Origin of the sequence: Caulobacter sp. CCNWLW153 (assembly GCF_036889365.1) — a bacterium.
Lineage (GTDB): Bacteria > Pseudomonadota > Alphaproteobacteria > Caulobacterales > Caulobacteraceae > Caulobacter > Caulobacter radicis.
Window position 1 is genome coordinate 97,174 of the sequence record NZ_JBAKFV010000005.1, and the last position, 56,102, is coordinate 153,275.

A 56,102-nucleotide genomic window follows, 5' to 3' on the forward strand; every position below is an offset into this window, starting at 1 on the left:
CCTCGGCTTCGGCCCTGGCCGTCTCCACCGCCAACGCTCAGACCACAGACGATCAGACCGCCGTCGAGGAAGTCGTCGTCACCGGCACCCGCACCGCCGGGCGTTCGCGCCTCGACACCGTCTCGCCCGTCGACGTCGTCGACTCAAAGGCGCTGACCCGCCAGGGCTCGACCGAACTGGCCCAGGCGCTGTCGACCCTGGCGCCCTCACTGAACTTCCCGCGCCCGTCGGCCGTGGACGGCACCGACTCGGTGCGTCCCGCCACGCTGCGCGGCCTGGCGCCCGACCAGACCCTGGTGCTGCTGAACGGCAAGCGCGGCCACGCCGCGGCCCTGGTCAACGTCAACGGCTCGGTCGGCCGCGGCTCGGCCGCCTTCGACCTCAACACCATTCCGACCGCCGCCCTCGACCGCGTCGAGATCCTGCGCGAAGGCGCCGCGGCCCAGTACGGCTCGGACGCCATCGCCGGCGTCGTCAACCTGCGCCTGCGCGAAGCGCGCAGCGGCGGCGGCGCGACCGCCAGCTACGGGCTCTACAACACCGAGGTGAAGACCGCGCGCGACACCGACGGCCGCAAGGCCACCGACGGCGTCACCTACACCGCCTCGGTCTGGCAGGGCTTCGGCATCGGCGAGGACGGCTACCTGACGGTCACCGCCGACTGGTCCAAACGCAACCCGACCAACCGCAGCGACGTCTCGTCGGCCTTCAGCCCGGGCGTCGTCACCGGTCGCTATGGCGACGCCGAGGTCGAGAGCAAGTCGCTGTTCGCCAACGCCGGCCTGCCGATCGGCGAGACCTGGAAGGCCTATGGCTGGCTGGGCTACCAGCACCGCGACGGCGAAAGCGCCGCCTTCCCGCGCCTGTCCAACAACGCCGCCAACATCCCGTCTATCTATCCGAACGGCTTCCTGCCCAAGATCGCCACCGACATCGACGACTACAACGCCGCCTTCGGCGCCAAGGGCGATGCCGGCGTCTACACCATCGACGCCAGCTTCACCTACGGCCAGAACGACATCGAGTACGGGGTCAAGGACAGCCTGAACGCCTCGTACGGCCCGGCCTCGCCGACCTCGTTCAACGCCGGCTCGATGCGCTACCGCCAGGCCGTGGCCTCGCTGGACATCACCCGTCCGCTGGCCATCGCCGCCTTCGCCCAGCCCTCGACCCTGGCCTTCGGCGCCGAGTACCGCAAGGAAAGCTACGACATCGTCGCCGGCGAGCAGGCCTCGTGGGCCAATGGCGGCTACAACGGCCTGGCGGCCGGCGCCCAGGGCTTCCCGGGCTTCCGCCCGAGCAACGCCGTCGACGTCAGCCGCGACAACTACAGCTTCTATGTCGACCTCGACAGCCAGGTGACCGACAAGCTGGACGTCGATATCGCCGCGCGCTTCGAGGACTATTCGGACTTCGGCACCAAGACGACCGGCAAGGTCGCCGCCCGCTACGACATCCTCGACGGCTTCGCCGTGCGCGGCGCGGTGTCGACCGGCTTCCGGGCCCCGGCCCTGCAGCAGCAGTACTTCACCGCCACCTCGACCAACATCATCAGCGGCACGGCCACCGAGGTCGGCACCTTCCCGGCCACCAGCCCGGTCTCGGCCGTGCTGGGCGCCAAGGCGCTGGAGCCGGAAGAGAGCACCAACTACTCGCTGGGCCTGGTCTATCACCGCGGCCCGTTCGAGGTGACGGTCGACGCCTACCAGATCGACATCGACAACCGCATCGTGCTCTCGGAGAACATCCAGGGCAGCGCCACCGGCACGGCGACCCAGCAGGCGATCTACGCCCTGCTCGCCCCCTACGGCGTGACCACGGCGCGGTTCTTCATCAACGGCGTCGACACGACGACCAAGGGCGTCGACGTGGTGGTGCGCTATCGCCTCGACGCGGCCGAGGCCGGGCGCTTCGACCTGACTCTGGCGGGCAACTACAACGAGACCGAGGTCACCCGTCTGCCGACGACCAACACCCTGTCGTCGCTGCCGGTCCCGCCGGCCCTGTTCGCCCGCGTCAATGTGCAGACCTTCGAACGCGGCACCCCGCGCACGAAGTTCGTGGCCAGCGGCGACTGGAGCAAGGGCCCCTGGGGCGCGACCCTGAAGCTGACCGGCTATGGCACGGTGCTTCAGCCCAACGCCACGCCCTCGCTTGACTACTGGACCGGCCGCAAGGCGGTGATCGACCTGGAAGCCCGTCGCACCTTCGCCGACAAGCTGACCTGGGCCGTGGGCGCCAACAACCTGTTCGACGAGTACCCCAACCGCACGCCGGCGGCCGTCAACAGCACCAGCGGCGTGGTCGGCTTCCCGAACTACTCGCCGTTCGGTTTCAACGGCCGGTTCCTCTACACCCGCCTCAGCTACAACTGGTAAGTTGACCTAGGGTAAGACTCGAAGGGGACGCGGCGAGCAGCCTGCGTCCCCTTTTGTCGCCTCGAAGATATACACAGAACATCCCCATCCATCTGCGCCGTTGACCACGCTCCGAACGCGCGTCGCGGCCTCGTTCGCGTTAACTTATGGCGATGTCCCTGGTCCCCGCTCTCGACCTGCGCCCGCCCGCGCAGGATGCCCCTCAGATCGCCGTCGCGCCGCACAACCTGGAAGCCGAACAGGCGCTGCTGGGCGTTCTGCTGTACGACAACTCGGCCTACGAGCGGCTGACCGACAGCCTGCAGGGACGCCACTTCTACGAACCCTTCCACCAGCGGCTGTTCCAGTCGATCGAGACGCACATCCGCAAGGGCCAGCTGGCCGAGCCGATCCTGCTGGCCGACGAGTTCAAGCGCGATCCGGCCTTCGAGGAACTGGGCGGCATCCGCTATCTGGCCGATCTCGTCGATCGCGCTCCGCCGGCCGCCAATGTCGGCGACTATGCCCGCGCGGTGTTCGACCTGGCCCTGCGCCGCGACCTGATCCGCATCGGCGGCGAGATCGCCTCGGCCGCCCATGGCCACGGCGAAGAGAAGCGTCCCGCCCGCGACCAGATCGAAGCGGCTGAACAGCAGCTCTACACCCTGGCCGAAAGCGGCACCGCCAGTTCCGGCTTCGTCAGCTTCGGCGACGCCCTGCGCGGCGCCGTCGAGATGACCGCCGAGGCCTTCCAGCGCGACGGCGGCATGTCGGGCCTGGCCTCCGACCTGATCGACCTCGACCAGAAGATCGGCGGCCTTCACCCTTCCGACTTGATCGTGCTCGCCGGTCGTCCGTCGATGGGCAAGACCGCGCTTGCGACCAACATCGCCTTCAACGTCGCCAAGAAATACGCCTGGGAGCCCCAGCCCGACGGCAGCCGCAAGACCGTCAATGGCGGCGTGGTGGCCTTCTATTCGCTGGAAATGAGCGCCGAGCAGCTGGCCCTGCGTATGCTGGCCGACGCCTCGGGCGTGTCGGGCGACAAGCTGCGCAAGGGCGAGATCGACGCCAGCGAGTTCGGCCGCGTGCGCGACGCGGCCATGGAACTGCAGGAAGCGCCGCTCTACATCGACGCCACCGGTGGTATCTCGATCGCCAAACTGACCGCCCGGGCTCGACGCCTGAAGCGCCAGGTGGGCCTCGACCTGATCGTCGTCGACTACCTCCAGCTGGTCACCGGCTCGGACCTCGGCTCCAACGCCAGCCGCGTGCAGGAAGTCTCGCAGATCACCATGGGCCTCAAGGCCCTGGCCAAGGAACTGGCCTGCCCTGTCATCGCGCTGTCGCAGCTGTCGCGTCAGGTCGAAAGCCGCGAGGACAAGCGCCCGCAGCTGTCGGACCTTCGTGAATCCGGCTCGATCGAGCAGGACGCCGACATGGTGTGGTTCGTGTTCCGCGAAAGCTACTATGTCGGCCGGGCCGAGCCCCGCGAGGGCACGCCCGAGCACCTGACCTGGCAAGAGGAAATGGACAAGCTGCAAGGCCTGGCCGAGGTGATCATTGCCAAGCAGCGTCACGGCCCCATCGGCACCGTGCGCCTGTCGTTCAACAGTGACACCACCCGCTTCGGCAACCTCTCGCGCGACCACTATTTCCACCAGATGCGCAGCGGCGACGACGAATAGCGCGCGAGCGCTTTACCTGGACGGGCGCGTCGGGCGAGGCTCGGCGCGCGATTCAGGAAGAGACCTCGCCCGATGGAATTCAGCCCCCTGCCCGTTTCGACCTTCGTCGGGGCGTTCCTGCTGGCCTTTCCGGCCCTGTTCTCGATCGTCAATCCGGTCGGGGCGGCGCTGATCTTCCACCAGATGCTGGCCGACCATCCGGCCGAGACCCGCAAGCGCCTGGCGCCGACCATCGCGCTCTACGCCTTCTTCATCCTGCTGGGCTCGCTGCTGCTGGGCGGCTACGTGCTGAACTTCTTCGGGGTGAGCCTCGGCGCCCTGCGGGTGGCCGGCGGCCTGGTGGTGGCGATCCGCGCCTGGGCCCTGCTGATGACCCCGGAAGAGCACGAGGAACGCAAGGCCGACCAGGCCGCCTCGCCCGCCAAGTCGCGCGCCGAGGACATGGCCTTCTTTCCGCTGACCATGCCCTTCACCACCGGCCCCGGCGCGATCTCGGTGGCCATCGCGCTGTCGTCGCAGCGCCCGGCAGAGGGCCATTCGGTGATCCCCTTCTTCATGGGCGCGAGCCTGGCCGTGGCCGTCATCGCCCTGATGGTCTGGGTCTTCTATCGCGCCTCGGACCGGGTGCTGTCGCTGCTGGGCGTCAACGGCGCGCGGGTGATGTCGCGGCTGATGGCGTTCCTTTTGATGTGCATCGGCGTGCAGATCGTCGCCAGCGGCGTCGAGGCGCTGGTGGGCCAGTTCCTGGCGACGCGCTAGCCCGCATCTCCACAGCATCTGCACTGGCCTTGCGGGCGCGGGTCGGCTACCTCCGCAGCCGTGACCGACGCCCGCCTGACCCTCGACCTCGACGCCCTCGCGGCCAACTACGCCACGCTGAAAGCGACGGCCGGCGACTCCGAGCTGGCGCCGGCCGTGAAGGCCGACGGCTATGGCCTGGGCGCGGGCCTCGTCGCCCGCCGTCTGTGGGACGAAGGCGCCCGCGGCTTCTACGTGGCTCGCCTCTCCGAGGGCGTGGCGCTGCGCAAGGCGCTGGGCGAGCGCGAGGCCAGGATCCACGTGCTGGACGGGGCGACGCCGGGCTCGGGCCCGACGCTGGTCCAGGCCGGGCTGATCCCGGTGCTCAACAGCCTGCCGCAGGTCGAGGCCTGGAACAGCCAGGCCGGCAGGGGCGTCCTCGAGGCCGCCATCCATGTCGACACCGGCATGAACCGCCTGGGCCTGCGCCACGAGGAAGCCGCCGTGCTGACGGCCTCGATGGACCGCCTCAAGCATCTGAACGTCTCTCTGGTGGTCAGCCACCTGGCCTGCGCCGGCGAGCCGGAGCATCCGCTCAACACCCGCCAGCTGACGCGCTTCAGAGATGCGTCGGCGCTGTTCCCGAACGCCCGCAAGAGCCTGGCCAACTCGGCCGGGGTGTTCCTGGGCGGCGACTATCATTTCGACCAATGCCGGCCGGGCATCGCCCTCTATGGCGGCGGTCCGCGCGACGTGACCGACACGCGGCTCAAGGCGGTGGCGACGCTGGAAGCGCCGATCCTGCAGGTGCGGGTAGTGCCGCGCGGCGAGTCGATCGGCTATGGCGCGGCCTTCACGGCCAGCGAGACGACGCGCGTGGCGGTGCTGGCCTGCGGCTATGCCGACGGGGTGCTGCGCGGCTCCAGCCCCGCCGGCCACGTGTGGTTCGACGGCGCGCGCCGCCGGCTCCTGGGTCGGGTGTCGATGGACCTGATCGCCATCGACGTCACCGACTGCGACGCGGCGCGTCCCGGCGCCCTGGTCGAGCTGATCGGCCCCAACCTGCCGGTCGACGAAGCCGCCGCGGCGGCGGGCACCACGGCCTACGAACTGCTGGTGCGCTTGGCCGGCCGCGCCCGCCGCGTGGTGCTGGGCGAGGCCTGAAGGCCCCGCCCCTCTACCCCGTCTAGCGCGCCAGGCTCTTCAGCTTGCCGGCGTCGACCGAGGCCACCGCGCGCTTGAGGTCGTCGATGCTGTCGGCGTCGCCGTTGGCCTCGACCGAAAAACGGTTGCCGATCACGACCGTGTAGCCGCCGGACCTGGCCTCGCGGTCCCACTTCTCGGTGGTCAACTGGCCGCCGGCGGTGCTGGTCTTCTCGTAGCCCGTCTCGGTCTCCGAGGTGCTCTGGGCGTTCATGGCCGAGGCCATGGCGGTCATGCCGCCCAGCGCGCCCAGGTCGGTGACCGCCAGGGTGAAGCGCCTGCCGTCCTTCTCGTAATCGCCGCGGGCCACCGACATGCCCATGCCGCCGGCGCCGCCAGAGCTGGATTCGACGGAGGTGCGGGCATAGCCGCCGGCCGCGCCGGGCAACAGGCCCTTCAGCACGTCGGGCGAGGTCAGGGGGATGTCCTTGCCGGCTTCGATCGAGGCGGCGGCCGCCTCCATCTTCTTGCTGGCCTCGTCCATCTTGCCCAGGTCGTAGGTCTGGCCGCCCAGCGTCACCGAACCGCTGTCGGCGCCAGCGACCTTGGAGGCCGCAATCCCCCCGCCGATCGCGGCCGCGCCGACGACGGCGCCGGTGATGAAGCCGACGATGACATAGAGCACGATGGCGCAGAGCACGGTGACGATCGTGTAGCCGATCGCCTTCTCCTTCGGCGCCTTCATCACCCGCGGCAGGCCGGTATAGAGCAGGTAGAGGCCGTAGAGGCCCGCGAGGCCGCCAATGATCGCCAGCGGCGGGAACAGGCCGAAGATCCCGGCCACCCAGCCGGCGGTGCCGGAATAGGCCGCCACCTTGAAGGCCTGCAACCTGTTCTTCTGGCCGTCGAACGACGGGGCCAGGGCGTCGATGATCAGGCCCAGCACGAACACCGACAGCAGCGACAGGCCATAGCCAACGACGGCGCCGACGATCGCCCCGACGGGCGAGGGCCGGATCGTCGCCACGCCCGGGATGCCGTGCCCGAACACCAGGCTGCCCACCAGGCCGGCCACGGCCGGGATCGCCGCGAGGATGCAGATGTAGCCGACATAGAGCCCCTTGATGGTGGCGGGCTCGGTGTCGATGCGCTCCCACTCAGGCGACGGCGTCAGCAAGAGCCGCTTCACGCGGCCGACGAGATCGGAAGAAACGGCTCCGGGTTCGACCACGGACATCTAGGCGCCTCCAGCAAGATCCTGAATTTGCGCCCCCCGATACTTATCTACACCGAACACACCCAAAACGGGAACAAGGTTCGGCGACATCCCGGATCCCGGCCTGCGTCCGGCTTTGGCGCAGGGAGCCGCCAACCTGTAGTCTGCACCCATTCGAGAATCAGGAGACCTCATGGCCCGCGACGGCGCCGTCTACGCCTGCCAGTCCTGCGGGGCGGTCCAAGCCAAGTGGGCCGGGCAATGTCCCGCCTGCCAGAGCTGGAACACCCTCGTCGAAGAGGTCGGCGTACGCCCGCCCGGCGCGATGTCGACCACCAAGGCCACGCGCAACCGCGGCCTGCAGTTCACCGGCCTGGAGAGCGACACCCCCGCCCCGCCCCGCATCCTGACCGGCGTCGACGAGTTCGACCGGGTCTGCGGCGGCGGCGTGGTGCCCGGCTCGGCGATCCTGATCGGCGGCGACCCGGGGGTGGGCAAGTCGACGCTGCTGTTGCAGGTCTGCGCCAACGCCTCGAGCCGGGGCGTCTCCTGCGCCTACATCTCGGGCGAGGAGGCCGTCGAGCAGATCCGCGGCCGCGCCGACCGCATGGGCCTGGCCAGCGCGCCGGTGAAGCTGGCCGCCGAGAGCAGCCTGCGAGACATCCTGGATGGTCTCAAGCGCGACAAGTTCGACCTGGTGGTCATCGACTCGATCCAGACCATGTGGAGCGACGCTCACGAGGCCGGCCCCGGCACGGTGACCCAGGTGCGCGCCTGCGCCACCGAACTGGTGCGCCTGGCCAAGAAGCAGGGCGTGGCCATCCTGCTGGTCGGCCACGTCACCAAGGACGGCCAGATCGCCGGCCCGCGCGTGGTCGAGCACCTGGTCGACGCGGTGCTGAGCTTCGAGGGCGAGCGCGGCTATCCGTTCCGCATCCTGCGCGGCGCCAAGAACCGTTTCGGGGCCACCGACGAGATCGGCGTGTTCGAGATGGGCGACATCGGCCTGCGCGAAGTGAAGAACCCCTCGGCCCTGTTCCTCAACGAGGGCGGCGAGCGCGCGGCGGGCGCCGCGGTGTTCGCCGGCATCGAGGGATCGCGGCCCGTTCTGGTCGAATTCCAGGCCCTGGTCGCGCCTTCCGCGTACGGAACGCCCCGGCGCGCCGTGGTCGGATGGGATTCCGGACGCCTGGCCATGGTGCTCGCGGTGCTGGAATCGCGCTGCGGCCTTGGTTTTGGCGACAAGGACGTCTATCTGAACGTCGCCGGCGGGCTGAGGATCACCGAACCCGCCGCCGACCTCGCGGCGGCGGCCGCTTTGGCCTCCTCGGCCCTCGATGTCGCCCTGCCGCAGGACTGCGTGGTGTTCGGCGAGGTCAGCCTCTCCGGCGAGATCCGGCCTGTGAGCCGAATGGAGTCGCGTTTGAAGGAAGCCGCCAAGCTCGGGTTCGGCCGCGCGCTGGGACCGCTGTCGGGCCTGCCCGAAGGCGGCGGCGCCCTGCCGGTGGCCGGCGCGGCGCGACTGGCCGACGCGGTTCGCAGAATCGAGAACGACATCTGGAGCTCGCACGCGTGACGCCGTTCGACATCATCGCCGGACTGATCCTGCTGGTTTCCGGCGCCGTCGGCTTCTTCCGCGGCGCCTCGCGCGAGCTGACCTCGGCGCTGTCGTTCATCGTCGCCGCCGTGGTGGCCCTCTTGGGCCTGCGCCTGACCGGCCCGCTCTTTCGTGAATTCATGGACCCGGACTGGGCGGCGACCGCCGCCGCCATCCTGGTCACCTTCGTCATCGCCTTCGTCGCCCTGCGCCTGGTCGGCGGCCAGCTGACCAAGACCCTGCACGCCGACGGCGCGCTGGGCCTGCTGGACCGCCTGGTCGGCCTGGGTTTCGGCCTGCTGCGCGCGCTGGTGGTGCTGGGCGTCTTCAACCTCGTCTTCCACATGGCCACGCCGCGCGACCGCGTGCCGGCCTGGGTGTCGGAGTCGATGTTCTATCCGCTGTCCAACGCCAGCGCCCAGGTGCTGAAAGTGTTCGCCCCCAAGGGCGCGGGCCTGGCCGGCAAGCTTGCCCCCGCCATCGAGGACGCCGTCCGCGACGGGGCCAGCGACAAACCGTCCGACGCCGAGCGCGGCGAAGAAGGCTATGATAAGGACCAGCGTCGGAAGCTCGACGACCTGGTGGAGAAATCGCAATGACGTCTATCGGCCAGTCGACCGACCGCTTCTCGTCCGCGCCCTGGCGCGATCCCGAGGACGACACGCTGCGCCTGGAATGCGGCGTGTTCGGCGTGTTCGGCGCCCGTGACGCCGCCGCCATCGCGGCGCTGGGCCTGCACGCCCTGCAGCACCGCGGCCAGGAAGCCTGCGGCATCGCCGCCTTCGACGGCGCCCGCTTCCACACCGAACGCCACATGGGCCACGTCGGCGACGCCTTCACCGGCGCCGACCTCGTTCAGCGCCTGCCGGGCAACATGGCCATCGGCCACACCCGCTACTCCACCGCCGGCGGCAGCTTCATCCGCAACGTCCAGCCGATGTTCGCCGATCTCGAGACCGGCGGCCTGGCCCTGGCCCACAACGGCAACCTGACCAACTTCCTGACCCTGCGCGAGCGGCTGGTGCAGGAAGGCGCGATCTTCCAGTCGACCAGCGACAGCGAGGTGATCCTCCACCTGATCGCCCGCTCGCGCAAAGCCAAGATCGTCGACCGCTTCATCGACGCCCTGGGCCAGATCGAAGGCGGCTACGCCCTGGTGGCCATCACCAACAAGAAGATGATCGGCATCCGCGACCCGCTGGGCATCCGCCCGCTGGTGCTGGGCGACCTCGACGGCAAGCCGGTCCTGGCCTCGGAAACCTGCGCGCTCGACATGATCGGCGCCCGCTTCGTGCGCGACGTCGAGCATGGCGAGATGGTGGTCATCAGCGACACCGGCGTGAAGTCGCTGCGCCCGTTCGCGGCCCCCGCGGCCCGCCCCTGCGTGTTCGAATACGTCTACTTCGCCCGCCCCGACAGCGTCGTGAACGGCCGCTCGGTCTATGAAGTGCGCAAGCGCATGGGCCGGCGCCTGGCGATCGAGACCGGCGTCGAGGCCGATGTCGTCGTGCCGGTGCCGGACTCGGGCGTGCCGGCGGCGATCGGCTACGCGGCCGAAAGCGGCCTGCCCTTCGACCTGGGCATCATTCGCAACCACTATGTGGGCCGCACCTTCATCCAGCCGACCCAGGGCGTTCGCGAACTAGGCGTGCGCATGAAGCACAGCCCCAACCGCGCCGTGCTGGAAGGCAAGCGCGTCATCCTGATCGACGACTCGATCGTGCGCGGCACCACTTCGCTGAAGATCGTCCGCATGGTCCGCGAGGCCGGCGCCAAGGAAGTGCACCTGCGCTCGGCCAGCCCGCCGATCAAGTGGCCCGACTTCTACGGCATCGACATGCCCGAGCGCGAACAGCTGCTGGCCGCCACCAAGTCGCTGGAAGAGATGGCCAAGTTCCTGGAAGTGGACTCGCTTGGCTTCCTGTCGGTGGAAGGCCTGTACGAGGCCCTGGACTGCGCGCCGCGCGATCCGGCCGCCCCGCAGTTCACCGACCACTACTTCACCGGCGACTACCCTACCCGCCTGACCGATCGCGAGATCGCCGAAGGCCGCAACGACCAGGCCGAAAAGCAGCTGTCGCTGCTGGTCAGCGCCTAATCAGCGCCTTTCCAGGGTCCTCCGACTTGTTCGGGGGACCCAAGCTGCGCTACCCCCGGTATGCGGCCCGTTCAACTTGATCTTTCGGCCGCTCGGATCGCCCGGACGGACCGGGCGACGATCCATTTGAGAGTCGCTTCTTGGCCAATCCCGTCTCCGCCGTCCTCTCCAAGCTGAAGATCGACGCCTACATCATCGCCCTGTTCGGCATGGTGGTGCTGGCCTCGTTCCTGCCGGTTCGAGGCCAGGCGGCCGAGATCACGGGGTGGGTGGTGAAGATAGCCATCGCCCTGCTGTTCTTCCTGCACGGCGCCAAGCTGTCGCGCGAGGCCGTGATCGCCGGGGTCACCCACTGGCGGCTGCACCTGACGATCCTGGCCTTCACCTTCGTGCTGTTTCCGATCCTGGGCCTGGCGATCAGCAAGGTAGGCGTGCTGACGCCGACCATGGCGGCGGGCATGGTGTTCCTGGCCTGCCTGCCCTCGACCGTGCAGTCGTCGATCGCCTTCACCTCGATCGGTCGCGGCAACGTCGCCGCCGCCGTCTGCGCGGCCTCGGCCTCGAACCTGTTCGGCATCTTCCTGACGCCGGTGCTGGTGGGCTTGCTGATGAACGCCCACGGCGACGTCGGCGGTTGGGACTCGATCAAGTCGATCGTCATCCAGCTGCTGGTCCCGTTCATCGCCGGCCAGATCGCCCGCCCCCTGGTCGGCAAGTGGATCGAGAAGCACAAGACCCTGGTCGGCCGCGTCGATCGCGGCTCGATCCTGCTGGTGGTCTATTCGGCCTTCAGCGCCGCCGTGGTCGAGGGCCTTTGGCGCAAGGTTTCGCCGCTGGAGCTGGTCGTGCTGCTGCTGGTCTGCGGCGTGCTGCTGACGCTGGTCATGCTGGCCACCATGTGGGGCGCGCGCCTGCTGGGCTTCTCCAAGGCCGACGAGGTGGCGATCGTGTTCTGCGGCTCCAAGAAGAGCCTGGCGACCGGCGTGCCGATGGCCGGCATCCTGTTTCCGGGAGCAACGGCCGGCGTGCTGGTGCTGCCCCTGATGATCTTCCACCAGATCCAGCTGATGGCCTGTTCGGTCCTGGCGCAGCGCTACGCCGCGCGTCCGGCCGACGACGCAGCCTGATCACCCCGACAAGCAAACGCCCGCGAGAGGCGCAGGAAACGCTCATGACCACCACCGACACGCCACTGGCCGGCCGCATCGCCCTCGTCACCGGCGCCACGCGCGGCATCGGGCAAGCCATCGCCCTGGGCCTGGCGAAGGCCGGCGCCCACGTCATCGCCCTGGGACGCACCCAGGGCGCGCTGGAATCTTTGGACGACGCGATCTTCGCCGCCACCGGCGAGCACGCCACCCTGGTGCCGCTGGACCTGCGGGAGGCCGACGGCCTGGATCACCTGGGCGCGGCCCTGCACCAGCGCTTCGGCAGGCTCGACATCGTGGTCGGCGCGGCTGGCGTGCTGGGCGCCCTCACCCCCGTGGGCCACCTGGACCCCAAGGGCTGGGACATGATCCTGTCGACCAACCTGACGGCCAACTGGCGGCTGATCCGGGCCATGGACCCGTTGCTGCGCGCCTCGGACGCCGGTCGGGCGATCTTCCTGACCAGCAGCGTGGCCAAGAGCCACCGGGCCTTCTGGGGCGCCTACGCCGCCTCCAAGGCGGGCCTCGAGGCCATCGTCGACTGCTATGCCGACGAGATGGAGAACACCAAGGTCCGCGCCTTCTCCATCGACCCCGGCGCCATGCGCACCAAGATGCGGGCCGGCGCCTTCCCGGGCGAGGATCCGATGACCGTGCAGGATCCGGCCGAGATCGCGCCCTTCGTCGTCGACCTTGCTCGCCCTGACCGCGAGCCGCCCAAGGGCGTCGTTCGCTTCAAGGAACGAGGTCAAGAGTCAGCAAGCGTCAACGCATAACTGAACCTCGTAAACATTCGCAGGTTCAGTTTTCACACGTGAAATACAGATAAACCGAGAAACATTCGTACCTGACGGAAATTGCGGATTTTCTGCGGTCAAGCTGGTGGTCGACTCCACGACACATAGCCCAAAAACACTATACTGCGACAACCTGACGCAGATGACGCTTTCGGAAACCAGCGCTCGTTAAGCATGGAATAAGACTCGCGGTCTCACCCTAAGGATGCAGCGCTAATCCGGCGCGGTCCTCGGGGTTTGGACAAATGCCGTTTTCGTTCAAGCGTGGTCGCGCCGCGACCGACGAGCGTCTCGCCGAGCTGGAGGCCACCGTCGCGGCCATCCATCGCTCTCAAGCCGTCATCGAGTTCCAGCTCGACGGCACCATCCTTGCCGCCAACACCAACTTCCTGAAGACGGTGGGCTATTCGCTGGACGAAATCCGCGGACGCCATCACAGCATGTTCGCTGATCCCGACTTCGCCCGCAGCGACGAATACAAGCAGTTCTGGCTTAACCTGGGACGCGGCGAGTTCTTCGCCGGCAAGTTCCAGCGCCAGGGCAAGGGCGGCGTCGAGATCTGGATCCAGGGCGCCTACAACCCGGTGTTCGACGCCGCGGGCAAGCCCTGCAAGGTCATCAAGTTCTGCACCGACATCACCCAGGCCGAACAGGAGCGGATGGCCAACGAGGCCCTGCGCCGCACCGAGGCCGAACAGGGCGCGGTGGTGCTGACCCTGGCCGACAACCTCAAGCGCCTGGCCGGCGGCGACCTGACGGCCGACATCACCGCCGCCTTCGACGGCCGCTTCGCCTCGATCAAGAGCGACTACAACGCCGCCCTGCAGTCGCTGCGCCAGGCGATGACCGAGATCGGCCAGTCGACCCAGGGCGTGCACAACGGTTCCAACGAGATCACCGGAGCCTCCGAAGACCTTTCCAAGCGCACCGAGCAGCAGGCGGCCGCGCTGGAGGAGACCGCCGCGGCGCTGGACGAGATCACCGCCACGGTGCGCCGCAGCGCCGAGGGAGCCCGCGCGGCCTCCACCGCCGCCTCCAGCACCCGCCAGGAAGTCACCCGCTCGGGCGAGATCATGCGCGACGCCATCGCCGCCATGGGCGAGATCGAGCAGAGCTCGGGCAAGATCGGCCAGATCATCGGGGTGATCGACGAGATCGCCTTCCAGACCAATCTCCTGGCTCTCAACGCGGGCGTCGAGGCGGCTCGCGCCGGCGAGGCCGGCCGCGGCTTCGCGGTCGTCGCCCAGGAAGTGCGGGCTTTGGCCCAGCGCTCGGCCGAGGCGGCCAAGGAGATCAAGACCCTGATCGCCAACAGCAGCAGCCAGGTCGATCGCGGCGCCAAGCTGGTGAGCGACACCGGCCAGTCGCTGACCGGCATCGTCGGCCGCATCGCCGAGATCGACACCCTGATTTCCGAAATCGCCCAGTCGGCCCACGAGCAGGCCACGGGTCTCAACCAGGTCAACACCGCCATCAATCAGATGGACCAGGTGACCCAGCGCAACGCCGCCATGGTCGAGGAGGCCACGGCCGCGGCGGCCTGCCTGCGCAACGAGGCCTCGTCGCTGGCCGAGCTGGTCTCACGCTTCGAAACCGGCGCGGCTCCGGCCCAGGCGGTCGCTCGACCGGCGCCGCCGGCCCAGCGTCCGGCGACCGAGAACCCGGTGGCCGCCGCCCAGAGCCGCATCGCCCAGTCGTTCCGCCCGGGCGTCGCGGTCGGCCAGGACTGGGAGGAGTTCTAGCCTCCTCCCCGCCTTGAACTAGCGCCCCTTGGGCTTTCCGCCGGGCGTCTTGTTGCCTCGCACCACACGCGAGCCCGCCACCGGACGGCGCGGACCACCGGCCTTGCCGCCGGCCGTCTTGGTCCCGACCTTGTAGCTCGGGGTGGTCGAGACCTTCTTCTGGGCCTTGGGCCCCTGCGGCTTCACCGACTTGACGGCCGCCTTGCCGGGGTCGGACTTGACCGCCTCGCTCTTGCCGGCATCGGCCTTGACCGCCCCGGCCTTGCCGGAGGCGGCCTTGGCCGAGACAGCCTTGATCGGAGCAGGCTTGCCCGCGGCGGCAGCGCCGGCGTCCGCCGAAGCCTCGGCCAGGATCGCGGCCCTCTGGGCCGACTTCTTGACCGTATTGCGCGAGGCCTTCAGGCGGGCCTTCTCGGCTTCCTTCTTCTCGAAGGCGCGCTTGCCCTTAACAACATACCCCTGCTCGGCGTCGGCATAGGGATTGGCGCCCGACTTGATGGTGATGCGAAGCGGCACCCCCGGCAGGTCGAAGCTTTCGCGCAGGCTGTTGACCAGATAGCGACGGTAGTGGTCGGGCATCTGGTCGGCGCGGCTGGAGAACAGCACGAAGGTCGGCGGGCGGGCCTTGGTCTGCGCCATGTACTTCGGCTTCACGCGCTTGCCGCCGACCGAGGGCGGCGGATGGCGCTGCATCGCCAGCTGCAGCCAGTCGTTCAGGTCGCGGGTCTTGACCTTGGTCGACCAGTCGCGGTGCGTCTTGATCACGGCCGGCATCAGGCGCTCGACGCCGCGGCCGGTCTCGCCCGACAGCGCCACGACGGGCGCGCCGCGCAGCTGGGGCAGCATGCGCTCGGCGTGTTCGTTGAATTCCTTGAGGATCTGGCCGGGATCCTCGATCAGGTCCCACTTGGCCAGCACGAAGACGACGCAGCGCCCTTCCCGCTCGGCCAGGTCGGCGATCTGCAGGTCCTGGGTCTCGAACGGATGGGTGGCGTCCATCACCAGCAGCACGACCTCGGCGAAGGTCATCGAGCGGATGGTGTCCTGGGTCGAGAGCTTCTCGAGCTTCTCGTTGACCTTGGCCTTCTTGCGCAGGCCGGCGGTGTCGACCAGACGGATCTTGCGGCCGTCCCAGGTCCAGTCGACCGAGATCGAGTCGCGGGTGATGCCGGCCTCGGGGCCGGTCAGCAGGCGCTGCTCGCCGATCAGGCGGTTGACCAGGGTCGACTTGCCGGCGTTCGGACGGCCGATGATGGCGATCTTGATCGGCTTGGTGTCGTCGTCGTAGTCCTCGAACTCTTCCTGCAGCTCCTCGGGCGTCACCGCCAGGAGCGCGGCGTAGAGGTCGGCCATGCCCTCGCCATGCTCGCCGCTGATCGGGATCGGATCGCCCAGGCCCAGCCGGTGGGCTTCGGCGGCGCCGATCTCGGCCTGCTTGCCTTCGGACTTGTTGGCCGCGACCACGACCGGCTTGTTCCGGCGGCGCAGCATCTCGGCGAAGATCCTGTCGAGCGGCGTCAGGCCCTCGCGGGCGTCAAAGACGAACAGCGCGACATCGGCCTCGTCGATCGCCAGCTCGGTCTGGGCGCGCATGCGCGACTCGAGGCTTTCGTCGGTGACGTCCTCGAAGCCGGCGGTGTCGATCAGCTCCAGATCGAGGTCGCCGAGGCGACCGTGCGCGAACCGGCGGTCACGGGTGACCCCCGGCTGGTCGTCGACCAGGGCCAGCTTCTTGCCGGCGAGGCGGTTGAACAGCGTGGACTTGCCCACATTGGGGCGGCCGACGATGGCGAGTTTCAAAGGCATAGGCGGTCAGTAGTCGATTTTTCGGGTCCCGGCAAAGCAACAAGCCCGGGCCGGCGATTCGCCGGCCCGGGCCCGGGACAGGTTACGAGTTCAGCCGAGGCCCGAAGGCCCCGGATCGGATCAGCGAATGGCGATCAGATCGGCGTCGTCGGTGGTGACGTAGATCTTGTCGCCCACGGCGATCGGGGCCAGCAGCACCGGCGCGCCGATCTTCAGGGTCTTTTCCGTGGCGCCGGTCTTGGGGTTCAGGGCCACGGCCTCGCCGTAGCTGGACACCGTGATCAGGCGGCCCGAAGCCAGGATCGGGCTGGACCAGATGCGCGGACGCTTGGCCAGCTTCTTCTTCTGCTTCTTGGAGAGCTTGTCGGTCTCGTTGAGGTCGCGGATCCAGTGAACCTGGCCGCCGTCGCGCGAGGCGCAGATCACCTGGCCGGCCTTGTCGACCACGTAGACCACGTCGCCCACGGGCCAGGGCGTGGTGATCGCGGTGACCGGCAGGGTCCAGCGGGCCTGGCCGGTGCGCAGGTCGGTGGCGGAGAACACGCCCGAGTGGCTGACGGCGTAGACGTCGCCCTTGTAGATCACCGGACGGCCGGCGATGTCGCGCAGTTCCGACAGGGCGTTGGTGCGGCTGGCGCGGCTGAGGGCCTCGCTCCACAGGTCGTTGCCGTTGCCGGTGCGCAGGGCCACCAGTTCACCCGAGGCGAAGCCGGCGACGACGGTGTCGCCGCTGATGGCCGGGCTCGAGCCGCCCAGGATGCGGGCCGGCTCGATCAGGGCCTGGTAGGTCCAGCCCGGCGCGCCGTCGGCGGCCGAATAGGTCAGCAGTTCGTTGTCGGTCGACACCACGAAGACGCGGCCATCGGCCACGGTCGGCGCGGCATGGACCGGCGTGCTGGTCGCCTGGCGCCAGTTTTCCTTGCCGGTGGCCGCGTCGAGCTGGGCCACGAAGCGGAAGCCCGACGAAACGTAGAGCTTGCCGTCGGCATAGGCCACGCCGCCGCCGAAGCCGCGAGTGTCGTCCTTGCGGCCGCCGATTCCCAGGAAGCCGCGCTTGCCCGGCTGGCGAGCCGGACGCAGGTCCTTGCGCCACAGCGTCTCGCCGGTGACGGCGTCTAGCGCCGAGACCTTGGCCTCGCCGTCGAGCACGAAGATCTTGCCCTCGGCCGAGACAGGGTTGGCGGTGATGTGGAAGGTGCGGTTGGCCTTTTGGCCGAAGCCCTTGCGCCAGGCGATCTCGAAGTCCTTGCCAGCGGCGACGTGCTCGACCGATTGCTCGGGGTTGCCGCCCGGCAGGCGCCAATCGGCCTGGGCTTGCGGTTCGGGCAAGAAGAAGTCGACGCCCTTCAGGCCGTCGGCCGCCTCGACCTTCTGGTCGAAGGCGATGACCGAGATCCGCTGGCCTTGGCTGGCGGTGGCCTTGTTCTTGTCGTCCTTGCCGAAGGGGTTGAGCTTCGACACCGTCGAGCAACCGGTCACCGACACCGCGGCCGACATCATCGCGGCGAGCAGCAGGGAACGCTTCAGAGTCATGGGTCGGCGGCTCATTGAGCTTGGGGTTGCAGGCCCGGCGGCAGCTGGCCGGGCGCGAGTTGGATCGGCGGCGGCAGCGCGGCCGCGGCCTTGACGGCTGCCGGCAGGGCCTTGGCCGAACCGGAGTCGATCATCTGGATCGCCGCCTGCGCACGCTGGCGGGTGTCGTCCGAACCGTCCGACAGCAGCGAGAGCACGACGAAGTCGCCGCGCGCCTCGGCCGTCTTGCCGGCCTGGAGCTTGGCGAACGCCAGGGCTTCCTTGGCCTGCACGCGGTAAGGGCTCTTCTCGCCGGTCAACGGGGTCAGCCTCGACTCGATCTCCTGATAAGGAGCCGTGTCCATGAGCGCGAAGGCGGATTTGAGGCGCGCTATGTCACCCATGACAGGATCGGGAGCAATCTTGGCCGCTTCGTCGAAATAACCGACGGCTTCCTTGGTCTTGCCCTCGTCCAGGCGGATGCCGCCCATCTGCATGAAGGCCAGCGCGCGGTAGCCGGCGTTGCCTTCCTTCGACAGCTTCTCGAACTCGGTGAAGGCCTTGGCGGGCCCTTCCTTCTCGTAGGATTCGAGGGTCGCCTGGACGGCTTCGGAGGCCTTGTTGGCGCGGTTGCTCTCGTAGGCGGTCCAGCCCCACCAGCCGCCCACGCCCAGTACCGCGATCGCGGCGACCGCGCCCAGGAGGGGCAGCGACTTCAGCGCGAAGGTCTTGTAGCGGTCGGAGCGAAGCTGCTCTTCGACCTCGTCAAACACATCGACCACGAACGAGGCTCCAGTACGGGCGCCGACGGCGCCGGGGCGTCGCTGCCCGGACGGTTCCGGACGACGCAAGGTTGAAACAGCAGGAGTCGGGGCTCTGGCCGCGACGCAGGCGGCGAACCTATAGCGTGTCCGCCGCCGCCGCAACGGCGTGGAACCCCGGTTTGGAAGCCTATCACTCTCCCCCTTCCCCCTTGATGGGGGAAGGGCCTCAAGCGCGCCCTCAATCCTTCTTGGCGTAGTACGTCTCGGCCGGGCCTGGGAAGCTGCGGTCCTGGACGTCGCGGGCGTAGTCGGCGGCGGCCTTCTCGATCGCGCCCTTCAGGTCGGCGTAGCGGCGGACGAACTTGGGGGTCCAGTCGAACAGGCCCAGCATGTCGTCGCTGACCAGCACCTGGCCGTCGCAGCCGGCCGAGGCGCCGATGCCGATGGTCGGCGGGGCGATGGCGTCAGTGATCTCTCGGGCCAGGGCTTCGGCCACGCCCTCGATGACCACGGCGAAGGCGCCGGCTTCGGCGGTGGCGCGGGCCTCGGCCAGGATCTTCTGGCGGCCTTCCTCGTCACGGCCCTTGGCCTTGAAGCCACCGTCGACCAGCACGGCCTGCGGGCGCAGCCCCACATGCCCCATGACCGGCACGCCGCGGTCGACGAGGTAGCGGATGGTGTCGGGCACGGTGGGGCCGCTCTCGACCTTCACGGCCTGGGCGCCCGTTTCCTTCATGATGCGGACGGCGTTGGCGTAGGCCTCTTCGGGCGCGCCCTCGTACGAGCCGAACGGCATGTCGACCACGACCATGGCCTTCCTGGAGCCGCGCATGACCGCCTGGCCGTGCAGGATCATCATTTCCATGGTCACGCCGACCGTGTTGGGCAGGCCGTGAACGACCATGCCCAGCGAGTCGCCGACCAGCAGGACGTCGCAGGCGTCGTCGAGGGCGGCGGCCACCGGGGCGGTGTAGGCGGTGAGGCAGACGATCGGAACGCCGCCCTTGCGGGCGGCGATATCGGGGGCGGCGAGACGGCGGACCGTCTCCTGACGATGGGCGGACAAAACTCGCTCCGGCTCTGTGACGACGACCGGAGCGCGGCGCGGGCCGCCCCTCCGGATTAGAACTCTTCGACCAGTCGGGTGATGGCGAAGGTCAGAGCGATAGCCGCAAGGGCGGCGCCGAGCCAAAGGGTTTCTACGCTGGCCGGCGTGGAGACGAACTGATTCACCTGGGCCATCACCTTGTCGACGCCGAGGTCTACGCCTGAAACGCCTTCGCTGGACGCGTGACGAAGGTCGGTCGCGAAACGGCTGGTGATCAGCTGCCCCACCGCGAACAGGCCGGCGACGCCGCCGGCGGCGCCGATCGCCAGTCGCCGCAGCGTCCACCCCCGGTCGAGGCGGCTCTCCACGCGGGCGCGGAAGGCCTCGGCGTCGGAAAACGCCGGCGGATCCGCGAACAGCCGCGAAAGCTGGGCGTCGAAATCACGATCAACCATGACCTTCCCTCCGCGCCGAGACGTCCGTGGGCGGGGCCAGCCTGGCCCTGAGTTTATCCAGACCACGTTTGACATGGGATTTGACCGTGCCGATCGGGATGTTCAAGGCTTCCGCAGCCTCCGCATGAGACCAGTCCGCGCCGTAGCAGAGCGAGACACACAGCCGCTCGCCGCGCGACAGGCCCTTGAGCGCCTCGTCGAGATCCAGCCGATCGCCCGGCGCGTCGGCCGAGGCGGGCGGCGGAGCCTCCTCCGGCGCGGCGTCCGAGAAGATCAGCCGCGCGTCGCGCTTGACCTTGCGCAGATAGAGCCGCGCGGCGGTCTTCTTGATCCAACCGCCGAAGGCCCCCTCGCCGCGATAGTCGGCGATCTGCTCGAAGCCGACCAGGAACGCGTCCTGGGCGACATCGTCGGCGGTGGCCGGATCGGCGCCCAGGCGACGCAGCAGGCCTCTCACGGACGAGCCGTGCCTGCGCACGAGCTCCCCATAGGCCCGGCGATCGCCGGTGGCGGCCAGGGCCGCCAGCTCGACATCGTGACCGGTGGTGGGTGGGCGTTCGCTGCCCATGATGAAAGTCCCCTCTTCCCCCAAGCGCCTGCGTCAGACGTCCGACTGGTGGCCCTTGTTGGGGTTGAAGAAGCTGAGGACGACGTAGGCGACGCCGATCAGGGCGGGGATGGCCGACACGCCCAGCAGCGGGTGCAGCGCATCGCCTTCGATCTGGCCGATCATGAAGCCGAGCACGGCGATGCCGGCGCCGACGGCGATCAGGATCACGCCGGTGCGCATGTCGCGCAGGGCCGACGAAACCTTGGCCGGCTTAACCTCCTTGGTCATCGCCTCGATCAGTTCGGGCGGCAGCGCCTGGCCCTTCTCGATGGCCGCGCGGACGGTGGCCTGCATCTCCCGGCGATCGCGGCTCTTGAGCCACATCGGGATGACGACGATGCAGACGACCATGATGAACGGCGCCAACGGCACCAGGATTCCAAGTTCCATGACCTGTTCCCCTCGAATTGTGTCGACGAGAGCCTGTCGCTTTCGTCTCGTACAGGGAAGAGGCTTTGACGGCGCCGTTTGGAGGCGCCGGTCGAGATGAAACTTTCGTAAGGCGGATCAGGCCGTGGCGACGGCCGGCGCGTCGGCGCGCAGCGTCAGGCGCGAGACGATGTCGTCGACGGCGTCGAGCAGCACGGTGGGCGCGTGGTCGACCAGCAACTGGCGGGTGGCATAGCCCCAGGTCACCGCGCCGGACGCCAGGCCCAGGGCGTTGGCCGCGTCGATGTCGCGGGTCTCGTCGCCGATCGAGATCACCCGGCCCGGCTTCACCCGGGCGGTCCTGATGACCTTGGTGAACTTCTTGGCCTTGCCGAACAGCGAGGCGCCGCAACCGTAGTGGTCGATCAGCCTGGCCAGGTCCGGCCCGAGCACGGTGCGGATGGTGGCCTCGCTGTTGGAGCTGACCACGGCCAGGCGCACGCCGCCGGCCGAAAGGGCCTTGAGCATGTCGGGAACGCCCGGGAACAGCCCGATCGAGCCGATCTCGGCGGCCATCAGCTTCTTGCCGTGGGCGGCGATGATCGGAATCTTCCAGGCCGAGACGCCCAGGTACTTGATGATCTCGCGGTTGGGACGGCCGCGCAGCATCTCGACTTCCTCGTCGGTGACGCTCTTGAAGCCGTACATCCTGGCCATCGGGTTGACGAGCTTCAGCACCACGGCGCCGCTGTCGGCCAGCGTGCCGTCGAAATCAAAGATCGCCAGATCGTAGGGAAGCCCCGAAGTCACGCCCACTCAATGCCCTGCCGCCGGACGAACCGGCTGTTTCCCCTAGACTTAGCCGCTGGACGCGGCCCTTGTCGCCCCAAAGTTCGCCAACTCGCGTCAATCGCGCAAGCGGCGTTTCGCTCGTCAGGCGAGAATGGCCGTATACTGATCGGGTTTGAAGCCCGCCAGCAGCTTGCCATCGACGTCCAGCATCGGCCGCTTGATCATCGAGGGCTGGGCCAGCATCAGCTCGACGGCCTTTTTGGCGTCGATGCCGGCCTTGTCGGAGTCGGGCAGCTTGCGGAAGGTCGTGCCGGCGCGGTTCAGGACGGTTTCCCAGCCCAGCGCCTCTACCCAGCGCTCGACGTCGGCGCGAACCGCGCCCGAGACCTTGTAGTCGTGGAAGGCGTAGGCCACGCCGTGATCGTCGAGCCAGGTGCGGGCCTTCTTCATCGTGTCGCAGGCCTTGATGCCGTAGATCGTCACCGTCACCGGGCGCGCTCCAGAACTTGCGGCCGCGAGTCGGCCCTTCCCCACCCGATTAGCATTTTCGTCCGGGGCGCGGTCGGATTTGACCTGGAGCAGTTGCGTCTCACTCGCGACATGCCAACATTCACCCCATGACCGATCTCGCTCTCGCCCAGGCCCCGTCCCTCGCCAAGCGGCTGAAGGCCGGCACGGAGGCGACTCACGACCGGCTCGACAAGAGCATCATGGCCGGCCGCCCGTTCGCCGACCGCGAGCGCTACGGCCGGTTCCTAGAGGTGCAGTACCGGTTCCATCGCGACATCGACGGCCTCTACCAGCGTCCGGAGCTAGCCCAGCGCCTGCCCGACCTAGACGGCCGCCGACGCCTGGCGCAGATCGCCGCCGACCGAACGGACCTTGCCCTCCCCGCCCTGGCCGAGCTGCCGCCGCCCGCCTTCACTGCCGACAGCGAGCCCGACCTCGCCACCGCCCTGGGCTGGCTCTACGTGGCCGAAGGCTCGAACCTGGGCGCGGCCTTCCTGTTCAAGGCCGCGGCCAAGCTGGGGCTCGACGAAAACCTCGGCGCGCGCCACCTTGGGGGCCATCCTGACGGCCGCGCCGCCCACTGGCGGCAGTTCACCGCCGCCCTCGACGCGGCCGGACTGGACGAAGCGGGCGAAGCCCGCGCCATCGCGGGCGCGCAAGCCGCCTTCTCACGGGTGCAGGCCTATGTCGACGCCGCCTTCGGCTGAACCGCCAGCCATCGAACTGGACGCTCCGGCGGCGGTCCTGCCGACTTCGCGCAGCGTGCGGGTCGGCTACCTGATCGCGGGCTTCGCCTTCACGGCGCTGGGGATCATCGGCGCGTTCCTGCCGCTGATGCCGACGACGATCTTCCTGATCCTGGCCGCCGGCTGCTTCGGGCGCTCTTCGCCCAGGCTCGAGGCCTGGCTGCTGAACCATCCGCGCTTCGGCCCCTCGGTGCGCGCCTGGCGGGCCAACGGCGCGATCCCGCGCAAGGCCAAGGTCTTCGCGTGCCTGGGCATGGCGGGCGGCATGGCCGTCTTCCTGCTCGCGGCGCGGCCCAAGCCGTGGCTGGGCCTGCTGGTCGGCGCAATCATGGCCGCGTGCGCGGCCTTCGTGGTCTCCCGCCCGGCCCCGCCAGCGGCCTGAAGGCGAGCTTGGCGCTGGGAACGGCCCCGCCGTCCAGACGGTTTTCTTTCGACAGCCAGAAGGAGGAAACCATGTCCAAGGCCCCGCCCATTCCGCCGGAACAGCGCGCCTTCAAGGGCCAGAAGCCCGAGATCGAGGGCCATGCCAGCCGCGAGGGCCTCCAGTCGCCCGATCCCGGCAACGCCGACGTCAACCTGGCCGAACAGGGCCGGCACGGGAACCTGCGCCAGAACACGACCCATTCAGGCAACGTGCAGGATCGTTGAGGTTGGCGCCCCCAGCTCCCGTCATTCTCACCACAAGGGCGGGAATGACGGGAAGAAGGAAAAGGGGCTTTGCGCCCTACCCCTTCAGCGCCCAGCGCCCGAGCGCGATGTGCCGGGTCTGGCCCAGCAGGCTGTGGATCAGCACGAACTCCGAGACGCGCCACGACACCGGCTCGACCGGCGTATCGGGCGCCAGGACGCGGTCGTAGAGCAGCGTCACGTGCGGATTGAACTGCCGGGCGACCTGTCTGCCGAGGCCGGCATGGGCCATCGAAAGGCCGAGCGCCTTCTGGAAGGCGTGGAGTTCGACCAGCCCCTCCCCGCCCTGTAGGACGAACGGGTTGTTGCCGCGGTTGTTGAAGCTGGCCGCCTTGTCGAAGCTCACTTCGAACGGCGCAGCCAGGGACGCCGCCTCACCGGCTTCCAGCGCCTGGGCGACGATGCCGCGCGGCAGGCCGGCATAGTCGCCGATGTGGTGCAGTGTGACGTGGAAGCGCTCGGGCGTCAGCGGCGCGCCCGACAGGCCCAGGCGCCCCTTCAGGTCGCGAACCTGGTCGGCGATGGTCTCCGCCACTGCCGCCTCCGGGAAGATCCCGAAGAACAGGCGGTCGGACGGCGGGCCGTCGAGTTCAGGAAAGAGCGACATCGCGAGAATCGGCGGCCGTTGATGGATCGCCAGCCTTATGGCGCCGGAGCGGACGGCTGTCGCCGCCCGCTCCTGATCGGTCAGGGACGCGCCGGGATGTTGAGGCCGCGCTGCACGGCGGGACGAGCCAGGCCCCGCTCCAGCCACGCCGGGACGTTCTTCAGGCTCTTGAAGTCGACCAGGTCGGCCGCCTCATAGAACCCGACCAGGTTGCGCACCCAGCCCAGGGTGGCGACGTCGGCGATGGTGTATTCGTCGCCCATCAGCCAGTCGCGGCCTTCTAGGCGGGTCTCCAGCACGCCCAGCAGACGCTGGCTCTCGGCGCGATAGCGTTCCAGCGGGCGCTTGTCCTCATATTCGCGGCCGGCGAACTTGTGGAAGAAGCCCAGCTGGCCGAACATCGGGCCGACGGCGGCCATCTGGAAGAACACCCATTGCAGGGTCTCGTAGCGGGCCGCCGGATCGGCCGGCAGCAGCTTGCCGGTCTTCTCGGCCAGATAGACCAGGATCGCGCCGCTCTCGAACAGGCCGAAGGGCTTTCCGCCCGGACCGTCGGGATCGATGATCGCCGGGATCTTGCCGTTGGGGTTCAGGCTCAGGAATTCCGGTGTCCAGGTCTCGTTCTTGCCGATGTCGATCAGGTGCGGCTCGTACGCCAGGCCCACCTCTTCCAGCATGATCGACACCTTCACGCCGTTGGGCGTGGGCAGAGAATAGAGCTGGATGCGGTCGGGATGGGCGGCGGGCCAGCGGCTGGCGATCGGGAAGGCCGAGAGGTCGGTCATGGGAGTTCCTCGCAAGGGATCCCAGCCGATATAGGCGCCGTCGGAAGAAGGCCCAGCCCCCTACCGTAACTTTCTTGGTGTCAGTTACGATTGGCCGAGCGCAGGATGAAGCCCAGGATCTCGGCGACGGCGACATAGAGCGCCTCGGGGATCTCTTCCTCCATCGGAATGGTCGACAGGGCCTGGGCCAGCGCCGGGTTCTCCTCCAGCGGCACGCCGTGCTCGCGGGCGGTCTCGACGATCTTGTCGCCCACCCAGCCGCGGCCGCTGGCGACCACGCGCGGGGCGTTCGGCTCGTCGTAGCGGAGGGCGACGGCGATGCGGGGACCAGAGACGCGGGTCATGTGGCCTGGTCCAGGAAGCGGCCAGGCGCGGCCGGCGCCGCGGCGGGAGGCGCGGCGGCATGGAACGCCACCTCCGGCTCCAGCGCGGCCTCGCGCAGGGCGGCGTTCAGCATCTCTTCCCCACCGCGCAGCCGAGCCATGGCCTCCGGACGCTCGGCCCACAGCGAGACGCGGGCCCGCTCGCCGGTCAGGGCCAGCTGGGCGTCGATGCGGCCCATCGGCTCGACATCGAGCGAGAACCGGACCTTCCAGGTGCGGGCCTCGGCGACGCCGCCGGCGACCCCGCCCCCGCCGCCGTCGCGGCTGATCTCGAACTGGGCGACGGCCGAACCCTGCGGCGTGGCGAAGGGCACGTCGAACACCCAGCGCGGCCCCGCCTTGTCCTCGATGGCGCGGCCGTCGGCGGAACGCGCGACGTCGACGCGCTCGGGCAGCGAGGCGGCCTGCAGCAGTTCCTGGCGAGCCAGAGCCGCGTCGACGCCCTTGGACAGCTGCTGGGCGACCAGGGCCGGATGGGCGTTCGGCGCCAGGGTGGAAGACGTCGCCGGCTGGGCGACCACGGGACCGCCCGCGAACGGCGGCGGCGGCCCCTTGCCGGGCGGCGGGGCGAGCGGAACGAGGGTCGAAGACGGCTGACGGAGGACGGGCGCATCCTCGAAACCGGCGGCGGCCTCCTGCGCCAGCACCAGCAGCGCGGCGGCGGGCTGGGCCGCCTGTCGCGGCGCCGGCGGCGGCGCCACCGCGGCCAGGAAGCGGGCGACGGGCGACTCGACGGCGGCGTCATCCGTCGGGACCGGCGCGGCCATGGCGGGCGGCGGCGCTTCGGCTTCGGGCGCGGCGGCGGCGGGCGAGGGTGTCTGGACTTGGGCCTGGGTCGCGGTCGGGAGCGGAGCAGCGGTCGATGCGGCGAGCTGCGGCGAAGTCGGCAGGGCGAGCGCCCCCGGCTCCGCCGCCTGGGGCGTCGGAGCCTGCTGGGGAGCGGCCGGAACGGCTTGCGAGGTCGTCGACGCCGCCGATGGCGCCGGACCGGTCTGGGCGCTCCAACTGGCCACGGCGGCGCGCAGCACCAGCATGGCGGCCTTCAGGTCCTTGGCGGCCAGGGGCGCGGCGCCCGGCGCGGGCGCCTCCTCGGCGAGGCGGCTTTCCATGAACAGGCCCGAGCGGCCGAAGGCCTGGCGGATCTCGCCGGCGGTGACCGCCCCGTCGATGGGCGAGCGCAGGGCCAGCATGTTGGCGGCGGCCTGGCGCACCAGGACCGGCGCCTGAGGAGAGGTCGAGACGCGCTCCAGGTCGGCCAGAAGCGGGGCCATGCCGCCCTGCGCCGGCGCGGCGCGGCCGACCATGTCGGACACCACCTTGGCCTGGACGGTGGAACTGGACAGCAGGATCTCGCGGGCCTGGCCCGTGGCCCCGCCCTTCAGCAGGCTCTCGACGGTGTCGGGGGCTTCCGGCGCGGCGCCGGGCTGAGCGGCGATCCTGCCCAGCGCCTCGGTCGCCTCGGCCATGGCCAACTGAGCCAGCATGGCCGGCGGCGGCAAGCCTGCCTGCCCCGTCTGGCCGCCCTGCGGACCGGCCGGCGCGATCGTCGCCGTCGGCTGCACCGAGGCGAGGTTCGGGACGACGGCTCCAATCGGCAGGACCGACACAGGCGGGCTCCACGGCGGCGCGAGGACGCGCAAGGTTGCCGCAAGATTAATCCACAGGCGTGAAGCGGGTCTTAAGCCGTTTTGGCGGCTCGCCTTTCCAGGAACGAGAGCATGGCGTCGGCCGCCGCCTCGGCAGGATCGGGCATGCCGCGCCCCAGGCGCTCGAGCGCCGCATACTGCTCGGCCACCTGCCGCTCGCGCAGCGCCGGATCGTCGAGCCGCTCGGCCAGCGCCGCGGCCAGGCGCTCGCCGGTGCAGTCGTGCTGCAGCAGTTCGGGCGCCACTTCCTTGTCGGCGGCGATATTGAACAACGTGACCCAGCGGGGCGTCATCAGGCGCTTGAGCAAGGCGTAGGTGATCGCGCCGATCTTGTAGCCGACCACCATGGGAACGCCGGCCAGGGCCAACTCGAGAGTCACCGTGCCGCTACAGGCCAGACCGACCGTAGCGGCCTTCATGGCGTCGTCCTTGGCCTGGTCGTCCTCGATGACGTGGGCGCGGAACGGCCAGCCGGCGACACGCGCCTTGACCGCCGTCGCCACCGTCTGGGCGGCGGGCACGACGACGTGCAGGCCGGGACGCTCGGCCTTGAGGATGCGCACCGCGTCCTCGAAGGCCGGCAGAACGCGTTCGATCTCGGACGGACGGCTGCCCGGCAGGACGGCGAGGATCGGATCGTCGGGGCCGGCCCCGATCGCCGCGCGGGCCCGGGCCGCGTCGGCGCCGCCGAAGTCGCGCGCCAGGGCCGGATTGCCGACGAAGACGCTGGGCAGACCCACCGCGTCGAAGAACGGCTTGTCCATCGGCTGGGTGGCCAACAGCAGGTCGACGGCCTGGGCCAGTATCCTGGCCCGCCCCGGACGCGAGGCCCAGACCTGCGGCGCGACGTACTTGACCAGCGTCATCGACGGATCGAGCTCCCGCAAGCGCTTGGCCAGGCGAATGTTGAAGCCCCAGGAGTCGATCAGCACGGCGACGTCGGGCTTTTCGCGCTTCGCCAGGGCCTCGATGTCGTTCAGGCGACGCAGGACGCGCGGATAGGCCTTCAGGCCCTCGAACAGGCCCAGGATGGACAGCTCGGCGATGTCGAAGGGGCTGTGCACTCCCTCGGCCGCCATCCGCGCTCCGCCGAGGCCGACGAAACGCACCCCGGTTCCCAGCCGCGCCCGCAAGGCCTTGGCCAGGCCCGCGCCAAGATTGTCACCCGAGGCCTCGGCCGCGATCAGCATGACCGTCAGCGGCCGGGCGGAAGACATCAGCGCGGCTCGACGCCGTAGACGAAGAGGCCCAGGTCGTCGGCGCAGGCGATGACCTGATCGCGGTCGACGATCAACAGGCGGCCGGCCTCGCCGACCACGCCGGCCAGGCCCGCGCGCGCGGCGCGCTGGATGGTGGCCACGCCGATGGTGGGCAGGTCGACCTTGGTCTCCTGGATCGGCTTGGGCGCCTTGGCCAGCACGCCCTTGGGCGCCTCGGGACAGCCGCGGACGGCCTGCGGCAGGTCGGCGACCCGGCGTAGCATGGCGTCGGTGCCTTCCTGGGCCTCGACCGCCAGAACCAGGCCGTCGCAGACCACGGCCCCCTGCCCCACGTCCAGCCCGCCGATGGCGCGGGCGACGGTCAGGGCGCGGTCGATGTCGGCGCCGTGCTGCTCGCGCGGAGCGTAGCGGCCCAGCGGGCCGACCGGCAGGGTCATCTCGCCGCGCACCTCGTGGGCGCCCTCGACGACGAAGCCTTCCTTCTCGAACTCGGTCAGCACGCGGCGCAGCAGGGCGTCGTCGCCCTCGCGCGCGGCCTTGATCAGGCCCGGCAGCACCTTCACGCCCCGGAAGTCGGGAATCAGGGCCGAGAAGTCGGGGCGATCGACGACGCCGGCGAAGCAGACCGCCTCGCAGCCCTCTTCCTTCAGCGCCTTGAAGGCCTTGCCGAACTCGGCGATGCCGACTTCCGCGCCGGGATACTGCTCCAGCGACGGATCGGCGAAACCTCGCACCCGCATCACCGAGAACGGCCGGCCGGCGCGCTCGCAGTGAGCGGCCAGCTCGATCGGAAGCGCCCCGCCGCCGGCGATCAGTCCAAGCTTGCGCAAGATCAGACCTCGCGCTCGGGCAGGCACAGCGGGCGATTGCCGTCGGCGCGGATGAAGTCGACGATCTCCATCACCTCGGGCGTGGCCGAATAGGTCTCGACCACGTCGTCCAGGCGCTCCTGGAAGGTGCCTTCGTCGGCGAACATCAGACGATAGGCCGCGCGCAGCGCGTTGATCGTCTCGCGCGAGAAGCCCCGGCGCTTGAGGCCGACGAGGTTCAGGCCCTCCAGGTGGGCATGGTTGCCCCACACCGAACCGTAGGGGATGACGTCCTTGGTCACAGCCGCCAGGCCGCCGATGAAGCTGTAGCGGCCCACGCGCGAGAACTGGTGGATGGCGGCCAGGCCGCCGACGAACACGAAGTTGCCGACGTCGACATGGCCGCCCAGGGTCGCGCCCTTGGCCAGCACGACGTTGTCGCCGACCGCGCAGTCGTGGGCCACGTGGGCCTCGGCCATGAAGAAGCCGTCGGCGCCGATGGTGGTCACCCCGCGGCCCGAGGCCGTGCCGGTGTTCATCGTCACCTGCTCGCGGATGGTGTTGCGCGGGCCGATGACCAGCTGCGTGCGCTCGCCCTTGTAGCCCAGGTGCTGGGGCGGACCGCCGAGCGCCGAGAAGGCGTGGACCACGGTGTCCTCGCCGATGGTGGTGACGCCATCGACCACCACGTGCGACAGCAGGCGCACGCGCGCCTCCAAGGTCACGTCAGGGCCGACGATGCAGAACGGCCCGATCTCGACGTCGTCACCCAGCTTGGCGCCGGCGTCGACGATGGCGGTCGGATGGACTTTGGTCATTTCGTCGGGGTCTCCACGACCATGGCGGCGAACTCGACCTCGGCGGCGACCTTGTCGCCGATCTTGGCCACGCCCTTGAACTTGAAGATGCTGGAACGCGCGCGCAGGACCTCGACCTCCATGCGCAGGACGTCGCCCGGGCGCACGGGGTTGCGGAAGCGGGCGTTGTCGACCGACATGAAGAAGATCGTCTTGCCGGCGGTGTCGACTTCCAGCGACTTGCTCATCAGCACCGCGCCCGTCTGGGCCAGGGCCTCGATGATCAGCACGCCCGGCATCACCGGGTTGCCCGGGAAGTGGCCTTGGAAGAACGGCTCGTTCACCGTCACGCACTTGATGCCGACGATCGACTTGTGAGGCTCGTAGGCTTCGGCCCGGTCGACCAGCAGGAACGGGTAGCGGTGCGGGATCCGGTTCAGGATCTCGGCGATGTCGATGTCGGTCTGCGGGGCCGCGGTTTCGGTCTGGCTCATGCCTCGTCTTTCATCCCCCGGCTGCGCGCGCTGCGCGACAGCCATGCGGTTTCTCGCAGCCACCGTTTGATCGGTCGCGCGGGAAACCCTGTCCATGTCTCGCCCGCCGGCACGTCCTTGAACACCGAGGCGGACGCCCCGATGCTGGCGCCGGGGCCGATCGTCAAGTGGTCGGCGACGCCGGCCTTGCCGCCGAAGGCGACGCCGTCGCCGACGACGGTGGTGCCCGACAGCCCGGTATAGGCCGCCAGCACGCAGTTACGGCCCAGCTGCACGTTGTGCGCAACGTGGACCAGATTGTCGATCTTGGTGTTCTCGCCCACCGTGGTGTCGTCGAACGCGCCGCGATCGATGCAGCTGTTGGCGCCAAGCGTCACCCCGTCCTGCAGGACCACGCGGCCCAGCTGCGGAAGGTCGACCACGCCCCTGGCGCCGGGCGCGGCGCCGAAGCCGGCCTCGCCGACCGCCGAGCCGGCATGCAGGCTGACGCGGTCGCCGATCAGGGCGAACCCGACCACGGCGTTGGCGCCGACGAAGCAGTCGCGGCCGATGGCGACGCCCGGACCGATGACGGCGCCGGGACTGATCGTGGTGCCGCGGCCGATGCGGGCGTCCTGGCCGATGACCACGCCGGGCGACAGGCGCACGCCCTCCTCCAGCACGGCGGAGGGATGGATGGCGGGCGCGTCGGCGTCGTGGCGACGCGGCGCGTACAGCAGCGCCGTCGCGGCGGCCCAGGCGGCCTGCGGATGCGGCGTCAGCAGCACGGCGCAGCCTTCCGGCGCGAACTCGCGATGCTGCGGGCGCATGAAGATCGCGCCGGCCTTGCAGGCCGACAGGCCCTTGGCCCTGCGCGGATCGGAAAGGAAGGAAACGGCGTCCGGTCCCGCGCCGTCCAGCGGCGCGACGGTGGCGATCAGGCGCTCGCCCAGGCTGGGATCAGCCAGTTCCGCGCCTCCGGCCTTGGCCAGGACGGACACGGAAACCGGACCCAGGGTCTCGAAAAAACGGGGGTCCGGCATGCAAACCTCTCGACGACGGCCGTCCCGGGAATCGCCCGATACGGACGAAGTGTAGGCGGCCGAAAGCCGCCCCGAGTCAATGCCGTAACGGAAAGCGCCCGCCCAGCCCGAAAGGCCGAGCGGGCGCTCCCAGTGCTTAGCGCTGCAGTTGGGCGGCCAGCTGGGCGGCTTGCTGCGGCGTCAGCTTGGTGCGCTCCAGGGCCTGGAAGGTGCCGGCCTTGCCGCGGGCGTCCAGGGCGGCGACGATCTGCGGGGTGATGTCCATGGCCGGGTTGAAGATGGCCACGGCGCTGCGCTCGAGGAGCACGCCGCACTGCTTGGACTGATAGGCCGAGATCACGGCCGGCTGCAGCTCGGTCGAGTAGGCCTGCTGGGCGCTTTCGTTCGTGGCGAACAGCTCCATCTGCATGTGGGCGACGTCACGCTGCAGGGCGCTTTGCTCCAGCTCCAGGTCGGCCTTCTGCTTTTCGCGAGCGTTGATGTCGGCGGCCGGGGTCTTGGCGGCGGCGTTGAAGGTGTCGATCTTGGTCTGCAGGGCCTTCTCGCGGGCCGACAGCGGCTGCTCGGCGGTGGTCTGCAGGGCCTTGATGCGGGCGTCCATGGCCTTGCCGGTCTGCGACGCGCCGCGCACGCCGCCGGCCGAGAAGACGCAAAGGCTGGCGATCGGCGCGCCATGAGTGATCGCCGGGGCGGCCGGGGCGGCCGGAGCCTTGGCGAGCGGGGCGGCGGCTTGAGCGAAGGCGCCCGAGGCCACGGCGAACGCGGCCAGACCCGAAGCGGCGGCGGCGAAGAACTTGGAGGACATGTCGTCTAAAGCCTTGTGGAGATTAGAAACGAGTGGAGGTGGAGAAACGGAAGGTTTCCGTCCGGTCGTAGTCTTCCTTCGCCAGGATGCGGCTGATGTCGAACCGGATCGGTCCCATCGGCGACTTCCAGTCGATGCTGACGCCGGCCGAAGCGCGCAGACCAAGGTTGTCCCTGATCGTCTCGCTGAACTTGCCGGGCGAAACTTGGCGGTCAACGTCGTCCAGCTGGCCGGCGGTGCCGAAGTCGGTGAACAGCGCGGCCTTGATGCCGTACTGCTCGGGCAGGAAGGTCGGGACGGTCAGTTCCAGCGACCCGATCGCGTACAGCTTGGCGCCCAGGGCGCTGTTGTCGCTGGCGGTGTCGCGCGGGCCGATACCGGCCGTCTCGAAGCCGCGGAACGTCTGGCCGCCCTTGTAGAAGCGGTCGTTGATGCGGACGCTGTCGCCGCCCCAGCCTTCGATGTAGCCCGCCGAACCGGTGGCGCTGAACACGAAGTCCTTGTTGAAGCCCCAGTACCAGCCGCCGTCGACCTCGGTCTTGAGGTAGTTCACGTCGCCGCCGAAACCGGCGAGGTCCTGGTTCAGGTCGGCGAAGAAGCCGCGGGTCGGACGCAGCGGATCGTTCCGCTTGTCCAGGCGCAGGCCGTAGCCGACCAGCGAGGTCATGTAGGCGCCGCGCTGCAGGCAGAGGATCGTCGAGACGCTGCCGTTGGCGCAGTAGCTGTCTGCCACGTCCACCTCGTCCTGGCGCAGGGTGTACCGCAGGCTCATCGAGGTGTTTTGCGTCAAGCCGAAGCCCATGGTGAAGCCGCCGCCGATCGACTTGGTGTCGTAGGCCGCGAACTCGCTGAGGTCATATCGGTACGAATAGAGGTTCACGCCCGCGGCCAAATTACGGCCCAGGAAGCGCGGCTCGGTGAACGCGAAGTCGACCTGCTGCCGCAGCGAGCCCACCGACACGCGGGCGCGCAGGTTCTGGCCGCGGCCGCGGAAGTTGCGCTGGGTGACGCCGACATCCAGAACCAGCTGGTCGACCGAGCTATAGCCGGCGCTGAACGACAGTTCGCCCGTCGGCTGTTCCTCGACCTTGACCCGCAGGTTGGTGCGGTCCGGCGCGGCGCCGGGCACTTCCTCGATGGTCACGTCCTTGAAGAAGCCCAGGCGGCGCATGTTGTTGCGCGAGCGGTCGACCAGCACGCGGTTGTAGGCGTCGCCCTCGGCGACTTCCATTTCGCGGCGCAGGACGTAGTCCAGCGTGGCGGTGTTGCCGACGATGTCGATCCGGTCGACGTAGACGCGCGGGCCTTCACGCACCGAGAACACGACGTCGACCGTCTGGGTCTCGCGGTTGGGCACGTATCGCGGACGCACGTCCACGAAGGCGAAGCCGGCCGCGCCCGCCGCGAAGGTCAGGGCGTCGGTGGCCTGCTCGATGCGCTCGTCTTCGTAGATCTGGCCGGTCTTGATCGGCAGGATCTGGGCAAGCAGGTTGCCGTCCAGCTTCTTCAGCTCGGTTTCGACGGTGACCTTGCCGAACTTGTACTTGGGGCCTTCGTCGATCGTGTAGGTGACCGCGAAGCCGTTCTTGTCGGTGGCCAGCTCGGCCGTGGTGGCCACGACGCGGAAGTCGAAGAAACCGCGGTTGCGGTAGTACTTGCGCAGTTGCTCGCGGTCGTACTCGATCCGGTCAGGGTCGTAGTTGTCGTTGCTGGTCAGGAACTTGTACCAGTGCGACTCCTTGGTGACGATGACGTCGGAGAGCTCGTTGTCCGAGAACTCCTTGTTGCCCAGGAAGTTGACGCCCAGGACGCCGCTCTTGGGGCCTTCGTTGATCTCGAACACCAGGTCGACGCGCTTCTGCGGCAGCTCGACCACCTTGGGCGTCACGGTCGCCGAGATGCGGCCCGAGCGGCGGTAGAGTTCGATGATGCGCTGGACGTCGGCCTGCACCTTGGCGCGGGTGAAGATGCCGCGCGGACGGATCTGCACCTCGTCCTTCAGCTTGTCTTCCTTGAGCGCCGAGTTCCCCTCGAAGACCACCTGGTTGATGATCGGGTTCTCGACGACCTTGACCACCAGGTCGCCGCCGACCAGCTCGATCGAGACGTCGGCGAACAGGTCGGTGCGGGCCAGGGTCTTCAGCGCCAGGTCGAGGCGCGCGGGATCGACCGTCTCGCCCGGCTGGATCGGCAGGTACGAGAGCACCGTGCCCGACTCGATCCGCTCGTTGCCCTGCACCACGATGCGCTGCACCACGCCCGAGGTCTGGGCCTGGGCGAACGCCACCTGGGGCGCGATCAGGGCGGTGGAGCCGAAGAGAAGCGCAACGCCGGTGGCGAACGCGGCGCTATGGGCGCGAATTTTGCTCATGGGACCAATCATGGACGGGCGGCGGTCGTTCACGTGAACAGGCCGCCGATGAATTTGAACACGTCGTAGCGGTTGAGATCGTTCCAGGCCGCGAACAGCATGAAACAGAGGATCAAGGCAAGGCCGGCGCGGAACCCGGCGGCCTGGAAGTCGGCCCGCAGAGGACGCCGGAAGACGGCCTCGTAGGCGTAGAGCAGCAGATGCCCGCCATCCAGCACCGGGATCGGCAGCAGGTTCATGAAGCCGATGCTGACCGACAGGCTGGCGATCAGGATCGCCTGGCTGGCGACCGTGCGGATGATCATGGTCTTCAGGTCGGGCGCGCCCTCGACGCTGGCCTGGGTCACCGCGCCGGCGGTCTTGCCGATGCCGATGATGCCGCTGATCTGGTCGGCCGGCAGTTGGCCCGTCACCAGGCGCCCGAGATAGAAGCCGATGGTCTTGAGCATGTCCCAGACCTGCACGGTGGCGCGGGGGATCGCCATCCAGACCGAGGACCGTTCGAAATAGCCGCGACCGCCGAGCGACACGCCCAGACGGCCGACCTTCACGCGGCCGGCGATCTCGTCCTTCTGCTCGACCAGGGTCGGCGTGGCGGTGAGCTCCAGCGTCTGCTGGGCGCGCTGCACGGTGAACTGCACAGGCAGCTTGGCGCGCAGGCTCACATAGGCGGCGACGTCGCGATAGCTCTCGACCGCCCTGCCGTCCATCTTCACGATCACGTCGGCGGGCTTGAAGCCGGCGGCGGCCGCCGCGCTCTTGGGCTCGATGGCCTGCACGATGACCTGGGTCTTCAGGTCGCCGATGGCCACCTGCATCACGGCGAAGACCAGGATGGCCAGGATGAAATTGGCGATCGGACCGGCGGCGGCGATGATCGCCCGCTGCCAGACCGGCTTGAAATGGAAATACTGCTTGAGCGCCGCGGCGCCCTCACGATCGGCGATCTCGCGCTTCATCGCGTCCAGGTCGTTCTGGTCGGGCACGCTGGCGGCGTTCTCGTCACCGGCGAAGCGAACGTAGCCGCCGAGCGGGATCGAGGCGATGCGCCACTCCACGCCGTGCTTGTCGCGCCAGGAAATCAGGGGCGCGCCAAAGCCGATGGAGAAGCGATCGATCGCCACCCCGCAAGCCCGCGCGGCCCAGTAGTGTCCAAGCTCGTGCACCGTCACCACGACGGACAGCACGATGACCATGGACACGATCGCGATCAGAAGACCGATCATCGGCTTGGAATCAGAGCTCCCCGGTCACTTTCCTAATGCCGCTTGTGAGCGACAACCTCGGCCGCAATACGGCGAGCGGAACCGTCGATCATGACGGCTGTATCAAGAACGTCACCTGCCGTTACGGCGAGGTCCCCTACCCCGTTCATGCGTTCCAGCGTCCCCTCAACCGACGCGGCAATATCGAGAAAGCCGATCTGTCGGTCAAGGAAAGCCGCGACCGCGACTTCATTCGCCGCGTTCATGGCCGTCGGCGCGCCGCCGCCCAGGCGCAGGGCCTCGCGCGCGACGCCCAGAAGCGGGAAGCGGGCAAGGTCCGGATCCTCGAAGGTCAACTGGCCATAGGCGCCCAGATCCAGGGGCTTGGCCGGCCAGGACAGGCGTTCGGGCCAGGAATAGGCGTAGGAGATCGGGCTGCGCATGTCGGGCGGGCCCAACTGCGCCAGGGTCGAGCCGTCGGTGTACTCCACCAGGCTGTGAATCACCGACTGCGGGTGGATGACGACGCCGATGCGCTCCTCCGGCGTATCGAACAGGTAGGAGGCCTCGATCATCTCAAGCCCCTTGTTCATCATCGACGCGGAATCGACCGAGATCTTGGCCCCCATCGACCAGTTTGGATGGGCGATCGCCTGTTCGGGCGTGGCCTTCTCCATCTGCTCGCGGCTCCAGGTGCGGAACGGACCGCCCGAGGCCGTCAGGATCAGGCGCGCCACGCGGTCCAGGCAGGCCGGCTGCAGCACCTGGAAGATCGCCGAGTGTTCGGAATCGACCGGTATCACCGTCCCGCCCGCCTCGCGCGCGATGCGCAGCAGTTCGGGACCCGCGCAGACCAGGCTTTCCTTGTTGGCCAGGGCGACCACGGCGCCGGTGCGGGCCGCTGCGAGCGTCGGGGCAAGGCCCGCCGCGCCGACGATGGCCGACATCACCCAGTCGGCGCCCATGGCCGCGGCCTCCGCGACGGCGGCCGGACCGGCCGCGGCCTCGACGCCGGAACCGGCCAGGCGCTCGCGCAGGTCGCCCAGAAGGGCCTCGTCCTCGATCACCGCCAGCTTCGGGCGCCAGCGCAGCGCCTGCTGCGCCAGGCGCTCGACGTTGCGGCCGGCCGCCAGGGCCAGGATCTCGACCGGGACCTTGGACTGCTCGAAGAGATCGAGGGTGGAAACGCCGATAGAGCCGGTCGAACCGAGCACCACCACCTTACGCATGGTCAAGGCAGCCATCCCCACTGATCGAACAGGCGCACGGCGGCGACGACGATGGCGGCGAACATCAGGCCGTCGACACGGTCCAGCAGGCCGCCATGGCCAGGGATCAGGTCGCCCGAATCCTTCACGCCGAACCGGCGCTTGAGCATCGATTCCCAGAGGTCGCCGGTCATGGTGGCCAGACCGCCGAGAAAGCCGATGACGGCAGCGACGGGCCAGGTCAGGTCCATGTCGGGCAGGCGCGGCAGGGCCTCGGCCAACAGGTCGACGCCGATCGCCGCCAGGGCCGCGGCCAGCAGGCCGCCGAAGAAGCCAGACCAGGTCTTGTTGGGCGAGAACCGGGGCCACAGCTTGGGGCCCTTGAAGATGCTGCCGCTGACGTAGGCGAAGATGTCGGCGAACCAGGTCACCGCGAACAGCAGGAGCGTCCACGACAGGCCTGCCGGGCTGAGACGCAGCCACAGCAGGGTGATGCAGGCCGGCGCGATGTAGATCACGCCGTAGGCCGCGTCGGCCCGGCGCTCCACCGCGCCGCGGGCCAGCAGGGCCGCGGCGACAGCGCCGGCGGCGGCCAGCGGCCAGGTCAGGATGTAGTGGCCGCGGAACGCCGCGACCAGCGAGATCAGCACGGCCACGCCGACGGCCACGGCCACGCCGACCGGAGCCTTGGGCGCGCTCATCATGCCCCATTCGCGCGCCAGCAGCGCGGTGCAGACGGCCAGCAGCAGCAGGAACCACACGCCGCCGAACCAGACGGCGGCCACGACCGTGGGCACGAGCACCGTGGCCGATGCCACGCGCGTACCCAGATTGCTCCAGTTGAAGCGCTTAGCCGGCGACGGCGACGTCATCGGCCGCAATGCCTCCATAGCGCCGGTCACGGCTACGATATTCCGCGACGGCGGCGGCCAGGTGCTCGGGGCCGTAGTCGGGCCACAGCACGTCCTGGAAAACCAGTTCGGCGTAGGCGCATTCCCAAAGCAGGAAGTTCGAGATCCGGTGCTCGCCGCTGGTGCGGACGATCAGGTCCGGCGCCGGCGCGGCCGAGGTCGACAGGAACGAGCCGAACATCGCCTCGTCCAGGTCGGACGCCCTCGCCTCGCCCCGCTCCACCCGCTCGGCGAACCGGCGCGCGGCGTCGGCGATATCGGCCTGGCCGCCATAGTTGAAGGCCACCTGCAGCAGGAAGCTGTCGTTATGGGCGGTGCGGCGCTCGGCGCGCTCGATCACTTCCAGCACGTCGGGCGCCAGGCCGGTGCGCCGGCCGATGATCCGTACGCGCACGCCTTCGCGGCTCAGCCGGTCGAGGTCCGATTCGACATAGGCCTTGAGCAGGCCCATCAGCTCGGAGACCTCCTGGGCCGGACGACGCCAATTCTCGGTCGAGAAGCCGAACACCGTCAGCACGCCGACTCCGGCCGCGGGCGCGCCCTCGACCGTGCGCTTCAGCGCGTTGACGCCGGCCCGGTGACCCAGCGCGCGCGGCATGCCGCGACGCTTGGCCCACCGGCCGTTGCCGTCCATGATGATGGCCGCATGCAATCCCGCGCCGGCCTCGCCCCCGGGGCGCGCGGTCTTGGTCTGCAGGCCGGTCTTCGGCGACATGCGCTCTTAGCCTTCCCTTCTCATCCCCCAGGCGTCCACCTTAGAGGACGATCAGACCTGCATGATCTCTTGTTCCTTGGTTTTCAAGGCCTCGTCGATGCGCTTGATCGCCTCGTCGGTCAGCTTCTGGACCTCGGTTTCCATCTTCTTGCGCTCATCCTCGTTGATGGCGCTGTCCTTCTCGGCCTTCTTCAGATCGTCGTTGGCGTCGCGGCGAACGTTGCGGACGGCGATCTTCTGTTGTTCGGCGTACTTGCCGGCGATCTTCGAGAGGTCCTTGCGGCGCTCCTCGGTCAGCGGCGGGATCGGAATGCGCAGGTTCTGGCCTTCGACCACCGGGTTCAGGCCCAGGCCCGAGGCGCGGATGGCCTTCTCGACCGAGACGACGACGCCCCGATCCCAGACGCTGACGTTGATCTGGCGCGGCTCGGGCACGCTGACCGAAGCCACGGCGTTCAGCGGCGTGCTCGAACCGTAGGCTTCGACCATCACCTGGTCGAGCAGGCTGGCCGAGGCGCGGCCGGTGCGCAGGGAACCGAACTCGTCCTTCAGGGCGAGCACGGCCTTGTCCATGCGGTCTTTATAGCGGGAAAGGACGGGCTTTTCGGCGGCGGCCATGGCTTGGGCTCTCTTCGCTTTGAATGATCAGGCGTTCGCGACGACGGTGTGCGTGCCTTCGCCACGCAGCACGCTGAGCAGGTTACCCCGCCCCTTGATCGAGAACACCACGATCGGGATGTTGCTGTCGCGCATCAGCGCGACCGCCGAGGCGTCCATGACGCGCAGGTCCTTGGCCAGCACGTCCATGTAGGTCAGGCGGTCGTAGCGCTGGGCGGTCGGATCCTTCTTGGGATCGGCGGTATAGACGCCGTCGACGCTGGTGCCCTTGAACAGGGCGTCGCACTGCATTTCGGCGGCGCGCAGGGCGGCGGCGGTGTCGGTGGTGAAGAACGGGTTGCCGGTGCCGGCGGCGAAGATCACCACGCGGCCCTTCTCGAGGTGGCGCTGGGCGCGGCGGCGGATGTACGGCTCGCAGACCGTGGCCATCGGGATGGCCGACTGCACGCGGGTCTCGACGCCGATGCGCTCGAGGGCGTCCTGCATGGCCAGGGCGTTCATCACGGTGGCCAGCATGCCCATGTAGTCGGCGCTGGAGCGCTCCATGCCCTTGGCCGCCCCGGCCATGCCGCGGAAGATGTTGCCGCCGCCGATCACCAGGCACAGCTCGACGCCGGACTTGACGATCTCGGCGATGTCCAGGGCGACGGATTGAACGGTGTTGGTATCGATCCCGTAGGGCGTGTCGCCCATCAGCACTTCGCCGGAAACCTTGAGCAGAAGGCGACGATACGGCTTGGCGGGGGTGGGATCGGACATGAACCGGGCTCTTCCTGAGTCGTCGGCACGCACCATAGTGCGCGTTACACAAAAGTGGGATCGGTTTTGCGCCATACCGGCGCGTCGCCGTTCAAGCGCAAAAAAAGGGCGCGGCGCGCGTCAAACGCGCCGCGCCCTTGCTTTGTCGACCTTGGAGGCGGCGGACCGAGGCCCGTCGCCTTCATTGTCTTAGCTGGCCTTAGGCCTGGCCGGTCATCGAGGCGACTTCGGCGGCGAAGTCGTCCTGCTTCTTTTCCACGCCTTCGCCCAGGGCGAGACGGGTGAAGCCCTTCACGGTGATCGGCGCGCCGAGGGTCTTGCCGGCTTCGGCAACCAGCTGCTCGACGGTCTGGTCCGGGTTCATGACGAAGGCTTGCTTCAGCAGCACGACTTCTTCCAGGAACTTGCGGATGCGGCCTTCGATCATCTTCTCGATGACCGAAGCCGGCTTGCCCGACTCCAGCGCCTGCTCGGTGAACACGGCCTTTTCACGCTCGATGGCGGCCGGGTCCAGATCGTCCGGCGACAGCGACAGCGGAGCGGTCGCGGCCACGTGCATGGCGATCTTGCGGCCCAGCTCGCGCAGGGCGGCCTTGTCGCCGGTCGACTCGAGCGCGACCAGCACGCCGATGCGGCCGAGGTCCGGCGCGGTGGCGTTGTGGACGTACGAGGCGACGACGCCGTTCTCGACGCTGTGCTTGGCGGCGCGGCGGACCATCATGTTCTCGCCGATCGTGGCGATCAGGTTGGTCAGGTGGTCCTGCACGGTCTCGCCGCCGGCCAGCTTGGCGCCGGTGATGGCGTCGATCGAGCCGTCGGTGCCCAGGGCGGCGCCGGCGATCTGACGAGCGGCGACCTGGAACAGGTCGTTGCGCGACACGAAGTCGGTTTCGGCGTTCACTTCGACGGCGGTCGCGGTTTCACCAGCGCCGTTTTCCGACACGGCGATGGCCACCAGGCCTTCGGCGGCGGCGCGATCAGCCTTCTTGGCGGCCTTGGACAGACCCTTGGCGCGCAGCCAGTCGATGGAGGCCTCGATGTCGCCGTTGTTCTCGGCCAGGGCCTTCTTGCAGTCCATCATGCCGACGCCGGACTTCTCGCGCAGTTCCTTGACCAGCGCAGCCGTGATCTCAGCCATGGAAAATCTCCAGATTCAAACGTTTAGCGACCGGGCTTGATAGCCCGGTCGCGTGTCGGTAGCGCGACGACCGCCAGCCCTCTCGACGAGAGCCGGCGATCGAAGAGAAATCAGCCGGCGGCCGATTCGTCGGCGGCCGGAGCGGCGACTTCTTCAGCAGCAGCTTCCGGGGCGGCCGCTTCGGGAGCGGCTTCCGGGGTCAGTTCGCGGGCCAGGGCCGGCTCGATCGGAGCGACCGAAGCGCCCAGGTCGACGCCCGAGGCGGCTTGACCGGCGGCCAGGCCGTCCAGGACGGCGTCGGCGACCAGGTCGCAGTACAGCTGCAGGGCGCGGGCGGCGTCGTCGTTACCCGGGATCGGGTAGGTGATGCCGTCCGGATCGCAGTTGGTGTCGAGGATGGCGACGACCGGGATGTTCAGCTTGCGGGCTTCGAGGATCGCGATCGCTTCCTTGTTGGTGTCGATCACGAACATGATGTCGGGGATGCCGCCCATGTCCTTGATGCCGCCCAGCGACAGCTCCAGCTTGTCGCGCTCGCGGGTCAGCTGCAGCAGTTCCTTCTTGGAACGGCCGGCGCCTTCGCCGCCCATGATGCCTTCCAGCTCACGCAGGCGAGCGATCGAGCCCGAGACGGTGCGCCAGTTGGTCAGGGTGCCGCCGAGCCAGCGGTGGTTGACGTAGTACTGGGCGCAGCGCTTGGCGGCCGTGGCGACCGGATCCGAAGCCTGGCGCTTGGTGCCGACGAACAGCACGCGGCCGCCGGCGGCGGCGACTTCACGGACCTTCACCAGGGCCTGGTGCAGCAGCGGGATGGTCTGCGACAGGTCGATGATGTGGATGTTCGAGCGCGAACCGAAGATGTAGCGGTCCATCTTCGGGTTCCAGCGGTGCGTCTGGTGGCCGAAGTGGGCGCCGGCTTCCAGGAGCTGACGCATGGAGAATTCGGGAAGAGCCATCGGGCCTTTATCCTTTTTCCGGTTGAACCTCCGTGGACACCCCCGCTCCAGACCATTCTGGAGACGGGACCGGAACGGCGACGACGGGATGTCTCCCCGACGCTGCCGAACGTCCACGTGTGGAATGGCGCGCAGATAGTCGTGAAACGCGGAGAATGCAAGCCTTTCCCGACGCGGACCGGTCGCGGGGGCCGTTCTTCCCGAACATTCGCGGCCCGGCGCACGTGCTGGCCTTCGACAATGATCCGGGGCGCCGGACCGAATTGAAGCGCGAAGAACGCTCATGGGCTGGGATGACGGTGCGACCCGCCTTTATGGGCGACCGAGCACGCCTTTCCGCAGCCTGCTTGCGCTCCATTGCCTAGCCAGACCCCGCAGGATTGAGTTCAATTCGAAAACGCCCCTTCAACGTGCGCTACCGGATCCCGATGCCCGATCTCTCGCGCCTGTCCGACGCCGAACGCCGCGCCCTGCTGCTGCTCGCCCACGGCCACACGGCCAAGACCGCGGCGGTCGAACTGGGGGTCAGTGAAGGCTCGATCAACGAGCGGCTGCGCGAGGCGCGGCGCAAGGCGGGGGTGGGCAGCAGCCGGCAACTGGCCCGCATCGTGGCCGCCGAAGCGCAGGTCGGAAAAGACAAGGCCGCGCCCCAGGAAAATCGGGACAGGAAAATCGGGATGGCCGCGCCCGCCACGCAGGACCAAGGGCGAAGGCGAGACCTCACCCCGTGGGCCGTCTGGCCCGTCATCGCCGGAGCCATGACCATGATCGCGCTAGCCGCCTCGATCGGCGCATTCGTCGCCCTCGCCGTCGCCCGCCAACCCGCCCCGCCCGCACCTTCCGGGACGGTAGCGGCCCGGGCGGTCCGGGCGGCCACGCCCTCCCGGCCGCGCGTCGTGGCGGTCTCGCCCATGCCCGGCGCTGTTGTGCCAGCCGGCCGCCTGGCCCTGACCGTCACCTTCGACCAGCCGATGCAGGCCGGCTGGTCGTTCGTCGCCCGTGATCCGACCACCTATCCCGCCTGCGAACGCGCGCCCAGGCAGTCGGCCGACCGCCGCAGCTTCACCCTGGCCTGCACGGTAGAGGCCGGACGCGAATATGAGGTCGGCTTCAACAGCGACCGCCACCGCAACTTCGCCTCCGAAACCGGCGCCCCGGCGATCCCGGCCATGGTGAGGTTCAAGGCGCGTTAGGGGCCGGCGCCCAGTTGACCGCGCCATGAGCCCGGATGCCCCAACGGCCCTGGCCAGGCGCTCAATTTCCTTAGGCCTAGACGGCCTTGGCCATCGACCAGCCCTCGGTCTCGATCCTCTCAATCATCGCTGCTCGCCCAGCAGCGGCAGGCGGGCATTGTGGATGTTCATCCGGGAGCTCCCGGCTCTGGAAGGGGAGCGTCGCAACCCGAGCTTCGTTCAAGCCCCTGGGGTGAACGGCATTGATAACTTCGGCCTCCAGCCAAGGCGGGCGGAGAGGAGCCGCCTCTTCGTCCCGCGCCTGGCCTGTCCCCTTGGAAAATCCCGACCCAACAGATCGCGACGCGCTCGTTCGGCCAGGCGACAACCTCTCAACCAACACCCCGTGCCCAGGGGCGTCGTCACGCCGGCCGCGGCGCAGCGGAGGGTCGGAAGCTCCGCCCGTTCCAAACTGGTGAGCGTAGGCGGTGCGGACCGCAGGCAAGCTCCGCCGCCCTGCCGACCAGTCTTGCGCTACCCAGTCGGGCCCAGCCCACCGCTGTCCGGCCACCAGAGCCGCAACCCACTGCCCCGCCCCAAAAAACAAAAACGCAGGCCCGCCCCTTCAGCGCCGGTCCGCTGCGGCGTTGTGCGCCGCCCCCCCCCCTGTTGGAGGGTGGCGAGGCCGCAGCATGCCCCTGGTCACCGCCCGCCTACCGCCTCGAGCTTCGCCGGCCTTCGTCCAAGCGGATGGGCCGGCGGGCCGCTGCGCCTCTTCGCGTTCAGAACGACTTGCCGTCGACCTGCTGCGGCTCGAGCCCGAAGACGTCGACGCCGTCGATGCAGCGGACATTGATCGCCGCCATCTTCGCGCCGTTCGGGGCCTCGCCCCGAGCGAAGGATTCGATGCCGCAGTCGGCGCAGAACAGATGCTGGATCTTGCCGGTGTTGAACCGGTACTCGCTCAGGACGTCCTCGCCCGACAGCAGGGTGAAGTCGTCGATCGGCGCGAAGGCCAGGACCGAGCCCAGCTTGCCGCAGCGCGAGCAGTTGCAGGTGATGGTCTGCGACAGGTCGGCCTCGACCTCGAAGCGGACCTTGCCGCATTGGCAGCCGCCGGTGTGCTTGCTCATGGTTTCCTCCCAGAACCGCCGGCCAAGGAGGCAGGCGTCTTCGATCATACCGGTCGGATAGGGCCGAGCGCCCCTCCCTCGTCGCATCCAGTACGCTGACGGTCAGGATCCACGCCCCGGGACCGCCAGCGCCATCCCGACCACCTTAAGGTCTATCAACCGCGCCCAGGCCTGAGCCGACGCTCCACGCCGGACCACTCAGCACCGGCTTCCTCAGCCACCCCGCCCGATCGCCGGGCGCAAGACCCGCCAAAGCCAACCGGGAGGCCCTAAGGGGAAAGACCGCTAGATGTCTTCCAGCAGCGCCACGCCCGGCGCGGTCTTCAGCGCCCCTCGCAGCGAGGCGTCCAGCGTATAGCGCCCCGGCAACTTCAGCTCGATCTCCCGGCCGCCGCCCAGGGCCGCGACGAAACTGATCTCGCCGCCCTTCTGGGTCGCGGCCGGCTCGATGCGGCGCTTGAGGGCCTCGATCTCCGTAGCCGCCGGCGACAGGTGCACCCGCAAGCCCGCCACGACGTTCTCTATGGCCCTTTCGATCGGCTCGGCGTCGTCGCCGAAGAAGCGCACCTCGCCGTCGCGGGCCTTGGAGCGGACCTTGATGACCACGCCCTTGCCCGGCTCCAGCACGTCGCGGCACTTGCGCAGGGATTCCGGCGGGAACAGCACCTCGTACTCGCCCGACGGGTCCGACAGCGAGACGAAGGCGAAGCGCTCGCCGCTCTGGGAGGCGCGCTCCTGGCGACGACGGACGATGCCGCACATGCGCAGGGCCTCGGCTCCAGCCTCGGCCTGGGCCATGGCCTCGGTCAGCATCACGGTGCGCCGGCGGCGCAGCATGCCGACCATGTCCTCCAGCGGGTGCCCCGTCAGGTAGAAGCCGACCGCCGACAGTTCCTCGTCCAGCAGGTCGACCTGGGTCCAGGGCTCGACCTTCTTCAGGCGCGGCCGGCTGGCGGCCGCGTCGCCGCCGAACAGGGCGTGCTGGCCGCCCTGCCGGTCGGCCGCGACGCTCTGGCCGTGGGCGATCAGCACGTCGGCGTTGGCGAACACCTGGGCGCGGTTCTTGTTGAACGAGTCGAAGGCCCCGGCCCGCGCCAGGTTTTCGATGGCGCGCTTGTTGACCTGCTTGGGATCCACCCGCTCGACGAAGTCGAAGATGTCGCGGAACGGACCGCCCTCGTCGCGCACCGCCACGAGGTGCTTCATGGCTTCCAGGCCGACGTTGCGCACCGCGCCGAGCGCGTAGAGCACCTCGCCGTTCTCGACCTCGAAGTCGGCGCCCGAGCGGTTCACGTCCGGGGCCCGGACGGTGATGTTGAAGCGGCGGGCGTCCTGGTGGAAGACCGCCAGCTTGTCGGTGTTGGAGATATCCAGGCTCATCGACGCGGCGAGGAACTCGACCGGCGTATTGGCCTTCAGCCAGGCCGTCTGGTAGGCGATCAGGGCGTAGGCGGCCGCGTGGCTCTTGTTGAAGCCGTAGCCGGCAAACTTGGCCACCAGTTCGAAGATCGAGCCCGACTGCTCCTCGGGCACGCCCTTCTCCTTGGCGCCGGAGACGAAACGGATCTTCTGGAGATCCATCTCCTCCTTCTTCTTCTTACCCATGGCGCGACGCAGCAGGTCGGCCTCGCCCAGGCTGTAGCCGGCCAGGATCTGGGCGATCTGCATCACCTGCTCCTGGTAGACGATGACCCCGTAGGTCTCGCGCAGCACGCCCTCGAGCGACGGGTGCAGGGTGTCGACGGGCTTTCGGCCGAACTTGCAGTCGACGAAGGTGTCGATGTTGTCCATCGGGCCCGGACGATAGAGCGAGATCAGCGCGGTGATCTCCTCGATCGAGCCGCAGCGCATCTTGCGCAGGGTGTCGCGCATGCCCTGGCTTTCGAGCTGGAATACGCCGACCGTCTGGCCCGAGGCCAGCAGCTCGTAGCTCTTGGTGTCGTCGAACGGCAGGCGGCCCAGGTCCACTTCCATGCCGCGCTTGCGCAGGTGCTTCACCGCGCGGTCGAGCACGGTCAGGGTCTTCAGGCCCAGGAAGTCGAACTTCACCAGCCCCGCGCTCTCGACCCACTTCATGTTGAACTGGGTGGCCGGGAAATCCGAGCGCGGATCCTTGTAGAGCGGGGTCAGCTGGGTCAACGGCCGATCGCCGATGACCACGCCGGCGGCGTGGGTCGAGGCGTTGCGGAACAGGCCTTCCAGCTGCAGGGCCACGTCCAGGCAGTTGGAGACGTTGGCGTCCTCGTTCTTGGCCTGTTTTAGGCGCGGCTCGATGTCGATGGCCTGGGCCAGGGTCACCGGGGCGGCCGGATTGTTGGGCACCATCTTGCAGAGACGATCCACCAGGCCCAGCGGCAGCTGCATCACCCGACCGACGTCGCGCAGCACGGCGCGGGCCTGCAACGAACCGAAGGTGATGATCTGGGCCACGCGGTCGCGGCCGTACTTGTCCTGCACGTAGGCGATCACCTCTTCGCGTCGCTCCTGGCAGAAGTCGACGTCGAAGTCAGGCATGGAGACCCGCTCGGGATTGAGGAAGCGCTCGAACAGCAGGCCGAAGCGCAGCGGGTCGAGATCGGTGATGGTCAGCACCCAGGCGACCAGCGAACCGGCGCCCGAACCCCGCCCCGGACCGACCGGGATGCCGTGGTCCTTCCCCCACTTGATGAAGTCGGAAACGATCAGGAAGTAGCCGGGGAAGCCCATCTTGACGATGATGCCGAGCTCGAAGTCGAGCCGCTCCCAGTAGACGTGCTCTTCCATCGCCAGGGTCAGGCCCTCTAGGCGCATGCGCAGGCCTTCACGGGCCTGGTGGGCCAGCTCTTCGGCTTCGTTGCGGCCGTCGCCGGTGGGGAAGCTGGGCAGGATGGGATCGCGCTTCTTGACCATGAAGGCGCAGCGTCGGGCGATGTCGAGGGTGTTGTCGCAGGCCTCCGGCAGGTCGGCGAACAGCTTGCGCATGTCGTCGGCCGGCTTGAACCAGTGCTCGGGCGTCACCCGGCGACGCTCGTCCTGGCCGACGAACGACCCGTCGGCGATGCACAGCAGCGCATCGTGCGCGTCATAGAGTTCAGGCTTGGCGTAGTAGCAGTCGTTGGTCGCGACCAGCGGCGCGTCGTGGTCGTAGGCCCAGTCGACGAGACCAGGCTCGGCCGCCGCCTGCTGCGGCAGGCCGTGGCGCTGGAGTTCGACATAGAAGCGATCGCCGAACACCTGCTGCATCTCGGCCAGGGCCGCATTGCCCTCGGCCGTCTTGCCGGCGGCGAACAGGCTGTCGACAGGCCCGTCGGTTCCGCCCGACAGCAGGATCAGGCCTTCGGAATACTCGACCACCTTGGCCCAGGGCACGACCGGTTCGGCCAATTCGCCGCTTTCCAGGTAGGCCAGGGACGACAGTTCCGAGAGGTTCAGATAGCCCCGCTCGTTCTGCACCAGCAGGGTGATGGTCGGCTCGCGCGCCCAGCGCTCGGCCGGCTTGGCGCCGATGCCCTTCACCGGCAGGGCGCAGCCGATGATCGGCTGGACGCCGTTGTCCTTGGAATAGACGGAGAACTCCAGGGCGCCGAACAGATTGGCCCGGTCGGCGATCCCCGCGGCGGGCATGCCGCCGGCGGCGGCCATGCCCGGGATCTTGTCGGCCTTGATGGCCCCTTCCAGCAGCGAATAGGCCGACCGGACGCGGAGGTGGACGAAACCCTGACCTTCCACACCCGACATGACCAGACCCTCGCTGCTATTCGACTCAGGCCACCAACTGGGCGACCGAACACATCATCCAGACGAAGCCGGCGACAGATACAAGCGCCAAAGACTCACGCGCGATCCGGACCATACCATCCCTCCACAGCTCGTTGGCCAGTTGCCTTTTTGTTCTATATTCCCCTTTCGTTCTCACCACAATAGTCCACAGGCAAGTTGCGAGCTTTTTTGTCACGCGGGGCCTATCGCCGCGGATCAACCGGGCGGCTCTGGCCTTGGCCGTCGGAACACGGCAGAAGCCCCGCCATGCGCCTGATCATCGACACCGACACCGCCGGAGACGACGTCTTCTCCCTGATGCTCGCCCTGCGCCGCCCGGGCGTGAACGTCGAGGCCATCACCATCAGCCACGGCAATGTCGGCTTCGAACAGCACGCCGAGAACGCCCTGGTGACGCTGGAGGCCTGCGAGACCGCCGGCGTTCCGGTCTATCTGGGCGCGGGCAAACCGTTCAGCCGCCTTCCGCTGGACGCCGCCTACGTGTTCGGCGAGGACGGCATGAGCGACGCGGCGTTCCCCAAGGCGGCCCAGCGCCCCTCCCCCGGCCACGCGGCCGACGAGATCGTGCGACGGGTGATGGAGGCGCCTGGCGAGATCACGCTGCTGGCCCAGGCGCCGCTGACCAACATCGCCCTGGCCGTGCTGCGCGAGCCGGCGATCGCCAAGGCCGCCAAGGCCCTGTGGGTCATGGGCGGCGCCGACAACGGCGTGGGCAACGTCACGCCGGCGGCCGAGTACAATTTCTATGTCGATCCCGAGGCGGCCAAGATCGTCGTCAACGCGGGCTTCGACCTGCACGTGGTGACCTGGACCGAAACCCTGCGCGACGGCCTGCTGACGACCGCGCAACTGGGCGAGCTCGACGCCCTGGGCACGCCGCGCGCGGCGTTCTTCACCAAGGTCAACGAGGCTTCACTGGCCTTCGCCCGCGACACCGAGGGCCTGGACGGCAGCCTGCACCCCGACGCCCTGACCTGCGCGGCCATGCTCGACGAGACCCTGGTGCTCGAGGCCGAGCGCTGCGTGATCGACGTGGAGACCATGGGCGAGCTGACGCGCGGCTATCTCAGCGTGTCGCACTCGATCCTGCCGGACATCGAGATCGCCGACCCGGCCCTGAAGCGCCGCGAGCCTAACGCCCGGGTCATCAAGAAGATCGACCAGGCCGGGTTCTTCGCGGCGATGCGGCAGGCGCTTCTCTGAATTCAAGCTGGTGCGTGTTCCTCGTCCTTCGACAGGCTCAGGATGAGGAATAGGGCAAGGCCACGCATCCGAGAACCTCACCCAGAGCTTGTCGAAGGGCGAGGTTTTCGCCCCTGCCTAGAACGTCTGCGGCTCCAGGTGGCCGTCGCGCAGGGCGAAGACCCGGTCCATGTAGCGGGCCAGCTCCATGTTGTGGGTGGCGATCAGGGCGGCCACGCCCTGCCCGCGCGCCAGGTCGTAGAGCGCCTGGAAGGTGGCGGCCGAGGTCGCCGGATCGAGGTTGCCGGTCGGCTCGTCGGCCAGCAGCAGCTTGGGCGAGTTGGCCAGGGCCCGGGCGATGGCCACGCGCTGCTGCTCGCCGCCCGACATCTGGCCGGGCTGGTGATCCACGCGAGCGGCAAGGCCCAGTTGGCTCAGAAGCCCCACGGCCCGCTCGCGGGCCTCGGCCCGGCGACGGCCGGCGATCATCTGCGGCAGTTCCACGTTTTCCGCAGCCGTGAACTCCGGCAGCAGGTGGTGGAACTGGTAGACGAAGCCCACGGTCGACAGGCGCACCTTGGTGCGCTGGCGCTCGGAGAGCTTGGAGCAGTCCTTGCCGTCGACGGCGATGATGCCGGCGTCCGGGCGCTCCAGCAGCCCCGCGGCGTGCAGCAGCGACGACTTGCCCGACCCCGACGGGCCGATCAGGCCCACGACCTCGCCCGGATAGACGTCGAGGTCGGCGCCGCGCAGCACGGTCAGCTTGCCGGCCTCGGTGACGTAGGTGCGCTCGACGCCGCGCAGCGACAGGACGGGGCTACTCATAGCGAAGGGCCTCAACGGGATCGAGGCGCGAGGCCCGCAGCGCCGGCGGCAGGGTCGCCAGCACGCTCATCAGGGTGGAGATCGAGACGACGCCGCCCACCTCGACCCAGTCGATCTTGGCCGGGATATGGGCCAGGAAATAGATGTCGGCGCTGAACACGGCCGTGCCGGTGGCCCATTCGACGAAGTTCTGGATGGCGGTGATGTTGGCGCAGAACAGGACGCCCAGCAGCAGGCCCATCAGGGTGCCGGCCAGGCCGATCGAGGCGCCGGCCATGATGAAGATGCGCAGGATCGACGACTGGCTGGCGCCCATGGTGCGCAGAATGGCGATGTCGCGGCCCTTGTTCTTCACCAGCATGACGAGGCCGGAGATGATGTTGAGGGTGGCGATGGCGACGATGAAGAACAGGATCAGGCGCATGACCTTGCGCTCGACCTGCAGCGCGTTGAAGTAGCTGCTGTTCTTGTCCATCCAGTCGGTAATGAAGGCGCCCGGCCCCACGGCCTGTTCGATGGCGGCCTTGGCCTGCTTGGCGTTGTCGGGGTCGGTCAGCTTGACCTCGACGTAGTCGATGGCCGTGTCGCGCCCGAAGAACAGCTGCGCCTGGGCCAGCGGCATCATCACGTAGCTCTCGTCGAACTGGCTCATGCCGACGCTGAACACGCCGCCGACGACATAGTCCTTCTCGCGGGTCGAGGTCCCGAAGGCCGTGGCCGGGCCGGACGGCGAGATCAGGGTGATCGGATCGCCGACCGAAAGACCAAGGTTGCGGGCCATGCGGTCGCCGATCAGCACCATGTCGCCGCCGTACTCGCCCTCGCCGTAGCCGTCGAGCGAGCCCTGCTTGATGTTGCTGGAGATCAGCTTCATGCCGCGCAGGTCGGCGGGGTTCACGCCCCGCACGATGGCGCCGGTCACCTGGTTGGGACCGATGACCATGGCCTGGGCCTCGACCAGGGGCGCGGCCTGAATCACGCCGGGGCTGGCCTTGATGCGGGCGATGACGCCCTCGCGGTCGGGGCCGTTGACCAGCGGCCCCTGCGCGTAGATGTGGCCGTTGAAGCCGAGCAGCCGGCCGAGAAGCTCGGCGCGGAAGCCGTTCATGACGCTCATCACGGTGATGAGGGCGAATACCGCCAGCATCACCGCGCTGAACGAGATCACCGAGATCAGGGCGACGCCGCCGTTCTTGCGCTTGGTGCGCAGGTAACGCCAGGCGACCGTCCGTTCCCAGATCCCGAAAGGCCCCGCGCCGAGCGCCATCAGGCGGCCTTGCCGGTCAGGCGGGCGATGACCGCGTCGAGCGGCTCGGAGACGCGTTCGCCGGTCTTGCGGTTCTTCAGCTCGACCACGCCGTCGGCGATGCCCTTGGGCCCGACGATCAGCTGCCAGGGCAGGCCGATCAGGTCCATGGTGGCGAACTTGGCGCCGCCGCGAGCATCGGTGTCGTCATAGAGCACGTCGACGCCGGCGGCCTGCAGGGCCTTGTAGGCGCTGTCGCAAGCCGCGTCGCAGGCGCCGTCGCCCTGGCGCATGTTGACGATGCCGACGTGGAACGGCGCGACGCTTTCGGGCCAGATGATGCCGCCTTCGTCGTGGCTGGCCTCGATGATCGCGCCCAGCAGGCGCGAGACGCCGACGCCGTAGCTGCCCATCTGGGCCGGTACTTCCTTGCCGTCCGGACCCATGACATAGGCCTTCATCGGCTCGGAATACTTGGTGCCGAACGAGAAGATGTGGCCGACCTCGATGCCGCGGGCCGACAGGCGGTCGCCCTCGGGGATCGCGTCGAAGGCGGCTTCGTCGTGCATCTCCTCGGTCGCGGCGTACAGCGCCGTGCGCTGGTCGACGAGAGGCTGCAGGTCGCCGTACCAGTCGACGTCTGCCCCTGGGGGATCCATCTCGACCAGGTCCTTGTGGCAGAAGACGGCGCTTTCACCGGTTTCGGCCAGGACGATGAACTCGTGGGACAGGTCGCCGCCGATCGGGCCGGTGTCGGCGCGCATCGGCACGGCCTTCAGGCCCATGCGGGCGTAGAGGTTGAGGTAGGCCACGAACATGCGGTTGTACGACTTGCGCGCGCCCTCGGCGTCGAGGTCGAAGCTGTAGGCGTCCTTCATCAGGAACTCGCGGCCGCGCATCACGCCGAAGCGCGGACGGCGCTCGTCCCGGAACTTCCACTGCACATGGTAGAGGTTCTTGGGCAGGTCCTTGTAGCTGCGCACCGAGGCGCGGAAGATCTCGGTGACCATTTCCTCGTTGGTGGGCCCGTACAGCAGCTCGCGCTCGTGACGGTCGGTGATGCGCAGCATCTCCGGGCCGTAGGCGTCGTAGCGGCCCGACTCGCGCCACAGGTCGGCCAGTTGCAGGGTCGGCATCAGGAGCTCGACGGCGCCGGCGCGATCCATCTCCTCGCGGACGATCTGCTCGACCTTGTTGAGCACCCGCAGGCCCAGTGGCAGCCAGGCGTAGATGCCGGCGGCCTCCTGGCGGATCATGCCCGCGCGCAGCATCAGCTGGTGCGACACGATCTGGGCGTCGGAGGGAGCTTCTTTCAGGACGGGCAGGAAGTAGCGCGACAGGCGCATGGACGAGACGTCTCCGGGAGTATTCGAGGCGTTGAGATAGCCGGTCGCCGTTCAGCTTGGCAACGCGCGCGGCGAAAAGATGACGTTTTGAGTGTCGAGGGCGTCCGACTGTCGAAAGAGTTGGGCGAGGCCGCGCTCTCTTCGGCCAACGCCCCGAGCGGAGCCATAACGAAAAGAAGGCCGCGCGGTTCAATCGCGCGGCCGTTCAAGTTCATCGTCGGGGAAGACGCCACAGAGCAAGGCCGAACCCGGCCTCGTCATTACAGTCTACGACCGTCGAACGGCTGTTGGGGCATGCGATTGCCGCTGGCGTTCAAGCTCCGCGCGTTTCGCCCAAGACATGGGCGTTTGACGGGCAGGAGATCGCCGGTCGCACAACCCTTGGGCGCCCAGCCCCCGACTGCAAAAGTTTTCAGTAGGTCGAGGGCAGGTCCGGCAGGGTCACCAGCTGGAACTTCACCACCAGCCAGAGAATCGTGAACAGCACCGCCGTCACCCAGGTCGTGGTGAGGAACTTGCGCTTCAGGTTCGGGTTCACCGGCGCGCCCGGATCGGCGCCCGGCGGCGGCTCGATTCCCATCTCGTGATAGCTGCGCACGCCCAGCGGCAGCACGGCGAACAGCACCGTCCACCAGATGGTCAGGAAGATCGCGACGCTGGTGATCGGTCCCATCAGTGATGCGCGTCCTTGGGGCTTTCCATCAATTCCACGAGCATGCCGCCCATGTCCTTGGGGTGAACGAAGATGATCAGCGTTCCATGGGCGCCGATCCTGGGCTCGCCTAGCACGGTCGCGCCCTTGGCGACCAGAGCGTCGCGGGCCTCGTAGATGTTCTCGACCTCGAAGCAGACGTGATGCTGGCCGCCCTTGGGGTTCTTGGCCAGGAAGGCGTGGATCGGGGACTTCTCGCCGTAGGGCTCGATCAGCTCGATCTGACTGTTGGGCAGGTTGACGAAGCAGACCCAGACGCCCTGCTCGGGCATGGCCCACTTTTCGGTGACCGAGGTGGCGCCCAGCAGCTCGCGGTACATCTTCACCGACTCGTCGATGGAGGGCGTGGCGACGCCGATATGGTTGAGCCTGCCGATCATGGTTCCTGTCCCGGTTGGTGCGGAGTTGGAGACCAACTAACCGCGCCTCCGGTCACGGCAGTCAAGCGCCGCGAAGGCCCTTCAGCCAGTGGAAGCGCACCGGCAGCACGCCGACCAGCAGCAGGCCGAGCACGAAGCCGCCCAGATGCGCCTGCCACGAGACGAGGATCAGGCCCTGCTGGCTGGCCAGGCCGTAGGCGCCGGCGGCGACCACGACGACCAGGTTCATGACCAGGAACGACAGCGCCGAACGGCCGACGGCCTTGGAGAAGATCGGATGCAGCTCTTCCCTGCCCGGCCCGACCAGGCGCGCCCCCGCGCCCCACAGGCCGCAGATAGCGCCGGACGCGCCCAGCAGCCAGGCGTCGGGCATCATCAGTCCGGCCAGCGCCACGCCGGCCAGACCGCAGCCGACATAGAGACCGCCGAACAGCAGGCCGCCGAACGCGTCGCGCCCCAGGCGCTGGGCGATCCCCGGCCCCAGGGCGACCAAGGCCGCCGAGTTCATGACCACGTGCAGCCAGCCGGCATGCAGGAACATCGAGGTCAGCGGCGTCCACCACAGACCGTCCCGGAAGTTGCCGGGATGGAAGGCGCCGTAGCTGAGCATCCGCTCCTCCAACCCCAGCGGCGCGCTGGCCAGCTGGGCGGCGAAGACGATCCAGATCAGGCCCAGGGTCACCAGGACCGGCCAGGCCTCGAACCAGATGACGGCAGGCCCCTGGCCGAAGATCCCCTCGCGCCGCGCAGGCGGCGGCTCGGGGGGCTCGGTCGGGACCTGGTCGTCGATGCTCATGCGGGCGTCAGAGGCGCAGGACGGTCGTCTCGACGACCGGCTTGCGTTCCCAGATGCGGAAGGCGGCCTTCTTCACCGCGCGCGAGATGGCGTTCTCGATCGTTTCGTCGATCTCGCGGTCGTCGCCCGACAGGCGCTTGAAGGCCTCTTCGGCCTCTTCCGCCAGGTCGTCCAGGGCCTCGTCGAGCGGGTATTCCTCGTCGCCGGCCAGGCCCAGGCCCCGGACCTGCGGGCCCGAGACGACCTTGTTGCGGCCGTCCAGCACGATCGACACGGCCAGCACGCCGTTGAACGCCGCATGGCGACGCTCGCGCAGGGCCTCGCCGTTCTCGGGCGTCACGACGCCGCCGTCGACGTACAGGCGACCGGCCGGCACCTCGTCGATGATCTCCGGATGACCAGGCGCCAGGCGCACCATGTCGCCGTTGCGCGGCGAGACGGCGTGGGGAACCTGCAGGTCCTTGGCGAAGGCGGCGTGCTCGAGCAGGTGGCGACGCTCGCCGTGAGTCGGCACCGCGATCTGCGGACGGGCCCACTGGTACATCTGCTTCAGCTCGTCACGGCACGGGTGGCCGCTGACGTGGATGCCGGGGGTGTCACGCTCGGTGTGCAGGCGCACGCCACGGTCGGCCAGCTTGTTCTGCAGGTTGCGGATCGGGATTTCGTTGCCCGGGATCACGCGCGAGCTGAACACCACGTGGTCGCCCTGTGAAAGCTTGACGTGCGGGTGGTTGCCCTCGGCGATGCGGGCCAGAGCCGCCCTCGCCTCGCCCTGGCTGCCGGTGCAGAGATAGAGGATCTCGTTCTCCGGCATGTGCTTGGCCTGGTCGTCGGTGACGAACGGATCCAGGCCCTCGAGCAGTCCCACCGAGCGCGCGGCGGCGGCCATGCGGTGCATCGAGCGGCCGGCGAGGCACACCTTGCGGCCGGCGGCCTGGGCCGCGCGGATCACGGTGTCCATGCGCGCCACGTTCGAGGCGAAGCAGGCCACGGCGATCTTGCCGGTCAGGCCGGCGATCAGCTTGTTCATCTCGACGCGGACGTCGGCTTCCGAGCCGGACTCGCCCTCGACGAAGACGTTGGTGCTGTCGCAGACCATGGCCAGCACGCCCTCGTCGCCCAGACGGCGCAAGGCGTCGACATCGGTGGCCGCGCCCAGCTGGGGATCGGGATCGATCTTCCAGTCGCCGGTGTGCAGGATGGTGCCCAACGGGGTCTTGATCGCCAGGCCGTTGGGCTCGGGGATCGAGTGGGTCAGGGTCACCATTTCCAGATGGAA

54 protein-coding genes (2 of these 54 only partly in view) are annotated in these 56,102 nt (G+C 68.8%); 15 read left to right on the top strand and 39 right to left on the bottom strand.

The window, feature by feature from the left end:
- The 4 genes from V6S85_RS09765 to alr form a co-directional block, all read left to right on the top strand.
- A protein-coding gene (locus V6S85_RS09765) for a TonB-dependent receptor plug domain-containing protein (protein WP_334348819.1) crosses the window boundary here: on the top strand, nt 1–2,378 show its 3' portion. 31 nt of this gene lie to the left of the window's left edge; the window shows 2,378 of its 2,409 coding nt (coding positions 32–2,409); its start codon lies off the left edge, out of view; the stop codon is at nt 2,376–2,378.
- 146 nt (nt 2,379–2,524) lie between these two features.
- A complete protein-coding gene (locus V6S85_RS09770; protein ID WP_116564581.1) occupies nt 2,525–4,045 on the top strand; it encodes a replicative DNA helicase in 1,521 nt (506 codons plus the stop codon).
- A gap of 72 nt (nt 4,046–4,117) precedes the next feature.
- Nucleotides 4,118–4,804, top strand: a complete 687-nt coding sequence (locus tag V6S85_RS09775; protein ID WP_334348820.1) for a MarC family protein — start codon at nt 4,118–4,120, stop codon at nt 4,802–4,804.
- 60 nt (nt 4,805–4,864) lie between these two features.
- Nucleotides 4,865–5,947 carry an alanine racemase gene (gene alr, locus V6S85_RS09780; RefSeq protein ID WP_334348821.1) on the top strand — a complete coding sequence of 361 codons (1,083 nt, stop codon included), beginning with the start codon at nt 4,865–4,867 and terminating at the stop codon, nt 5,945–5,947.
- Between the two features lie 22 nt (nt 5,948–5,969).
- On the opposite strand, the gene V6S85_RS09785 is transcribed toward alr, so the two are convergent.
- Nucleotides 5,970–7,163 (bottom strand): Yip1 family protein, encoded by a 1,194-nt coding sequence (locus V6S85_RS09785; protein WP_334348822.1) that lies wholly within the window; start codon nt 7,161–7,163, stop codon nt 5,970–5,972.
- A gap of 172 nt (nt 7,164–7,335) precedes the next feature.
- Between V6S85_RS09785 and radA the strand changes: the two genes are divergently transcribed.
- The 6 genes from radA to V6S85_RS09815 all read left to right on the top strand — a co-directional run bounded on the left by radA (nt 7,336) and on the right by V6S85_RS09815 (nt 14,524).
- Nucleotides 7,336–8,718: a DNA repair protein RadA gene (gene radA / locus V6S85_RS09790; protein WP_334348823.1), complete on the top strand. Its 1,383-nt coding sequence runs from the start codon at nt 7,336–7,338 to the stop codon at nt 8,716–8,718.
- Nucleotides 8,715–9,338, top strand: a complete 624-nt coding sequence (locus tag V6S85_RS09795) for a CvpA family protein (protein ID WP_334348824.1) — start codon at nt 8,715–8,717, stop codon at nt 9,336–9,338. Before radA ends, V6S85_RS09795 begins: the two co-directional genes overlap by 4 nt.
- Entirely contained in the window at nt 9,335–10,837 is a 1,503-nt protein-coding gene (gene purF / locus V6S85_RS09800; RefSeq protein ID WP_116489601.1) for an amidophosphoribosyltransferase, read from the top strand. The genes V6S85_RS09795 and purF overlap by 4 nt, the downstream gene beginning before the upstream one ends.
- 140 nt (nt 10,838–10,977) lie before the next feature.
- Nucleotides 10,978–11,964 carry a bile acid:sodium symporter family protein gene (locus V6S85_RS09805; protein WP_334348825.1) on the top strand — a complete coding sequence of 329 codons (987 nt, stop codon included), beginning with the start codon at nt 10,978–10,980 and terminating at the stop codon, nt 11,962–11,964.
- Nucleotides 11,965–12,008: 44 nt separating this feature from the next.
- The gene (locus V6S85_RS09810) at nt 12,009–12,761 is read left to right on the top strand and encodes an SDR family NAD(P)-dependent oxidoreductase (protein WP_334348827.1); all 753 of its coding nucleotides are present in this window, start codon (nt 12,009–12,011) and stop codon (nt 12,759–12,761) included.
- A gap of 266 nt (nt 12,762–13,027) precedes the next feature.
- A complete protein-coding gene (locus V6S85_RS09815) occupies nt 13,028–14,524 on the top strand; it encodes a methyl-accepting chemotaxis protein (protein WP_116564593.1) in 1,497 nt (498 codons plus the stop codon).
- Nucleotides 14,525–14,542: 18 nt separating this feature from the next.
- Here V6S85_RS09815 and der read toward each other — a convergent pair whose 3' ends face one another.
- From der to V6S85_RS09860, 9 genes are all read right to left on the bottom strand, one after another.
- Nucleotides 14,543–16,330, bottom strand: coding sequence for a ribosome biogenesis GTPase Der (gene der, locus V6S85_RS09820; RefSeq protein WP_116564595.1), 1,788 nt, complete (start codon nt 16,328–16,330; stop codon nt 14,543–14,545).
- 120 nt (nt 16,331–16,450) lie between these two features.
- Complete coding sequence (locus V6S85_RS09825) at nt 16,451–17,863, bottom strand: outer membrane protein assembly factor BamB family protein (RefSeq protein WP_442885651.1); 1,413 nt, start codon at nt 17,861–17,863, stop codon at nt 16,451–16,453.
- Between the two features lie 11 nt (nt 17,864–17,874).
- Entirely contained in the window at nt 17,875–18,624 is a 750-nt protein-coding gene (locus V6S85_RS09830; RefSeq protein ID WP_116489595.1) for a tetratricopeptide repeat protein, read from the bottom strand.
- Between the two features lie 220 nt (nt 18,625–18,844).
- Nucleotides 18,845–19,672, bottom strand: coding sequence for a 3-methyl-2-oxobutanoate hydroxymethyltransferase (gene panB / locus V6S85_RS09835; protein ID WP_334348830.1), 828 nt, complete (start codon nt 19,670–19,672; stop codon nt 18,845–18,847).
- A gap of 56 nt (nt 19,673–19,728) precedes the next feature.
- Nucleotides 19,729–20,109 carry a hypothetical protein gene (locus V6S85_RS09840; RefSeq protein ID WP_116564603.1) on the bottom strand — a complete coding sequence of 127 codons (381 nt, stop codon included), beginning with the start codon at nt 20,107–20,109 and terminating at the stop codon, nt 19,729–19,731.
- A complete protein-coding gene (locus V6S85_RS09845; protein WP_116564605.1) occupies nt 20,102–20,677 on the bottom strand; it encodes an RNA polymerase sigma factor in 576 nt (191 codons plus the stop codon). Before V6S85_RS09845 ends, V6S85_RS09840 begins: the two co-directional genes overlap by 8 nt.
- Nucleotides 20,678–20,710: 33 nt before the next feature.
- Nucleotides 20,711–21,109: a DUF6249 domain-containing protein gene (locus V6S85_RS09850; RefSeq protein ID WP_116564607.1), complete on the bottom strand. Its 399-nt coding sequence runs from the start codon at nt 21,107–21,109 to the stop codon at nt 20,711–20,713.
- Between the two features lie 117 nt (nt 21,110–21,226).
- On the bottom strand, nt 21,227–21,898 hold the full coding sequence (locus tag V6S85_RS09855) for an HAD hydrolase-like protein (protein ID WP_334348831.1): 672 nt from the start codon (nt 21,896–21,898) through the stop codon (nt 21,227–21,229).
- Between the two features lie 123 nt (nt 21,899–22,021).
- Nucleotides 22,022–22,369 carry an ArsC family reductase gene (locus V6S85_RS09860; protein WP_334348832.1) on the bottom strand — a complete coding sequence of 116 codons (348 nt, stop codon included), beginning with the start codon at nt 22,367–22,369 and terminating at the stop codon, nt 22,022–22,024.
- Nucleotides 22,370–22,497: 128 nt separating this feature from the next.
- On the opposite strand from V6S85_RS09860, the gene V6S85_RS09865 reads away from it, so the two are divergent.
- The 3 genes from V6S85_RS09865 (at nt 22,498) to V6S85_RS09875 (ending at nt 23,784) form a co-directional block, all read left to right on the top strand.
- A complete protein-coding gene (locus tag V6S85_RS09865) occupies nt 22,498–23,097 on the top strand; it encodes a biliverdin-producing heme oxygenase (protein WP_334348833.1) in 600 nt (199 codons plus the stop codon).
- Complete coding sequence (locus V6S85_RS09870; RefSeq protein ID WP_116564613.1) at nt 23,075–23,518, top strand: YbaN family protein; 444 nt, start codon at nt 23,075–23,077, stop codon at nt 23,516–23,518. The genes V6S85_RS09865 and V6S85_RS09870 overlap by 23 nt, the downstream gene beginning before the upstream one ends.
- A 71-nt stretch (nt 23,519–23,589) precedes the next feature.
- Nucleotides 23,590–23,784, top strand: coding sequence for a hypothetical protein (locus V6S85_RS09875; protein WP_116564615.1), 195 nt, complete (start codon nt 23,590–23,592; stop codon nt 23,782–23,784).
- Nucleotides 23,785–23,860: 76 nt separating this feature from the next.
- Here the strand turns inward: V6S85_RS09875 and V6S85_RS09880 are convergent, their stop codons facing one another.
- The 19 genes from V6S85_RS09880 to rpsB all read right to left on the bottom strand — a co-directional run bounded on the left by V6S85_RS09880 (nt 23,861) and on the right by rpsB (nt 42,272).
- Complete coding sequence (locus tag V6S85_RS09880) at nt 23,861–24,430, bottom strand: 2'-5' RNA ligase family protein (protein ID WP_334348834.1); 570 nt, start codon at nt 24,428–24,430, stop codon at nt 23,861–23,863.
- Between the two features lie 80 nt (nt 24,431–24,510).
- The gene (locus tag V6S85_RS09885; protein ID WP_334348835.1) at nt 24,511–25,215 is read right to left on the bottom strand and encodes a glutathione S-transferase N-terminal domain-containing protein; all 705 of its coding nucleotides are present in this window, start codon (nt 25,213–25,215) and stop codon (nt 24,511–24,513) included.
- Between the two features lie 80 nt (nt 25,216–25,295).
- Nucleotides 25,296–25,559, bottom strand: a complete 264-nt coding sequence (locus V6S85_RS09890; RefSeq protein ID WP_101720286.1) for an EscU/YscU/HrcU family type III secretion system export apparatus switch protein — start codon at nt 25,557–25,559, stop codon at nt 25,296–25,298.
- On the bottom strand, nt 25,556–27,205 hold the full coding sequence (locus V6S85_RS09895) for a flagellar hook-length control protein FliK (RefSeq protein ID WP_334348836.1): 1,650 nt from the start codon (nt 27,203–27,205) through the stop codon (nt 25,556–25,558). The genes V6S85_RS09890 and V6S85_RS09895 overlap by 4 nt, the downstream gene beginning before the upstream one ends.
- A gap of 71 nt (nt 27,206–27,276) precedes the next feature.
- Nucleotides 27,277–28,461, bottom strand: a complete 1,185-nt coding sequence (gene lpxB, locus V6S85_RS09900; protein ID WP_334348837.1) for a lipid-A-disaccharide synthase — start codon at nt 28,459–28,461, stop codon at nt 27,277–27,279.
- A complete protein-coding gene (gene lpxI, locus V6S85_RS09905; protein ID WP_116489583.1) occupies nt 28,461–29,294 on the bottom strand; it encodes a UDP-2,3-diacylglucosamine diphosphatase in 834 nt (277 codons plus the stop codon). The genes lpxB and lpxI overlap by 1 nt, the downstream gene beginning before the upstream one ends.
- 2 nt (nt 29,295–29,296) lie before the next feature.
- Nucleotides 29,297–30,091: an acyl-ACP--UDP-N-acetylglucosamine O-acyltransferase gene (gene lpxA / locus V6S85_RS09910; protein ID WP_116564625.1), complete on the bottom strand. Its 795-nt coding sequence runs from the start codon at nt 30,089–30,091 to the stop codon at nt 29,297–29,299.
- Nucleotides 30,088–30,564 carry a 3-hydroxyacyl-ACP dehydratase FabZ gene (gene fabZ, locus V6S85_RS09915; protein WP_109101924.1) on the bottom strand — a complete coding sequence of 159 codons (477 nt, stop codon included), beginning with the start codon at nt 30,562–30,564 and terminating at the stop codon, nt 30,088–30,090. The genes lpxA and fabZ overlap by 4 nt, the downstream gene beginning before the upstream one ends.
- Nucleotides 30,561–31,586, bottom strand: a complete 1,026-nt coding sequence (gene lpxD / locus V6S85_RS09920; protein WP_334348838.1) for a UDP-3-O-(3-hydroxymyristoyl)glucosamine N-acyltransferase — start codon at nt 31,584–31,586, stop codon at nt 30,561–30,563. The genes fabZ and lpxD overlap by 4 nt, the downstream gene beginning before the upstream one ends.
- A 136-nt stretch (nt 31,587–31,722) precedes the next feature.
- Nucleotides 31,723–32,391, bottom strand: coding sequence for an OmpH family outer membrane protein (locus tag V6S85_RS09925; RefSeq protein ID WP_116564629.1), 669 nt, complete (start codon nt 32,389–32,391; stop codon nt 31,723–31,725).
- Nucleotides 32,392–32,413: 22 nt separating this feature from the next.
- Entirely contained in the window at nt 32,414–34,774 is a 2,361-nt protein-coding gene (gene bamA, locus V6S85_RS09930; RefSeq protein ID WP_116564770.1) for an outer membrane protein assembly factor BamA, read from the bottom strand.
- A gap of 17 nt (nt 34,775–34,791) precedes the next feature.
- The gene (locus V6S85_RS09935; protein WP_116564631.1) at nt 34,792–35,988 is read right to left on the bottom strand and encodes a M50 family metallopeptidase; all 1,197 of its coding nucleotides are present in this window, start codon (nt 35,986–35,988) and stop codon (nt 34,792–34,794) included.
- Nucleotides 35,989–36,020: 32 nt separating this feature from the next.
- Entirely contained in the window at nt 36,021–37,211 is a 1,191-nt protein-coding gene (dxr, locus tag V6S85_RS09940) for a 1-deoxy-D-xylulose-5-phosphate reductoisomerase (RefSeq protein WP_334348839.1), read from the bottom strand.
- Nucleotides 37,199–38,047, bottom strand: a complete 849-nt coding sequence (locus tag V6S85_RS09945) for a phosphatidate cytidylyltransferase (RefSeq protein ID WP_334348840.1) — start codon at nt 38,045–38,047, stop codon at nt 37,199–37,201. Before V6S85_RS09945 ends, dxr begins: the two co-directional genes overlap by 13 nt.
- Nucleotides 38,025–38,801: a polyprenyl diphosphate synthase gene (gene uppS / locus V6S85_RS09950; protein ID WP_116564636.1), complete on the bottom strand. Its 777-nt coding sequence runs from the start codon at nt 38,799–38,801 to the stop codon at nt 38,025–38,027. The genes V6S85_RS09945 and uppS overlap by 23 nt, the downstream gene beginning before the upstream one ends.
- A gap of 51 nt (nt 38,802–38,852) precedes the next feature.
- Nucleotides 38,853–39,419, bottom strand: a complete 567-nt coding sequence (gene frr / locus V6S85_RS09955; RefSeq protein WP_058346382.1) for a ribosome recycling factor — start codon at nt 39,417–39,419, stop codon at nt 38,853–38,855.
- 27 nt (nt 39,420–39,446) lie between these two features.
- Complete coding sequence (gene pyrH / locus V6S85_RS09960; protein ID WP_101712968.1) at nt 39,447–40,178, bottom strand: UMP kinase; 732 nt, start codon at nt 40,176–40,178, stop codon at nt 39,447–39,449.
- A gap of 199 nt (nt 40,179–40,377) precedes the next feature.
- The gene (gene tsf / locus V6S85_RS09965) at nt 40,378–41,316 is read right to left on the bottom strand and encodes a translation elongation factor Ts (RefSeq protein ID WP_116489574.1); all 939 of its coding nucleotides are present in this window, start codon (nt 41,314–41,316) and stop codon (nt 40,378–40,380) included.
- 110 nt (nt 41,317–41,426) lie between these two features.
- Nucleotides 41,427–42,272 carry a 30S ribosomal protein S2 gene (gene rpsB, locus V6S85_RS09970; RefSeq protein WP_116564640.1) on the bottom strand — a complete coding sequence of 282 codons (846 nt, stop codon included), beginning with the start codon at nt 42,270–42,272 and terminating at the stop codon, nt 41,427–41,429.
- A gap of 428 nt (nt 42,273–42,700) precedes the next feature.
- Here rpsB and V6S85_RS09975 point away from each other — a divergent pair, with 428 nt between their 5' ends.
- Nucleotides 42,701–43,465: a helix-turn-helix domain-containing protein gene (locus V6S85_RS09975; RefSeq protein WP_334348841.1), complete on the top strand. Its 765-nt coding sequence runs from the start codon at nt 42,701–42,703 to the stop codon at nt 43,463–43,465.
- A gap of 761 nt (nt 43,466–44,226) precedes the next feature.
- On the opposite strand, the gene V6S85_RS09980 is transcribed toward V6S85_RS09975, so the two are convergent.
- The 3 genes from V6S85_RS09980 to sidA all read right to left on the bottom strand — a co-directional run bounded on the left by V6S85_RS09980 (nt 44,227) and on the right by sidA (nt 48,409).
- Entirely contained in the window at nt 44,227–44,577 is a 351-nt protein-coding gene (locus tag V6S85_RS09980) for a GFA family protein (RefSeq protein ID WP_116564774.1), read from the bottom strand.
- A gap of 285 nt (nt 44,578–44,862) precedes the next feature.
- Complete coding sequence (gene dnaE, locus V6S85_RS09985) at nt 44,863–48,294, bottom strand: DNA polymerase III subunit alpha (RefSeq protein ID WP_334348842.1); 3,432 nt, start codon at nt 48,292–48,294, stop codon at nt 44,863–44,865.
- Between the two features lie 25 nt (nt 48,295–48,319).
- Nucleotides 48,320–48,409, bottom strand: a complete 90-nt coding sequence (sidA, locus tag V6S85_RS09990) for a cell division inhibitor SidA (RefSeq protein ID WP_058346375.1) — start codon at nt 48,407–48,409, stop codon at nt 48,320–48,322.
- Between the two features lie 173 nt (nt 48,410–48,582).
- Between sidA and V6S85_RS09995 the strand changes: the two genes are divergently transcribed.
- Nucleotides 48,583–49,539, top strand: a complete 957-nt coding sequence (locus tag V6S85_RS09995) for a nucleoside hydrolase (RefSeq protein ID WP_334348843.1) — start codon at nt 48,583–48,585, stop codon at nt 49,537–49,539.
- A 117-nt stretch (nt 49,540–49,656) separates the two neighbouring features.
- Here the strand turns inward: V6S85_RS09995 and V6S85_RS10000 are convergent, their stop codons facing one another.
- The 7 genes from V6S85_RS10000 to V6S85_RS10030 all read right to left on the bottom strand — a co-directional run.
- Nucleotides 49,657–50,343 (bottom strand): ABC transporter ATP-binding protein, encoded by a 687-nt coding sequence (locus V6S85_RS10000; RefSeq protein ID WP_116489569.1) that lies wholly within the window; start codon nt 50,341–50,343, stop codon nt 49,657–49,659.
- On the bottom strand, nt 50,336–51,610 hold the full coding sequence (locus V6S85_RS10005; RefSeq protein ID WP_116564645.1) for a lipoprotein-releasing ABC transporter permease subunit: 1,275 nt from the start codon (nt 51,608–51,610) through the stop codon (nt 50,336–50,338). Before V6S85_RS10005 ends, V6S85_RS10000 begins: the two co-directional genes overlap by 8 nt.
- Complete coding sequence (proS, locus tag V6S85_RS10010; protein WP_116564647.1) at nt 51,610–52,935, bottom strand: proline--tRNA ligase; 1,326 nt, start codon at nt 52,933–52,935, stop codon at nt 51,610–51,612. The genes V6S85_RS10005 and proS overlap by 1 nt, the downstream gene beginning before the upstream one ends.
- Nucleotides 52,936–53,347: 412 nt before the next feature.
- Nucleotides 53,348–53,608 carry a DUF1467 family protein gene (locus V6S85_RS10015; RefSeq protein ID WP_116489566.1) on the bottom strand — a complete coding sequence of 87 codons (261 nt, stop codon included), beginning with the start codon at nt 53,606–53,608 and terminating at the stop codon, nt 53,348–53,350.
- Nucleotides 53,608–54,027: a methylmalonyl-CoA epimerase gene (gene mce, locus V6S85_RS10020; protein WP_101719833.1), complete on the bottom strand. Its 420-nt coding sequence runs from the start codon at nt 54,025–54,027 to the stop codon at nt 53,608–53,610. Before mce ends, V6S85_RS10015 begins: the two co-directional genes overlap by 1 nt.
- A gap of 61 nt (nt 54,028–54,088) precedes the next feature.
- Nucleotides 54,089–54,823: a rhomboid family intramembrane serine protease gene (locus tag V6S85_RS10025; protein WP_334348844.1), complete on the bottom strand. Its 735-nt coding sequence runs from the start codon at nt 54,821–54,823 to the stop codon at nt 54,089–54,091.
- A gap of 7 nt (nt 54,824–54,830) precedes the next feature.
- On the bottom strand, nt 54,831–56,102 hold the 3' portion of the coding sequence (locus tag V6S85_RS10030) for a ribonuclease J (protein WP_334348845.1). Its footprint extends 408 nt past the window's final position; only the last 1,272 of its 1,680 coding nucleotides appear in the window; its start codon lies off the right edge, out of view; the stop codon is at nt 54,831–54,833.

Excerpts from the sequence above, each read along its gene's own strand:
- lpxB (WP_334348837.1), bottom strand. The coding sequence starts at position 28,461 with ATGTCTTCCGCCCGGCCGCTGACGGTCATGCTGATCGCGGCCGAGGCC.
- V6S85_RS09890 (WP_101720286.1), bottom strand. The coding sequence starts at position 25,559 with ATGACCCGCGTCTCTGGTCCCCGCATCGCCGTCGCCCTCCGCTACGAC.
- V6S85_RS09845 (WP_116564605.1), bottom strand. The coding sequence starts at position 20,677 with ATGGGCAGCGAACGCCCACCCACCACCGGTCACGATGTCGAGCTGGCG.
- fabZ (WP_109101924.1), bottom strand. The coding sequence starts at position 30,564 with ATGAGCCAGACCGAAACCGCGGCCCCGCAGACCGACATCGACATCGCC.
- der (WP_116564595.1), bottom strand. The coding sequence starts at position 16,330 with ATGCCTTTGAAACTCGCCATCGTCGGCCGCCCCAATGTGGGCAAGTCC.
- V6S85_RS09810 (WP_334348827.1), top strand. The coding sequence starts at position 12,009 with ATGACCACCACCGACACGCCACTGGCCGGCCGCATCGCCCTCGTCACC.
- V6S85_RS09975 (WP_334348841.1), top strand. The coding sequence starts at position 42,701 with ATGCCCGATCTCTCGCGCCTGTCCGACGCCGAACGCCGCGCCCTGCTG.
- V6S85_RS09995 (WP_334348843.1), top strand. The coding sequence starts at position 48,583 with ATGCGCCTGATCATCGACACCGACACCGCCGGAGACGACGTCTTCTCC.
- V6S85_RS09925 (WP_116564629.1), bottom strand. The coding sequence starts at position 32,391 with ATGTCCTCCAAGTTCTTCGCCGCCGCCGCTTCGGGTCTGGCCGCGTTC.
- dnaE (WP_334348842.1), bottom strand. The coding sequence starts at position 48,294 with ATGTCGGGTGTGGAAGGTCAGGGTTTCGTCCACCTCCGCGTCCGGTCG.
- V6S85_RS10000 (WP_116489569.1), bottom strand. The coding sequence starts at position 50,343 with ATGAGTAGCCCCGTCCTGTCGCTGCGCGGCGTCGAGCGCACCTACGTC.
- V6S85_RS10005 (WP_116564645.1), bottom strand. The coding sequence starts at position 51,610 with ATGGCGCTCGGCGCGGGGCCTTTCGGGATCTGGGAACGGACGGTCGCC.
- V6S85_RS09840 (WP_116564603.1), bottom strand. The coding sequence starts at position 20,109 with ATGGTTGATCGTGATTTCGACGCCCAGCTTTCGCGGCTGTTCGCGGAT.
- V6S85_RS09865 (WP_334348833.1), top strand. The coding sequence starts at position 22,498 with ATGACCGATCTCGCTCTCGCCCAGGCCCCGTCCCTCGCCAAGCGGCTG.
- lpxA (WP_116564625.1), bottom strand. The coding sequence starts at position 30,091 with ATGACCAAAGTCCATCCGACCGCCATCGTCGACGCCGGCGCCAAGCTG.
- V6S85_RS10015 (WP_116489566.1), bottom strand. The coding sequence starts at position 53,608 with ATGGGACCGATCACCAGCGTCGCGATCTTCCTGACCATCTGGTGGACG.
- radA (WP_334348823.1), top strand. The coding sequence starts at position 7,336 with ATGGCCCGCGACGGCGCCGTCTACGCCTGCCAGTCCTGCGGGGCGGTC.
- mce (WP_101719833.1), bottom strand. The coding sequence starts at position 54,027 with ATGATCGGCAGGCTCAACCATATCGGCGTCGCCACGCCCTCCATCGAC.
- V6S85_RS09875 (WP_116564615.1), top strand. The coding sequence starts at position 23,590 with ATGTCCAAGGCCCCGCCCATTCCGCCGGAACAGCGCGCCTTCAAGGGC.
- tsf (WP_116489574.1), bottom strand. The coding sequence starts at position 41,316 with ATGGCTGAGATCACGGCTGCGCTGGTCAAGGAACTGCGCGAGAAGTCC.
- V6S85_RS10025 (WP_334348844.1), bottom strand. The coding sequence starts at position 54,823 with ATGAGCATCGACGACCAGGTCCCGACCGAGCCCCCCGAGCCGCCGCCT.
- frr (WP_058346382.1), bottom strand. The coding sequence starts at position 39,419 with ATGGCCGCCGCCGAAAAGCCCGTCCTTTCCCGCTATAAAGACCGCATG.
- sidA (WP_058346375.1), bottom strand. The coding sequence starts at position 48,409 with ATGGTCCGGATCGCGCGTGAGTCTTTGGCGCTTGTATCTGTCGCCGGC.
- lpxD (WP_334348838.1), bottom strand. The coding sequence starts at position 31,586 with ATGCCGGACCCCCGTTTTTTCGAGACCCTGGGTCCGGTTTCCGTGTCC.
- proS (WP_116564647.1), bottom strand. The coding sequence starts at position 52,935 with ATGCGCCTGTCGCGCTACTTCCTGCCCGTCCTGAAAGAAGCTCCCTCC.
- V6S85_RS09825 (WP_442885651.1), bottom strand. The coding sequence starts at position 17,863 with ATGACTCTGAAGCGTTCCCTGCTGCTCGCCGCGATGATGTCGGCCGCG.
- V6S85_RS09870 (WP_116564613.1), top strand. The coding sequence starts at position 23,075 with ATGTCGACGCCGCCTTCGGCTGAACCGCCAGCCATCGAACTGGACGCT.
- V6S85_RS09880 (WP_334348834.1), bottom strand. The coding sequence starts at position 24,430 with ATGTCGCTCTTTCCTGAACTCGACGGCCCGCCGTCCGACCGCCTGTTC.
- V6S85_RS09785 (WP_334348822.1), bottom strand. The coding sequence starts at position 7,163 with ATGTCCGTGGTCGAACCCGGAGCCGTTTCTTCCGATCTCGTCGGCCGC.
- purF (WP_116489601.1), top strand. The coding sequence starts at position 9,335 with ATGACGTCTATCGGCCAGTCGACCGACCGCTTCTCGTCCGCGCCCTGG.
- V6S85_RS09770 (WP_116564581.1), top strand. The coding sequence starts at position 2,525 with ATGGCGATGTCCCTGGTCCCCGCTCTCGACCTGCGCCCGCCCGCGCAG.
- rpsB (WP_116564640.1), bottom strand. The coding sequence starts at position 42,272 with ATGGCTCTTCCCGAATTCTCCATGCGTCAGCTCCTGGAAGCCGGCGCC.
- V6S85_RS09815 (WP_116564593.1), top strand. The coding sequence starts at position 13,028 with ATGCCGTTTTCGTTCAAGCGTGGTCGCGCCGCGACCGACGAGCGTCTC.
- V6S85_RS09935 (WP_116564631.1), bottom strand. The coding sequence starts at position 35,988 with ATGATCGGTCTTCTGATCGCGATCGTGTCCATGGTCATCGTGCTGTCC.
- V6S85_RS09775 (WP_334348820.1), top strand. The coding sequence starts at position 4,118 with ATGGAATTCAGCCCCCTGCCCGTTTCGACCTTCGTCGGGGCGTTCCTG.
- pyrH (WP_101712968.1), bottom strand. The coding sequence starts at position 40,178 with ATGTCCGATCCCACCCCCGCCAAGCCGTATCGTCGCCTTCTGCTCAAG.
- V6S85_RS09980 (WP_116564774.1), bottom strand. The coding sequence starts at position 44,577 with ATGAGCAAGCACACCGGCGGCTGCCAATGCGGCAAGGTCCGCTTCGAG.
- dxr (WP_334348839.1), bottom strand. The coding sequence starts at position 37,211 with ATGGCTGCCTTGACCATGCGTAAGGTGGTGGTGCTCGGTTCGACCGGC.
- V6S85_RS09945 (WP_334348840.1), bottom strand. The coding sequence starts at position 38,047 with ATGACGTCGCCGTCGCCGGCTAAGCGCTTCAACTGGAGCAATCTGGGT.
- bamA (WP_116564770.1), bottom strand. The coding sequence starts at position 34,774 with ATGATTGGTCCCATGAGCAAAATTCGCGCCCATAGCGCCGCGTTCGCC.
- uppS (WP_116564636.1), bottom strand. The coding sequence starts at position 38,801 with ATGTCGCCGAAGACCGGCCTGCAGACCAAGACCGCGCGCCCCGGGGGC.
- V6S85_RS09850 (WP_116564607.1), bottom strand. The coding sequence starts at position 21,109 with ATGGAACTTGGAATCCTGGTGCCGTTGGCGCCGTTCATCATGGTCGTC.
- V6S85_RS09885 (WP_334348835.1), bottom strand. The coding sequence starts at position 25,215 with ATGACCGACCTCTCGGCCTTCCCGATCGCCAGCCGCTGGCCCGCCGCC.